We start from the raw sequence: 56,276 nt of genomic DNA, 5'->3' as shown, positions 1-56,276 counted from the left end.
GGCCGGACCTGAGCGGGCCGCTGTCGGCCCGGCTGATCGCCGGCGGCAAGTCCAACCTCACCTACCTGCTGCGCGCCGGCGACCGCGAGGTGGTGCTGCGCCGGCCGCCGCTGGGGCACGTGCTGGCCACCGCGCACGACATGGTCCGCGAGCACCGGGTGATCTCGGCGCTCGCGCCGACCGGCGTACCGGTGCCGGAAGCGCTGCTGCTCTGCGCCGACGACCATGTCATCGGCGCGCCGTTCTACCTGATGGCGAAGGTCGGCGGCGAGGTCTACCGGCGGCGGGAGCAGACCGACACGCTCACCGACGCGCAGCGGCGCGACCTCGCGATGGCGATGATGGACACGCTCGCCACGCTGCACCGGGTCGAGCCGGCCGAGGTGGGGCTCGCCGACTTCGGCCGCCCGGCGGGCTACCTGGCCCGGCAGATACGCCGCTGGGCCGGCCAGCTCGACCGGTCCCGCAGCCGGCCACTGCCCGGCATCGACCAGCTGCGCGACGCGCTGGCCGCCAGCGTGCCCGAGGGCGCCAACGCCGGCCGGATCGTGCACGGCGACTACCGGCTGGACAACCTCCTCGCCACCGTCGACCCGGTGGCCGTGCGGGCCGTGCTCGACTGGGAGATGGCCACCCTCGGCGACCCGCTGGCCGACCTCGGCCTGCTGCTGACGTACTGGGACGTGCTCGGCGACAGCGACCACGGCGAGGGCAACCCGGTGGCCGACGGCATCGGGCCGCGCGCCGGCTTCCCCACCGGCGCCGAACTGATCGAGCGGTACGCCGGGCGCAGCGACGTCGACGTCGGCCCGCTGCACTGGCACGTGGCACTCGGCTGTTTCAAGCTCGCGGTGATCTGCGAGGGCATCCACTACCGGCACACGCTCGGGCAGACGCTGGGCGAGGGTTTCGACCGGATCGGCGACATGGTGGCGCCGCTCGTGGCACACGGGCTGCGCGCGGTGAGGGAGAGCTGATGGAGTTCGCGTACGACGACCGCACTGTCGAACTGCGGCAGCGGCTGGAGGCGTTCCTCACCGAGTGCGTCTACCCGGCCGAGCCGGTGCACCACGAGCAGGTGCTCGCGGCCGGCGACCCGTGGGCCCGCCCGCCGGTGATGGAGGAGCTGAAGGCGCAGGCGCGGGAGCGCGGGCTGTGGAACCTGTTCCTGCCGGACGCCCGCTACGGCGCCGGGCTGACCAACCTGCAGTACGCGCCGCTGGCCGAGCTGACCGGCCGCAGCCCGCACCTGGCCCCGGAGGCGCTCAACTGCGCCGCGCCGGACACCGGCAACATGGAACTGCTGGCCGAGTTCGGCTCGGAGGAGCAGCGCAAGCAGTGGCTCATGCCGCTGCTCGCCGGCGAGATCCGGTCCGCGTTCTGCATGACCGAGCCGGACGTGGCCTCCTCCGACGCGACGAACATCGGCACCCGGATCACCCGCGACGGCGACCACTACGTGATCAACGGCCGCAAGTGGTGGTCGTCCGGAGCGATGGACCCGCGCTGCGAGATCTTCATCGTGATGGGCAAGACCGACCCGGACGCCGAGCGGCACCGCCAGCAGAGCATGATCCTGGTCCCCCGGGACACCCCCGGCGTGACGGTACGGCGCGGGATGCGGGTCTTCGGCTACAGCGACGCCCCGCACGGCGGCCACGCCGAGATCGACTTCACCGACGTGCGGGTGCCGGCGGAGAACCTCGTCGGCGAGGAGGGCACCGGGTTCGCCATCGCCCAGGCCCGGCTCGGCCCCGGCCGCATCCACCACTGCATGCGCCTGGTCGGCATGGCCGAGCGGGCCCTGGAACTGCTCTGCCGCCGGGTGCTCGACCGGGTCGCGTTCGGCCGCCCGCTCGCCGAGCAGGGCGTGGTACGCGAGTGGATCGCCGAGTCGCGGGTCCGGATCGAGCAGGCCCGCCTGCTGGTGCTGAAGACCGCGTGGCTGATGGACACCGTCGGCAACAAGGGCGCGCACACCGAGATCCAGGCCATCAAGATCGCTACGCCGCTGATGGTCGAGTGGGTGATCGACAAGGCGATACAGGCGTACGGCGGGGCCGGGGTCAGCCAGGACACCCCGCTGGCCGAGCTGTGGGCGCAGGCCCGCACGCTGCGCCTGGCCGACGGTCCGGACGAGGTCCACCGCGCGTCGCTGGCCCGGCGCGAGCTGCGCCGCTGGGCCTGACCGGCTCAGCCGAGGGGGTTTGTCAGGCGGAGGCCCGGTGGATCAGTTCGGTGTCCAGCAGCACGTGCGGGGAGGGGACCTCCTCGCCGCGGATGCGGGAGACCAGCAGCCGGGCCATCTGCCGGCCCATCTCCTCCACCGGCTGGAACACGGTGGTCAGCGGCGGCTCGGCCTGGCGCGCGATCGGGGCGTCGTCGAAACCGATCACCGCCACGTCCTCGGGCACCCGGCGGCCGGCCTCGCGCAACGCGCGCAGCGCGCCGAAGGCCATCAGGTCGGAGGCGACGAACACGGCGTCCAGTTCCGGGCAGACGTCGAGCAGCCGGCGCATGGCCGCGGTGCCGCTGCCCTCGCTGAAGTCGCCGTACGCGATCAGACTCGGATCGACCCGGCCGCCGGCCGCGCGCACGGCCTCCTGGTAGCCGGAGAGCCGGGCCAGGCCGGCGCCCATGTCCTGCGGGCCGGCGATGGTCGCGACCCGCCGGCGGCCCTTGCGGAACAGGTGCTCCACCGCCTGCCGCGCGCCACCGACGTTGTCCATGTCGACGAACCACGCCGGCTGCGCGTTCGGGTGCAGCATCCGGGCCGGGCGGCCGCCGAGCACCGTCGGCAGGCCGCGCTCCTCCAGCAGCGTGGGCAGCGGGTCGGAGTCGTGCAGGGAGAGCAGGAGCACGCCGTCCACGTGCTGGTTGGTCAGGTGGTGCTCGACCCGTTCCCGCTCGATCGGCGACTGCACCATGGCCAGCCAGAGCTGCATCGGCGTCTCCACCAGCCCGGAGCTGACACCCCGGACGATGGCCGCGAAGAACGGCTCGGTGAAGACCCGCTCCCCCGACTCGGACACGACCAGGGCGACCGAGTCGGTCCGCTGGGTGACCAGCGCACGGGCGGCGCGGTTCGGCACGTACCCCAGCTCGGCGATGGCCTGCTGGACCGCGGCCCGAGCCTCCGGGCTGACCTGCGGCGACCCGTTGACCACGCGGGAGACCGTGCCGCGCCCGACGCCGGCGCGGGCCGCGACCGCGTCGAGGGTCGGACGCCCGAGCGAGCGGGTGCGCTGCGTTGTCATCGTCTGTGCTCCTCCGACGGTCGGGCGGGCCCGGCACCGATTGGGGCGTCGGCGCCGGGCCGCCCGTTACTGGCTGGCCCAGCTTATTGTGCGGGCAGTCCGTTGCGTCGGATCACGTCGGCGTACCACCTGGCGCTGGACTTCGCGATCCGGGCCTGGCTGTCGTAGTCGACATAGACCATGCCGAACCGCTTCGTGTAGCCCCAGGCCCACTCGAAGTTGTCCATCAGCGACCAGGCGAAGTAGCCCTTGAGCGGCACACCGGCCTCGATCGCGGCGTGCGACGCGCGCAGGTGCGCGGCGAAGTAGGCCAGCCGGTCCGGGTCGTCCACCCGGCCGTCGACCACCTCGTCGACGAAAGCCGACCCGTTCTCGGTGACGTAGATCGGCAGGTCGGTGTACTCCCGGTGGACCCGCTCCAGCGTCTCCACCAGGCCCGGTGCGTCGATCTCCCAGTCCATGTCCGTCACCGGGACACCCCGGGTGACGAACCGGACGTCCTCGCTGCCCGGCCAGCAGGACGGTGCCCGCCAGTAGGGCTCCGGCTCCGCGCCCTCGACCGGCGCGGCGACCACGTGCCGGCTGTAGTAGTTGACGCCGACCATGTCCAGCGGCGTGGAGATGGTCGCCAGGTCGCCGTCGCGCACGTGCCCCATGTCGGTGACACCGCGCAGGTCCGCCACGAGGTCCGCCGGGTACGCGCCGCGCAGCACCGGGTCGAGGAAGAACCGGTTCGCCAGCGCGTCGATCCGCCGGGCCGCGTCGGCGTCCGCCGCCGACTCGCTCGCCGGGGTGACCGGGTAGAGGTTGACGGTGATGCCGAGCTGCGCCTCCGGGCGGGCCGCGCGTACCGCCTGCACGGCCAGGCCGTGACCGAGCATCAGGTGGTGCCCGGCCCGGACCGCGTCCGCGCCGTTCCGGCGGCCCGGCGCGTGCACGCCGGAGCCGTAGCCGAGGAACGCCGAGCACCACGGCTCGTTCAGCGTGGTGAAGTACTTCACCCGGTCACCGAGCGCCTCGGCGACCAGGTGGGCGTACTCGGCGAAGCGGCCGGCGGTGTCCCGGGCCGGCCAGCCGCCCGCGTCCTCCAGCGGCTGCGGCAGATCCCAGTGGTAGAGCGTCAGCCACGGCTCGATGCCGTGGCCGAGCAGCTCGTCGATCAACCGGCGGTAGAAGTCCATGCCCTCCTGGTTGATCCCGCCCGTGCCGCCCGGCTGCACCCGCGGCCAGCTCACCGAGAAGCGGTACGACCGCAGGCCCAGGTCGGCCATCAGCCGCACGTCGTCAGGCATCCGGTGGTAGTGGTCGCACGCCACGTCGCCGGTGTGCCCGGCCACCGTCCGGCCCTCGGTGTGGCTGAAGGTGTCCCAGATCGACGGGGCACGGCCGCCCTCCGTCGCCGCGCCCTCGATCTGGTACGCGGCGGTGGCCGCGCCCCAGAGGAAGTCGGGCGGGAAGGTGAGGGCCGGACCGGCGTCGAGGACGCCGACGGCGGGTGGGCTTGCTGGGTTGCTCACGACTTGACGGCGCCTTCCATGATGCCGCCGATGATCTGGCGGCCGAACAGAACGAACACGACGAACAGGGGCAGGGTCGCGATCAACGTACCGGCGAAGATCTGCGAGTTGTCGGCGAAGTAGGCGGTGTTGAGGCTGCGCAGCGAGATCTGGACGGTCGGGTTGGACGGGTCCGCCAGCACCACGAACGGCCAGAAGAACTGGTTCCACTGCTCCATGAAGGTCAGCAGACCCAGCACCGCGGCGGCCGGACGCAGCGCGGGCGCCACCACGTGCCAGTACACCCGCCAGGTGGAACAGCCGTCCACCCGGGCCGCCTCGATCAACTCGTTCGGTACCGCCTGCTCGGCGTACTGGCGCATCATGAAGATGCCGAAGCCGCCGATCAGGAACGGAACGGTCACCGACGGCATGGTGTTCAGCCAGTCGAGCTTGGCCATCAGGATGTACAGCGGCAGCACGCCGAGCTGGATCGGCACCATCATCGAGGTGAGGATGATCAGCAGCAGCGCGTTCTTGCCCCGGAAGCGCAGCTTGGCGAACGCGAAGCCGGCCAGCGAGCCGAAGAACACCGTCGCGACGGTGATCGTCCCGGAGACCAGGAACGAGTTCATCAGGCCCTTGACGATGTTGGCGTCGCTGTTGGCGAGCACCCGCTCGATGTTCTCGCCGAGCTTGCCGCCGGGCAGGAACGGCGGCGGCCAGGAGTTGGCCGCGTCGTTCGTCCGGCTGGCGATCACGATCATCCAGTAGAACGGGAACAGGGAGAGCAGCACGCCGAAGATCAGGCCGATCATGGTGAGCGGGCTGGCCTTCCAGAGCCGCTCGGCCCGGTGGGTGGTCTTCACCGGCGGGTTCTGCCGGGTGGGCGGGCGGACGGCGGTGGTCGTCATCTCGTCACCTCACTTGTCGGAGCTGATGCGGCGGGCGAGCAGGTAGTTGATCGCCGACATCAACGCGATGAGCACGAAGAGCACGAGCGCGACCGCCCCGGCGTACCCCCACCGGAAGCGCTGGTTCATCACGTCGAGCAGGTACATCGTGATGGTCTGGAACTGGCCCTCCGAACCGCCGGAGAGACCACCCGAGCCGCTGGTGAACAGCAGGGGCTCGGTGAACAGCTGCAGGCCGCCGATGGTGGAGATGATCAGCGTGAAGATGATCGTGGGGCGCAGCTGCGGGACCGTGATGGACCAGAACTGACGCCGCCGGGAGGCGCCGTCCAGCGCCGCGGCCTCGTACATGTCCTTGCTGATCGACTGCATGGCGGCCAGGTAGATCAGCGCGTTGTAGCCGACCCAGCGCCAGTCCACCATGGTGGAGATGGCGAACCAGGAGGCGAAGCGGTTCGCCCGCCAGTCGATCGGGTCCAGGCCGACGCTGTCGAGCAGCCAGTTGACCAGGCCGAAGTCCTTGGCGTAGATCATCGAGAAGATCAGCGCGACCACGGCGGTCGAGGTGATGATCGGCATCGCGATCGCCATCCGGAAGAACGTCTGCGCGCGCAGCTTCCGGTTCAGCGCGTTGGCGAGCATCAGCGCCAGCAGCAACTGCGGCACCGTGGAGAGCAGGAACATGCCGAAGGTGTTGACCACCGCGTTCCAGAACTGCGGGTCCTGGGTGATCAGTTCGACGAAGTTGTCCATCCCGACGAAGGAGATGGTCGAGTTCAGCGGCGACCGGTCGGTCAGCGCGATCCAGACCGTGTACGCGATCGGGTACACGCCGAACACGGCGAAGATCACGAAGAACGGCAGGACGTACAGGTACGGCGAGTACTTCAGGTCCAGGCGCGTCAGTGAGGCGGAACGGCGGCGCGTGTGACGAGCGGCGCGCGGCGGGCCGGGTTCGGGCGGCGCCGCGGCGTGCAGGTCGAGGCTCATGGGGAGTCCTTCTCCTCGGCCGGCGTCACCCGCCACACGGGCGACGCCGGACTCTGCGGGCACCGCGGGTGGCGCCGGCAGCCGGGGCTGCCGACGCCACCCGCGGGCGGCTCAACCGGTCACTTACCGGCGGCCGCACCGTTCTTCAGGGCCGCCTGCCACTGCTCGCCGGCCGACTTGCCCTGCTCCACGGCGCGCAGGCTGTTCTCCACAGCGGTGCGGACCGCGTTGTTCTTCGGGCCGAGGTAGACCGGCTTCAGCTCGGTGGCGCCGGCGGCGAAGATCTTGCCGACCGGGGCCTTGCTGAAGTAGTCGTTGGTCGAGTCGGCCACGGCCGGGTCGGTGAGCGCCTGCGGGTTCGAGGGCAGGTTGCCGACCGCCTTGTACGCGCCGATCTGACCCTTGGCGCTGGTCAGGAACTTGGCCAGCTCCGCGGCCTCCTTCTGGTGCTTGCTCGACTTCGGCACGCCGAGGAAGGAGCCGCCCCAGTTGCCACCGGCGCCCGGCGCCTTGGCGATGTCCCACTTGCCGGCCGCCGCGTCACCGGCCTGGCCCTTGATGACACCGGTCATCCAGGCGGGGCAGGCGATGGTGGCGAAGGTGCCGTTCTTGAAGCCGGCGTTCCACTCGTTGGAGAACGACTGGAGGTTGTTGGACAGCCCCGCGGCGATCATCTTGGTGGTGAGGTCGTACGCGGTCTTCACGTCCGGGTTCTGGTCGATGACCATCTTGTTGCTCTTGTCGTAGTACGTGTAGCCGCTGCCCTGGCCCGCGATCTGCATCAGCACGACGTTGTAGAAGTTGGTCGCCGAGTCGACGAACTTGTGCTTCTTGTCGGCGGCGGCGAACGTCTGGCCGGCCTCGATGAACTTGTCCCAGGTGGGCCAGAGCGCGCCGACCTGCTCGCGGTCGGTGGGCAGCCCGGCGGCCTTGAACAGGTCGCTGCGGTAGCACAGCGCCATCGAGCCGACGTCGGTGCCGAGGCCCAGCACCTTGCCGTCGGGGGTGGTGCCCTGCTCCCACTTCCACGGCAGGAAGTTGCCCTTGAGGTCGTTCGCGCCGTGGTCGGCCAGGTTCACGAACTTGTCGGCCTGGGCGTAGAACTGGACGATGGTGCCCTCTTCCAGGGCCACCACGTCACCGGCGCCCGAACCCGCGGTGATCTGCTGGGTCAGGCGGGTGTTGTAGTCACCGAGGCCGAGGCCCTTGCCCCGCTCCTGGATCTTGACGTTCGGGTGCTCCGACTCGTACTGCTTGTACAGCTCTTCGTAGCCGAAGCCCTGGTCGCCGAAGACGTCGACGACCAGCGTGACCGGGCCGCTGCCGCTGCCGCTGTCGCCGCTGTCCGAGTCGTCGCCGCAGGCGGCGGTGGTGCCGAGCACGACGACGGACGCGAGCGCGATGGCCGCGAACCGCCGACGACGGATTGGGACGCTCATCCGAGACCCCTCTTTCGGTGGTGAGGCGATATCTGCTGTGTGGTGGGGGGTGCGTGTCGCGCGGGCCGGAGCGGGCAGGAGGGAGATCCGCACCACTCTCGGGAGCGCTCCCATGAGGTTGCCGGGAGGTGACAGGGGTGTCAATAGACCGTTGGGAGCGTTCCCATTTCGTTACCGCGTGGACGCCCGGGCCCTCGGCGGAGGCCGCTGTCAGCGGCACTGCCTGCCCCGTCGTCACCGGCGGCCGGCGCCGCGGGCCAGCAACGGCCGGCGCTGCGGCGGCTCGGCGGCGCTGCGTTCAGCGGCTCGGCGGCTCGGCGGCGCTGCGGTCAGCAGCAGCGGCGCAGCAGGACTGTGGCGCGGGCCGGATCGAATGCGGCCGGGTCGAACGCCGAGCCGGCCCACTCGCGCATGGTCAGGTGCTCCGGATGCCCCGGATCGGCGAGCGCGGCCAGCATGACCGCGTAACCGGCCGGACCGCCCACGTCCTCGGGCGGGCACGCGCGCTCGCCGTCCAGGCAGACCGGGTAGCTCTCGTCCGGGTCGGCGGCGCAGGCGTCCTCCACCACCAGGTCGTGCTCCCACCAGTCGCCGAAGTCGTAGGTGTAGCGGAACCGGTCGCCCTTGCCGACCAGCGCGTCCAGCCGGACGTCCAGCTCGTCGCGCAGCGCCGGTTCGCCGTCCGGGTCGGGCTCGCCGTACTGCCGGCCGCCGACGTCGAACGAGTGCAGGTGACAGTCGCGCCAGCCCATCGCGTGCTGGATCACCCGGTGCAGCCGGTCCAGGGTGTAGCCGCCGGGCACCAGAACCCGCCGCCACACCGGCGGCCGGACACCGGCCAGCGACACCGTGAGCTGGAAGATCTGACGCGACACGACGTCCCGTCCTTCCTGGGCATAGGCTGCCTGCATGATCTGCCGAGCCTGCCGGGAACGGCGGCACGACGACTGTCCCGGCCGGAAGTGGTGCGACTGCCAGCACCGTACCCCCGAACCCACCCCTCCGGTCACCGGTCCGGCCGGCGAATGAGCGTCGGAACCCCGATCGAACGGATCTGGCCCGCACCCGCCACCGGCGCGCTCACCGATCCGCAGCTCACCGCGCTCTACGACCGGGCGGACCACCCGCACCTACGGGTCAACTTCGTCGCCAGCGCCGACGGCGCGGTCACTCTGGACGGCTACTCCGCCGGGCTCTCCGGCGAGCCGGACAAGCGGGTCTTCGGGCTGTTGCGGATGCTCTGCGACGCCCTCGTGGTGGCCGCCGGCACGCTACGGCACGAGGGCTACCGGGCGGTGCGGCTGAGCCCGGACCGCCGGGCCTGGCGCCGCGAGCGAGGACTGGCCGAGTACCCGACGCTCGTGGTCGTCTCCGGCTCGCTCGACCTCGACCCGGCGCAGGCCGCCTTCGCCGACGCCCCGGTCCGGCCGATCGTGCTCACCCACGCCGACGCCGTACCGCCGCCCGGCCTGACCGACGTGGCCGACGTCATCCGCTGCGGCACCGACGAGACCGGCCGAGGCGACAGCTCCGGCCGGACTGGCGGTGCCGCCCGGCCGGACGCCAGCGGCCGCGCCGACAGCTCCGGACGGACGGGCGGCTCCGGACGGACGGGCGGCTCCGGACGGACGGGCGGCTCCGGGCAGGGCGACGACGCCGGGCGGGCCAGCGGCTCCGGGCGGGTCGATCTCGTCGCCGGGCTGGCCGAGTTGCGCCGGCGCGGGCTCGACCAGCTGCTCTGCGAGGGCGGCCCGCACCTGTTCGGCGCGCTCACCGCCGCCGGCCTGGTGGACGAGCTGTGCCTGACCGTGGCGCCGCTGCTCGCCGGCGCCGGCACGGGCCGGATCACCGCCGGTGACGCCAGCGTCCCGCGCCACCTGCCGCTGCGGCACGTGCTGGCCGCCGCCGACGGCGTGCTGATGCTGCGCTACGCACGCGACCCCGCCCAGACACCACCCGCAGGCGCCGCCCCCGCCGCCTGATGGCAGACGGCACGCGGGACACGACTCCCGCTCTTCAGGAAGATGCGGGCGGAAGCGGTGCATGCCGGGTGGGCGGACGACGGGTGGAACGCGATGGGTGTCATGGGCCGGCGGAGACACCCCTGTGTTCCACCCGCGCGACTGGATCTGACCGCGCGACGCCCGACGCCCTCTCGGTGGACCCGGCGGCACTGCTGACCGTCAGCGGGCGGGCCGTCCGGAACCGGCGGCGACGGCGGCGGCCGGCCGGCGACGGAGGGGCGAACGTGGAGGAAACGCACGCACTGTGGTCGGGCGGATTCGGGCGGCTACCGTTCGGCGCACGGGTGGCGTGGCGTCCGCCGCGTCGCGTGGCAACCTGTCGCATCCCTCGGGCAGGATGCACGACGTGCACCGCCAACGGTACGACCAGCCGACCGGAGACCGCCGATGACCGACGACCAGCTCGACGGGCCCGGCGAGGGTGTCGGCCGGGTGCTCGGCACCGCCGACGCCACCCCGCTCACCTTCTGGACCGCTGTCGCGCCGGGCAGCTACCTGCAACTGGACGACGTGGTCGTGACCCGCCGCGACCTGCCCGACCGTGAGCCGGTGACGATCGCCGGGGTGGTGACCCAGGTACGTGCCCGGCACGAGGGGGCGCAGTTCGACTCCGACGTCTTCGCCATCGCCGACGGCACGCTGCCGGCGCAGGTGCAGGAGGCGGCCGAGGTGACCACGACGCGGGTCGACCCGGAGTTCTACGTGCCGCCCACGCCGGGCGCGGTGGTGCACCGGGCCGAGGGCGACGCGCGGGCCCGGGCGCTGCACTTCGACCGGATGGAGCGGCGGATCCCGATGGGGATGGGCCGCGACGGCGTGCCGGTCTACCTCAACGCCGACTTCCTCGACGGCACCCGGGGCGCGCACGTGTCGATCTCCGGCATCTCCGGTGTCGCCACCAAGACCAGCTTCGCCACGTTCCTGCTCTACTCGGTGTTCCGCTCCGGCGTGCTGGGCGGCGACGCGGTCAACGCCAAGGCGCTGATCTTCAACGTCAAGGGCGAGGACCTGCTCTTCCTCGACCACCCGAACAGCCGGCTCGACGACCCGACCCGGGCGGCGTACGCGAAGCTGGGCCTGGACGCCGGGGCGTTCCCGGACGTGCGGGTCTATGCCCCGCCGCGGGTCGGCGACTCCTCGGGCACGCCGGATGTGAGCAGCCGGCTCACCGGGGTGGACAGCTTCTACTGGACGCTGTCCGAGTTCTGCGCCGATAGGCTGCTGCCGTACGTGTTCGCCGACGCCGACGACGAGCGCCAGCAGTACACGATGGTGGTCCACTCGGTGGCCGCGCACCTGGCCCGCTACGCCCAGCCCGCCGACGGCGGGGTGAGCATCGACGGGGTGCGGCTCGGTTCGTACGCGGATCTGGTCGACCACGTGGTCGAGCAGCTCAACGACGACGAGACGCGCGGCGAGTGGGCCGGCAGCGCGGTCGGGCTGGGCACCGTGAACGCGTTCGCCCGCCGGCTCATCGGCAGCAAGAAGGACCTGGGCCGGCTGATCCGGGGCGACCTCGCGACCCGTCGCCCGCACTCGATCAACACGGCGGAGAGCGCCCAGGTCACTGTCGTCGACCTGCACAACCTGCCGGACCGCGCGCAGCGGTTCGTGGTCGGCGTGACGCTCAAGAGCGAGTTCGAGCGCAAGGAGAAGGCCGGCACCGCCAAGCCGCTGCTGTTCGTCGTGCTCGACGAGCTGAACAAGTACGCGCCGCGCGAGGGCTCGTCGCCGATCAAGGAGGTGCTGCTCGACATCGCCGAGCGGGGCCGCTCGCTGGGCGTGATCCTGGTCGGCGCGCAGCAGACCGCGAGCGAGGTGGAACGGCGGATCGTCACCAACTCGGCGATCCGGGTGGTCGGCCGGCTCGACCCGGCCGAGGCGTCCCGCCCGGAGTACGGCTTCCTGCCGCCCGCCCAGCGGCAGCGGGCGCTGCTGGCCAAGCCGGGCACCATGTTCGTCAACCAGCCGGACATCCCGGTGCCGCTGTGCCTGGAGTTCCCGTTCCCGGCGTGGGCCACCCGGGTCTCGGAGGCGGGCCGCGCGCCCTCGGAGACGCTACGGTCGATCACCCAGGCCGCCGACCCGTTCGCGGTGGTCGGTTCCGGCTCCTCCGACGACGACATCCCGTTCTAGGCGGCACCCACCATGAAGATCCTGCACACCTCCGACTGGCACGTCGGCAAGGTCCTCAAGGGGCAGTCCCGGGCCGAGGAGCACAAGCAGGTCCTCGCCCAGGTGATCGAGATCGCCCAGCGTGAGCGGCCCGACCTGGTGATCGTGGCCGGTGACCTGTACGACACCGCCGCGCCCACCCCGGAGGCGACCCGGCTGGTCACGCGGGCGCTCACCGCGCTGCGGCGGACCGGCGCGGACGTGGTGGCGATCGGCGGCAACCACGACAACGGCGCGGCGCTGGACGCGCTGCGGCCGTGGGCCGAGGCCGCCGGGATCACGCTGCGCGGCAGCGTACGGGAGAATCCGGACGAGCACGTCGTCGACGGGGTCACCGCCGGCGGGGAGCGCTGGCGGATCGCCGCGCTGCCGTTCCTGTCCCAGCGGTACGCGGTGCGCGCGGTGGAGATGTACACGCTCACCCCGGCCGAGGCCAACCAGACGTACGCCGACCACCTGGGCCGGGTGCTGGACCGCCTCGCCGAGGGCTTCACCGAGCCGGACCGCGTGCACCTGGTGACCGCGCACCTCACAGTGGTCGGGGCGAGCACCGGCGGCGGCGAGCGGGACGCGCACACCGTGCTGGGGTACGCGGTGCCGGCCACCGTCTTCCCCGGCAACGCGCACTACGTGGCGCTGGGCCACCTGCACCGCTCGCAGCGGGTCATCGGCCCGTGCCCGATCCGCTACAGCGGCAGCCCGCTCGCTGTCGACTTCGGCGAGCAGGAGAACGTCGGCTCGGTGACGATCGTGGAGGTCACCGCCACCACCGCCGCCCGCGTCCGGGAGGTGCCGGTGCCGGGCGCGGTGCCGCTGCGCACGGTGCGCGGCACGCTCGCGCAGCTCGCCGAGATCGAGGCGCCGGAGGGCTGGCTGCGCGTCTACGTCCGGGAGCAGCCCCGGGCCGGGCTGCGCGAGGAGGTGCAGGAGCTGCTGCCCCGGGCGCTGGAGATCCGGATCGACCCGGAGCTGGTGCCCGCGCCGGGCAGCGGGACCCGGACGGCTCAGCGGGCCGGCCGGTCGCCGGGCGAGTTGTTCGGCGACTACCTGGACAGCCGGGGGCACGCCGACGAGGGTGTCCGGGAGCTCTTCGACGAGCTGCTCGAGGAGGTGGAGCACTGATGCGGCCGATGCGGCTGGACATGGCCGGGTTCACGGTGTTCCGCGACGAGACGACTGTCGACTTCACCGACGCGGATTTCTTCGCGCTGGTCGGGCCGACCGGTTCGGGCAAGTCGACGGTGCTGGACGCGATCTGTTTCGCGCTCTACGGCACGGTGCCGCGCTGGGGCGGCACCCGGGGGCTGGCCAACGCGCTGGCACCGTCGGCGACCGAGGCGCGGGTGCGGCTGGTCTTCGAGTCCGCCGGTGACCGCTACGTGGCGACACGGGTGGTGCGCCGCGACGGCCGGGGCACTGTGAAGACGGCGAACGCCGGCCTCCAGCTCATGCCGCCGGGATTCGACATCACCAAGCTCGACACCGGGCTCAGCCCGGAGGACCTGGGCGAGGTGGTGGCGGGCACCCCGGCCGAGATGGAGCAGGCGGTGCTGGACGCGGTGGGGCTGCCGTACGAGCAGTTCACCTCGTGCGTGGTGCTGCCGCAGGGGCAGTTCGCCGACTTCCTGCACGCCAAGCCGGCCACCCGCCAGCAGATCCTGGTGAACCTGCTCGGGCTGGGCGTCTACGAGTCGGTGCAGAAGAAGGCCGTCGAGCGGGCCGGGCAGGCCGAGGCGAAGCTGGAGACCGTCGACAAGATGCTCGGCGGGCTCGCCGACGTCGACGACGACAGCCTGACCGCCGCCCGGGAGCGGGTGGACGCGATGCGGGAACTGGCCGCCGCTGTCGCTGCCGCCGTACCCGAATGGGAGCTGGCCCGGGCCACGGCGGGTGAGCGGGCCGCGGCGCTGGCCGCCCTCGACGCCGAGCTGGGTGTGCTGGCCGGGGTGCGGCCGCCGGACGGCACGGCCGAGCTGGCGCGGGCGGTGGCGCAGGCCCGGGTGGCCGCCGACGAGGCGGCGGGCGCGGTCGGGCTGGCCGAGGAGCGCGAGGAGAAGCTGCGCGGGGAGCTGGCCGCCGCCGGTGACGAGAGCGCGCTGCGGCTGCACCTGAAGGCGTACGCGGACCGGGACCGGCTGACCGCGGAGGCGGCGACGGTCCGGGCGGCGGTGGACGCGGCGCGCGCCGAGCACGACGCGGCGGTGGCGGCGCTGGCGGCGGCGCGGGCGGACGCGCAACGGGCCGAGACGGAGCTGGACTCGGCGTTCCGCGCGCACGAGGAGGCGAAGGCCGCCGACCAGGCGGTGGCGCTGCGGGCGCACCTGGTCGGCGGCGCGCCCTGCCCGGTGTGCGAGCAGACAGTCACCACAGTGCCGGCGGTGCCGGAGGGCTCGGCGGTGAGCCGGGCGATCGAGGCGGGCAAGACGGCGCGGGCGGCGAGCGAGGCAGCCAAGCGGGTCGTGCAGGAACGCGACACCGCGGCCCGTGACTCCGACCGGGTGCTGCTGCGCGCCCGCACCCAGCACGACCAGCTCGGCACGCGCCTGGCCGAGCTGGACGAGCAGCTCGCGGACGCGCCCGCGCCGGAGCGGCTGCGCGAGTCGCTGGCCGAGCACGCGCGGCTGCGGACCGCGCTGGAGGAGGCGGCGGGCGCGGTGCGGGCGGGCCGGGAGGCGGCCCGGCGGGCGCGGGGCGCGCTCGACGCGGCGCAGGAGCGGCTGCGCCGGGCCTGGCGCGACTTCGACGCGGTACGCGACGGGCTGGCCCGGTTCGGGCCGCCCGCCGCCGACCGGGACGACGTGGCGGCGGCGTGGGCGGCGCTGGCCGGCTGGGCCGGCGAGCAGGCGCGGGCGCGGCGCGCGGAGCGGGACGGGCTGGCCGACTCGGTGGAGGCGGCGCAGCGGGCCGCGGCCGAGGTGGCCGACGGGATCGCCGCGTTGTTCACCGCGGCCGGGCTGGACGCCCCGCGGGACGCGCCGCGCGACGTGGCGGTGGCGGTGGAGCGGGCCGAGGCGGAGTTGCGCCGCCTGGACGAGCGCCGCGAGCAGGCCGCCGGGCTGCGGGAACAGCGGGCCGGGCACGAGCACGAGGCGCGGGTGGCGCGGGCGCTCGCCTCGCACCTGCGGGCCAACAACTTCGAGCGCTGGCTGCTCACCGAGGCGCTGGACCTGCTCGTGGACGGCGCGTCGGGGATCCTGCGGGAGCTGTCCGGCGGGCAGTACGACCTGGTCCACGACAAGGGCGAGTTCTTCGTGGTCGACCACCACGACGCCGGGCTGCGGCGCGGGGTGCGGACGCTGTCCGGCGGGGAGACGTTCCAGGCGTCGCTGGCGCTCGCGCTGGCGCTGTCCGAGCAGCTCGCCGGCATGTCCACCACCGCCGCGAGCCTGGAGTCGATCGTGCTGGACGAGGGCTTCGGCACGCTCGACGCGGCGACGCTGGACACGGTCGCGGCGACGCTGGAGAACCTGGCCGCCCGGGGCGACCGGATGGTCGGCGTGGTCACCCACGTGCCGGCGCTGGCCGAGCGCATCCCGGTCCGGTTCGAGGTCCGCAAGGACGCGCGGACGGCCCGCGTGGAACGGACCGGCCTGTGACCGGCACGTCCCGGCGGAGCGCCGCGTGACCGGGCCGTCGCCGGCGTTCTACGTCGACGCCTGGGATCCGTCGTACGGCGCGTCGTTCGAGGCGGCGGGCGGGTCCGGGCCGGCCGCGCCGAGCAGCGCCCAGGTCGAGGCCGACGTCGAGCTGCCGGCCACCGACTGGCGGGCGATCGGCCCCCGCGCGGACGTGCGGTCGCCGGACGTGGTGCTGCTCGTCGACGGGGTACGCCGGATCGACGCCAGCGTCTGGACGGCTGAGGAGGACGGCGGCTCGTTCCCCGGCATCGCCGCCTCGTACGCGGCCGGTGTGGTGCGCTGCGACCTGGACCGGGGCGCCGCCGAGCTGGCCGGCGCCCGGGTGGGCCGGGGCCTGTTCACGGCGAGCCCGTCGGCGCAGGACGTGGTCGCCGGGACGGTCCGCTACCCGGTGCACCGGGTCAGCGGCACCGGTGAGCTGAGCAAGCTGCCCGCGGCGGTGCAGGCGCCGCTGACCGCGCTGGAGGTGGCCGTCTCCGACGCGGTACGCACCGACGGCGACCTGCTGGTGGTGGACGGCCCGCTGCGCAGCCGGCGAAACCTGCCGCGCACGCTCGGGTACATCAAGACGCAGCACAGCCAGTATCTCGACGCCCGGCTCACCGCCGTGGTGACCGGGCTGGCGCCGGGTGAGCGCTGCCCGGTGTTCCGGCTGGGCACGGCGTGGGGCGGCTGGTCGTGGTATCTGCGCCTGCCGGTGCGCGCCGGAGCGCCGTGGGCGGGCATCGTGCGGGTGGAGTGCTCGGCCGACCTCACAGTGCCGGAGGCGGTGGCGCTGGCCGACCTGTCGCTGGTGACGCTGCCCCGGTTCGCCTCCACCCCGTACAAGGATCCGCGTGCCCCGCAGAACCTGGTGCCGATCGCCGGGCTGGAACGGCGGCTGCGCGGGATGCTCGGCGACGCGCGTCTGCTGCACCGGGTGCTCACCGGCGCGGCGCGCGGGATGCGGCGCTGATGGGCCGGCGACGCGACGCCGACCGGGTGGTCGCCGACGTCGACACCGGGCGGGCCGAGCTGGTGCCGGACCCCGACCGTCCGGGCTCGTGGACGCTGCTGCTGGACGGCGCGCCGCAGTCGCACGTGGACCTGACCGACCCGGCGCACCTGGAGTTCGAGTACGTCCGGCGGCTGGCCGCCGCACTGGACCTGGTGGCGCCGGCCGGTGCGCCGCTGCGGGTGCTGCATCTGGGCGGCGGCGCGCTGACCCTGCCCCGGTACGTGCGCGCCACCCGGCCGGGCTCGTCGCAGCGGGTGTCCGAGGTGGACGGCGCACTGGTGGAGCTGGTCCGCCGCGAGCTGCCCTGGCCGTCGGATCCGCGCCTGAGGGTCCGGGTGGCCGACGCGCGGGCGACGCTGACGTCGAGCCGGGACGGCGCGTACGACGTGATCGTCGCGGACGTGTTCGCCGGCGCCCGTACCCCCGCGCATCTGACCTCGGTGGAGTACGCCGCCGAGGTGGCCCGGGTGCTCGCGCCCGGCGGCAGCTATCTGGCGAACGTGGCCGACGGCCCGCCGCTGCGGCACGCCCGGGCGCAGGTCGCCACCGTGCGGACCGTGTTGCCCCGGGCCTGCCTGGTCGGCGACGCGGCGGTGCTGCGCGGCCGGCGCTACGGCAACCTGGTGCTGGTGGCGTCCCGGGTGGAGCCGCCGGTGCCGGAGCTGACCCGGCGGGCGGCGGGCGACTGGTTCCCCGGCCGGGTGCTGGCCGGCGCCGAGCTGGACCGGTTCGCCGGGGGCGCGCCGGTGGTCCACGACGCGGACGCCGTCGACTCCACTCCCCCGCCGCCGGGAATTTTCTCGGTCAAACGTTGATCCGATCGGCTGGCCGCTGCGTATCACCGGGCGGCCATGCCCGTGGGGGGCCGGCTGATGTCATTGGACAGCGGAGGTCTGCATGCATGCGGTGGCGGCCGGCTGGCACGGCGAGGTGGCGCGGCCCGAGTGGATGTTCGCCCGGGCACAACCACACTCGCGCGCCTCGCGTTCGGGCCGGGGGGTCGACGCCCGGTCCGCCGATCGCCAGAATGACCCGGTGCCGCCGCGACCCGCCCCCGGACGCCACCAGGCGACCTCGGCCGAGGCCAGCCACTCCGACCAGCTGATCCGCCTGCTGTACGCCGAGCACGCCGGCCCGCTGCTGATGTTCGTGATGCGGCTGACCGGCGGGGACCGGCAGCGCGCCGAGGACATCGTGCAGGAGACGCTGCTGCGGGCGTGGCGCAACGCGCACCGCCTCGGCGTGCAGGGCCAGGGCTCGCTGCGTCCGTGGCTGGTCACTGTGGCCCGGCGGATCGCCATCGACGAGCACCGCAGCGAGCAGGCCCGCCCGCCCGAGACGTACGACCGGGATCTGACCATGTTCGCCGAGTCGGACAGCACCGACCGGGTGCTGCGCACGATGACCGTCGCGGACGCGCTGCGTACGCTGAGCCAGTCGCACCGGGAGATCCTGGTGGCGACGTACTTCCGGGGGCGCACCGTGCCGGAGGCGGCCGAGGAGCTGGGGCTTCCGCTCGGCACCGCCAAGTCGCGGGTCTACTACGCGCTGCGCGCGCTGCGCACGGCTCTGCAGGAGAGGGGGGTGACCGAATGAGCCGGGCCGATCACATGGACGTCGCCGCGTACGCGCTCGGCGTGCTGGATCCGCAGGACACAGAGCGCTTCGAGGAGCATCTGGCCACCTGCTGGGCCTGCGCGGCGGAACTGGAGACGATGGTCCCGGTGGTGGGGCTGCTCTCCGGCATCGACGGCGAGGCGATGGCCGCGCTGGAGCAGACGCACACCGATCCGGCGCTGCTGGACCGGACGCTGATGGCGGTGCGGCGGGACCGCCGTCGTACCCGGGTGCGGCAGTTGCTGGCGACCGCGGCGGCAGTGGTGGTGTTCGGCGGCGCGAGCGCGGCGGCGGCCGGGATGCTGGGCGACGATCCGGCGCCGCCGCAGGCGGTGCCGACGCAGGCCGCGCCGACTGTGGCGTCCAGCGGCGAGCCGGGCAACCCGAACGACCCGGGCGTCGGCGGGCCACAGGACATCGAGGGCGACAAGCACAACGCGACCGATCCGGCGACCGGCGTGCAGACCACCATGTGGCTGGCCCGCAAGGAGTACGGCACGCAGATCGCGGTGCAGCTGAGCCGCCTGCCGGGGCCGCGCACGTGCCGGCTGGTGGTGGTCCGCAAGAACGCCACCAGCGAGGTGATCAGCACCTGGTCGGTGCCGGTCGGCGGCTACGGGACGAACCAGAACCAGCTTCCGCTGGAGCTGAACGCGTCCACCTCGGCCCCGGTGCGCGACATCGACAAGCTCCAGGTGCAGTCGGTCGACGCGAACGGGGTGGCCAGTCCGCTGGTGACTGTGGACGACATCTGATCGAACGCTGAGCGGCGCCGGGTGGCTGAGCCACCCGGCGCCGTCGCGTCGTGCCCGGCCGGCGGACCCCCTCGTGCTGACGCACGCGCGGCGACGCCTGTCGGTTCAATCGGTCCACTGTGAAATGTGCCACCCGTACGGGTTCAACCTTGACAGCGCAGCGCCCGTACTACTCGGCGAACTGCCAAGAACGAGGAGGGCACGTGGCACACCACATGCGGACGACCGTCATCGTCGCGAGCGCGATGGTCGCACTTACGGCCTGCGCCCCAGCAGGCTACAACGGGGCGAACTCGGGCGCGGCCGAGCCGGTCGCCGTGGCCGCGGCCGAACCCACAGCGGCGGCCGAACCGGAGGCGTCGGCGGCTCCCGAGGAGGAGCCGGTCGCGGACAAGGCGCCCCCGTCCAACGTGAAGATCACCGACGAGTTGGTCGGCAAGAAGCTGCCCCGGATGGGCCGCGTCGTCACCGACCAGGACGGCTGGGTGCTGTACCGGTTCGACAAGGACTCCGACGACCCGCCGCAGTCCAACTGCGTGGACAAGTGCGCCGAGGTCTGGCCGCCGTCGCTCACCGACGGCAACCCGAAGCTGCGGGGCGTCTCCGACGACAAGGTCGGCACCATCACCCGCCAGGACGGCACCCGGCAGCTCACCATCGGCGGCTGGCCGGTCTACCGCTACATCGGCGACAAGAAGCCGGGCCAGTGGAAGGGCCAGGGCGTCGGCGGCACCTGGTTCGTGGTCGACCCGAACGGCAAGAAGAACCTGACCTGCCTGCCGACCGGCACGCCCAAGCCGGTCGCGCCGCCCGCGGCGGGCAGCTCGAACAGCTCCGGCGGCGGCTCGGACTACTCGTACTGAGCCGCCAGGACACGGTGACCGGTCGCCGCCGGGGAGGGCGCGGCCGGTCACCGTCGCGGACCCGGGAGGCGGGGCGTACCGGCATCGGCCCGCCTCCCGGCACGCGGGGCGTGCCCGGCGTCACGGCCGGGTCGCGTGGCAGAGTGGCCGGGTGACCTCGCCCGACGCCCGCCGTACGCTGCGCCCGCCGGCCGGCTACCGGCTGGCCGCGTCGGTGCGGGCGCTCACGTTCAGCCCGTACGACCCGTGCGCGCGGATCGCCGCCGGCACGTTCTGGTGGGCCACCCGCACCCCGGACGGCCCGGCCACGCTGGCGCTGCGCCCGGAGGCCGGCGAGCTGACCGCCGAGGGGTACGGCCCGGGCGCCGGCTGGGTCGTCGAGCGGGCCGACCGGATCGCCGGGCTGTGCGACGACCTGACCGGGTTCGCCGCGCTCGCCGCCGTGCACCCGCTGGTGGCCCGCCTCGCCCACACGCACCACGGGCTGCGGATGCCGGCCACCGGGCAGATCTTCCCCCGGCTGCTGCGGGCGGTCTTCGAGCAGAAGGTCACCGGCAAGGAGGCGTACCGGGCGTACGCCGCGACGGTGCGGCACTTCCGGGAGCCCGCGCCCGGCCCGCTGCAACCACTGCTGCTGCCGCCGGAGCCGGGCGCGGTGGCGGCCACGCCGTACTGGGTGTTCCACCCGTTCGGGGTGGAACAGCGGCGCGCCGACACGCTACGCCGCGCGGCTGCCGTCGCGGACCGGCTGGAACGCTGCGCCGACTCGGCGGAGGCGACCCGGCGGCTCACCGCGATCCCCGGGATCGGGCCGTGGACCGCCGCCGAGGTGGTGCGGATCGCGTACGGGGACCCGGACGCGGTGAGCGTCGGCGACTACCACGTGCCGAACACAGTGGCGTGGGCGCTGGCCGGTGAGCCGCGCGGCGACGACGCCCGGATGCTGGCGCTGCTGGAGCCGTTCCGGGGGCACCGGGGCCGGGTGTGCGTGCTGCTGGAGGCGGCGGGCGTCCAGGCACCGAAGTACGGCCCGCGCGCCCCGATCCGCTCCTTCGCCCGCTACTGACCGTCTCAGCTCCGCCGGCACAGCCGCCGCAGCGTCCGCCCCAGCCACCAGGCGTACAACCGCTGGAATCCCAGCACGACGGGCCCGCCGGCCCGCACGTACCAGTGGGCGGGGCGGCTGAACGCGGTCACCTCGAACCAGACGCCGTCAGCGCCCCGGGTCACCAGGAACGCCTCCTCGCCGACCTCCGGGTGCCCGGGCAGCGTGCCGTAGCCGAACCCGGCCCGGTCCGGCTCGTCCACCGTCCAGACCACCTCGGTCGGGCCCCACAGCCGCACCGGGCCGACACCGACGCCCGGCGTGACCCGCACCCCGGGGGCGGCGCGCGGCGCGTCCGCGCGCATCACCACGCCGGCCGCGCGGTGCAGCCGCCAGCCCAGCACGGCGTCCGCCGCCAGCGGGAATCCGCCGTCCGGCAGCCGGACCCGGTGGCGCAGGTGGTGGTAGCCGGCCGGCAGGCCGCCGTCGCGGGTCGCGCCCACCTCCGGGTACGTCAGCTCCGGCACGCCGGTCACCCCCTCGCTCGTGGAGAACACCCCGCCAGGGTACGGCCGCCCCGGCGGGCTGTGGTGAGCTGAGCCGGTGACCGACGTGACCATCGCCCCCGCCGGCCTCGCCGACGCCGGGGAGATCCTCACCGTGCAGCGTGCCGCGTACCTGGTGGAGGCGCAGCGCTACCGCGACGTCTTCCTGCCCCCGCTGACCGAGACGCTGGACGAGGTGCGGGCCGCGCTCACCGGCCCGGACGTGGTGCTCGCCGCCCGGTGCGGCACCCGCCTGGTCGGCTCGGTACGCGCCCGCGTCGACGGCGGCACCGCACACGTCGGCCGCCTCTCGGTCGCGCCCGACCAGCAGGGCCGGGGCGTCGGCGGGCGGCTGCTGGACGCCGTCGAGCACGCCTGCGCCGGCCGGGTGACCCGGTTCGCGCTGTTCACCGGCGCGGACAGCGCGGCGAACCTGTCCCTGTACGCGGGCCGTGGCTACCGGGTGGTGGCGCACCGGCCGGACGAGAACGGCAACCGCCTCGCCGTGCTGGAGAAGACGGTCAGTCCTGCTCGCAGCGGCGTCTGAGGCCGTCCGCCTCCTGGCGCAGGTAGCGGCGCATGGTCGAGCCGCCGAGCAGCCCGACGAGCCAGGCCAGCGGACCGGTCTGTACAAGCACCAGCTCGGCCCGGGTCCGCCCGTCCTCCAGCGGTATCAGCCGGTGCTCACCACGGGTGCGCACGCCGGGACTCGCCGACTCCCACGCGAACGAGTACGGCGGATAGATCTCCACGACCCGCCACACCGCCGGGCGCAGTCGTGGCTGCTCCAGCCGGGCTGTCGAGCCGAGGATCAGCGGACCGGGCTCCAGCCGGCGCGCGGCGGTGACCGAGGGCGTCCACTCCGGCCAGCGCTCGACGTCGCTCTGCACGTCCCAGACCCGCTCGACGTCGGCGGCGATCTCGACGGACTCGGCGAACCGCATGGGCTTTCCCTCCCCCGTGGACGGTCCCCTCAGCCTATGCCCGAGCCCCACCCCGCGCCGCCCTGCTCCGGGCGACCCCGGCCGACGGGGAGCGGGTGGGGGTCAGGCGGCCTCGTGGGGGTCAGGCGGCCTCGTGGAGGTCGGCCAGGGTGACCGGGGCGTACCGCGTCAGCAGGCGTTCCAGCTCGGTGACCGAGCCGACCTCGCCCAGGACATTGACGCCGCCGCCGCGTTCGGGCGGGTAGCGGTGCGCCAGCCGGTAGCGGTAGCGGCCACGGATCAACTCGACGCTGACCCGCCAGCGCCCGCAGCATCCGCAACTCCACCCCGGCACGCCGCGACGGTAGCTCTGACCTGTGGTTTCACCATTCGGGCGGCGGTGACGAACACGGCCGGGACGGGACACGCCGCCCGGCGACCGGCGGTGATCTGCCTCACCACTGTCGGTGGGGTCTGGTTGACTGGTCGCCGTGGACCTGCCGATCAACCCTCCGGTCGAGCCGATGCTGGCGAAGAGCGTGGCCGAGCTGCCCACCGACCACGGCCTCACCTACGAGCCGAAGTGGGACGGCTTCCGCTGCATCGTGTTCCGCGACGGCGACGAGGTCGAGCTGGCCAGCCGGGGCGGCAAGTCGATGACGCGCTACTTCCCCGAGGTGGTCGAGCAGGCCCGCCGGCAGCTCCCGCCCCGGTGCGCGGTCGACGGCGAGCTGATCGTGATCCGGCGGGACGGGCCGGGCGGGCAGCCGCGGCTCGACTTCGAGCTGCTGGCCCAGCGCATCCATCCGGCCGCCTCCCGGGTGAAGCTGCTGGCCGAGACGACCCCGGCCGACTTCGTCGCGTTCGACCTGCTGGCGATCGACGACGAGCTGCTCACCGAGCAGCCCTACCCCCGCCGCCGGGAGCGGCTGGAGCAGGCGCTGTCCGGGGTGCGCCCACCGGTGCACGTGACCCAGGTGACCACCGACCCGGAGACGGCCCGCCGCTGGTTCGACGTGTTCGAGGGCGCCGGGCTGGACGGGCTGATCGTCAAGCCGGCCGACCTGCCGTACGAGCCGGGCAAGCGGCTCATGTTCAAGGTCAAGCACGCGCGCACCATGGACGCGGTGGTGGCCGGTTTCCGCTGGCACAAGTCCGGGCCGGTGGTCGGCTCGCTGCTTCTCGGTCTCTACGACGACGACGGCGTGCTGCACCACATCGGCGTCAGCTCCTCGTTCACCATGGCCCGCCGCAAGGAGCTGCTCGACGAGCTGGAGCCCTGCCGCGACGTCGGCGACGAGCACCCGTGGGTGCACGGCGACCACGAGCGGGGCCAGCGGATCCCGGGCGGGGTCAGCCGGTGGACCGGCGGCAAGAACCTGGAGTGGGAGCCGCTGCGCCCGGCGCTGGTGGTCGAGGTGGCGTACGACGCGATGGAGGGCGACCGGCTGCGGCACACCGCCCGCTTCCTGCGGTGGCGCCCCGACCGCGATCCCCGCTCCTGCGACTACGGCCAGCTCGACCGCCCGATCCGCTACGACGTCGACGAGGTGCTGCGCGGCGATCCGGCGGCGACGGTCGGTGACGCCCGCGGCCGGGCGTAGCCTGACCGTCGACACGATCATGGAAGGCGCCGACGTGACACGCTTCCCCGACCGGACCCGCCGGTTCCGGCCCGTCCTGGCCGCGTTCGTCGCGGCGGTGGTGCTCACCGCCGGATGCACGCTGCCGGCGTTCGCTCCGCGCGCCGAGAGCGAGGGCGAGGCCGCCCCGCCGGGGGCCGCCGCGAACTGGCGGGCCTGCCCGGAGGTGCCCGACGAGCTGGTCGGCCGGGGCGCGACGGACATGCGCTACGAGTGTGCCCGGATCGCCGTGCCGCGCAACTGGGGCACCGGGGCCACCACCGGCGCGACCGCCGGGCCGGGCGCGGGCGAGACGTTCGAGATCGCGCTGATCCGGGCACGCTCGACCAAGCAACGCGACCGGATCGGGTCGCTTGTGGTCAACCCCGGCGGTCCCGGGGCCTCCGGTGTCGACACCGCCGTCTACCTCTCCTTCGGTCCGGCGTTCGGCGGCCTGCCGACGGCGATCACGGACCGGTTCGACATCGTCGGCTTCGACCCGCGTGGTGTGGCCCGGTCCAGCCCGGTCAAGTGCATCTCCGACGCCGACCTCGATGCGAGCTTCGGCTACGACCCCGACCCGCGGAGCCAGTCGTCGTTCGACGGCTTCGTCGACCTCAACCGGCGCATCGGCCAGCGGTGCGGCGCGAAGTACGGCGACCAGCTCCCGCTCTACGGCACCGAGCAGGCCGCGCGGGACATGGACGCGGTCCGCGCGGCGGTCGGCGACGACAAACTGACCTACCTGGGCTACTCCTACGGCACGCTGCTCGGCGCCACCTACGCGCAGCTCTACCCGCAGCGCGTGCGCGCCCTGGTGCTCGACGGCGCGGTCGACCCGCAGCAGAAGCTGATCGCCGGGTCGGAGAGCCAGGCGAAGGGCTTCGAGCGGGCGTTCGACAACTTCACCAAGTGGTGCGCGACGAACGCCGGCGGCTGCCCGATCGCCCCGGACGCCCGGGGCGCGATCACCGCCGAGATCGACAAGGCGAGGACCTCTCCGGTACGCGGTCAGGGCGGCCGGGAGGCCACCGCCGGCTGGATCTTCTACGCGGTGATCTCCTCCCTCTACACCGAGCAGGGCTGGCAGGAGCTGGCCCGGGCGATCGACGACCTGCAGGGCGGCGACCCGGACGGCGTGTTCAAGCTGGCCGACTCGTACGCGGGCCGCGAGCCCGACGGGCACTACTCCAACCTGTTCGACGCCAACCTGGCGGTCAACTGCGCGGACGAGACCGAGAAGCCGACCCTCGATCAGGTCCGCCAGTTGCAGTCGCAGTGGCGGCAGAAATACCCGCTGTTCGGCGCCGCCCTGGCGATGGGCATGCTGGGCTGCGTGGAGTGGCCCGGCGAACGGGACCCGTACCCGACCGGCCGGGCGAACGGCGCCCCGCCGATCCTCGTGGTCGGCACCACAGGCGACCCGGCGACGCCGTACGAGCAGACGCCCGCGCTCGCGTCGATGCTCGGTGTGGGACGGGTGCTCACCTGGGAGGGCGAGGGGCACACCGCCTACCCGCAGACCTCGTGCGTGACGGCTGCCGTCGACGCGTACCTGATCTCGCTCACCGTCCCCCGGGAGGGGCTGCGCTGCCCCGCCCGGTGACGGCGCGGCCGGCGGCGTGAGCGAGCCGGCGGCCACGGGCGTGATCAGCCGGCGGCCGGGGGCGTCCAGCCCTGCGGGATGTGCCCGACGCGCACGCGCTGGGGGTGGTCGCCGACCGGCACGCTGGCGACCTTCTGCCCGGTTGCGAAGTTGATCGCGGTGACCTGGTCCGCGCCGGATTCGGAGATCACGCAGTCCCGGCCGTCCCCGCTGACGGTGGCCCAGTACGGCTTGCTCGCGGGCACCAGCGGGCCCTCGCGCAGCGTGGCCCGGTCGAGCACCGTGGCGTAGTCGTCCATGGTGCCGGCGACGCAGATCCGGGTGCCGTCGGGGCTCATCGACAGGCCGTGGTGCCGGGAGTCGTTTACCCAGGTGGTGCGGTCCTCGCTGGTGGCCGGGTTCTTCGGCAGCGTGGCGACGCGGGTGACCCGGTCGGTGGCCACGTCGTACTCGACCACGCCGTTGAAGAAGGACACCTGGAAGTAGAGCCGGCTGCCGTCCGGGGTGAACACGGCGGGACGGACCGCGTCGGAGAGGTCCTTGCGGCCGGCGGCGTCCAACCGGTCGCGCATGTCGATCACCTTGACCACCTGGTATGTGCTGGTGTCCGCGACGGTGATCCGGCGGTCGCCCTTTGTCCAGTCGAGCCACGGCGCGTCCAGGTCGGTGTTGACCTCCCCGATGGACATGTTCCACAGCCGGGTGCCGCCGTCGGTGTAGATGTTCTCGTGCGGCTTGTCACCGGCGCCGAACGAGCCCAGCTGCGCGCCGGTGCGGATGTCGAGGACGTGCACCGTGTTGGAGGTGGAGGCGGAGACCGCGACGCGGGTGCCGTCGGGTGAGACGGCCATGTGGTCGGCGCGGTAGCCGGAGACCGGGAACCGCCAGCGCAGCGCGCCGGTGGCCAGGTCGATCGAGACGACGTCGGCGAAGCTGGGCCGGGACACCACGAGCGCGGTGCCGTCCGGCGTTGTGTACATGTCGTCGATGAGCTGGTCGTGGCCCTCTCCGGGGCCCTGCCGGATGCCGAGGAAGAACGCCAGCTTGACCGGGTTGAGGTAGATCTCGCGCAGTCGGGCGGCGCGGTCCGGGATCACGTTGATCCGGCCGAGCCTGGCGTAGTCGCCGCGGGACCTGATGACGTCGGCGGTGCCGTCCCAGTTGTTGCCGACGAACATCACCTCCTGGAGCGTGACCGCGGCGGCGGCCGGCGCGGGCACCGTCACCAGGGGCGCCGGTGCGATCAGGGCGAGCGCGGCCAGCACGGCCAGGCCGGCGCGGCGGCGGGTACGGGACGGGTGCTGTGGCACGGGGGTCATGGACGCCTCCTGGCAGCCGGTACGGCATCGACGTTTCTCAGTGGCGCGAGCGGTGTTACCTTGCGGTAACAACCAGGAGAGCAACCGGCCGCCCGCCGGGGCTAGGGATCCGACGCCAACGCCCGCGCGGCCCGGTTGTGCCGCGTCGACAACGGAGGGCGGCGGGGTGCCGATGACCCGGACCGGACAGGCCCCGACGTTCGGGGCCTTGCTGCGCGACCTGTCCGCCGATCCGGCCGCCGTCGACGAGGTGGCGCGGGCGGCCCGCGCCGACTCCCCCGAGGTGGCCCGGCTTCCCGCCGAGGAGGTACGCCGCCAGGTCGTGCTGCTGCTGACCAGCGGCCTGGGCGCGCTGGAACGCCGCGAGGACCCGGCCGGACGCGACTTCGCCGAGGCCCGCCGGCTGGGCGCGGAACGGGCCGCGCAGGGCGTCTCGGTGGCCGGCCTGCTGAGCGGCGTGCAGGCCGGGCGGGACCGGGCGGTGGAGCTGGTGGTCCGGCACGGGCGGGCCGCCGGCATCCCGGACGAGGTGCTGCTGGAAGGGCTGCTCACCATCGGCCGGTACGCCGCGGCCGTGGAGCGGGCCGTGGTCGACGGGCACCGCGGCGCGGAGCGGGAACTGGTACGCACCGGCGCGGCGGCCCGGACACACCTGCTGCGCCGGCTGCTGCGCGACGGACCGGCGGGACTGTCCCGGGCCGAGCTGACCCGGTTCGGGCTGCGGCCGGACGGGCGCTACCACTGCCTGGTCGCCGCGCCACCCGACCCGGTCCGGGCGTACGCGCTGCACCGGCAGCTCACCACGCGGGGCGGCCTGCTCGGCACGGTCGAGGACCGGCTGGCCGGGTTGCTGCCGCGACCGCCCGACGCCGTACCGGCCGACGTGCTGACACTTGTGGCGCCCGCGCAACCGCTGGCGCGGGCCCCGGCCATGTACGCGCTCTGCCTGGCGGCGCTGGCCACGGCGACCGACCGCCGGCTGCGCGGGCTGCGTCAGGTCACCGACCTGGCCGGGGAGACCGCGCTCGCCGCCCAGCCGCTGCTCGCCGAGCTGCTGCGGGCGAGCCTGCTCGGCGCGCTCGACCCGGCCGACGACTTCCACCGGGAGCTGGCAGTCACCGCGCTCGCCTGGCTGCACCACGGCCAGCGGCTCGACCAGACCGCCGCCGAGCTGCACGTCCACCCGAACACGGTGCGCTACCGGCTGCGACGGCTGCGGGAGCTGACCGGCGGGCCACCGGTCGAGGAGGGCGCGCGGTGCACGGTGCCGGAGACCGTGCACTGGTGGTGGGCGTTGCGGAGCTGGCTGGACGGCGACTGACGCCGCCGCACCACCTCGGCGTCGGACCAGCCGGACGCCCGGGCGACACCGGCGCGAGGCACTGTGCCAGGCTGGCCGGGTGACCGAGGTGATCTTCCGGGAGGCGGTTCGCGCCGACCTGCCCGCCGTGCTCGCGCTGCTCGCCGACGACGTGCTGGGCCGCACCCGTGACCTGCCCGAGGTGGACGAGGCGTACGAGCGGGCCTTCGCCGACCTCGACGCCGACCCGCGCAACCACCTGATCGTCGCCGACGACGGCGGGGAGCTGGTCGGCTGTTTCCAGCTCACGTACATCCCGGGGCTGGGCCGGCACGGTGCCGAACGGTGCCTGATCGAGTCGGTGCGGGTCCGCTCCGACCGGCGCGGCCGTGGCCTGGGCGGGACGATGATGCGCTGGGCCATCGACCGGGCCCGGGAGCGCGGGTGCGCGCTGGTGCAGCTCACCACCGACAAGCAGCGCGCCGACGCGCACCGGTTCTATCGCGACCTGGGCTTCGTGGCCAGCCACGAGGGCATGAAGCTGGCGCTCTGATCCGGCACCGGGCCGACACCCGAAGGCGAGCGGCCCGGCACCCCGGATCAGTCCTCAGACACCAGCCGGCCGTCGCGCAGCGTGAGCGTACGGTCGGCCAGCTCGATCAGCGCCGGGTCGTGCGTGGCCACGAGCGCGGTCATGCCCCGGGCGTGCACCACCGCCCGGAGCAAGTCCATGATCGACCGGCCGGTCTCGGAGTCGAGCTGACCGGTCGGCTCGTCGGCGATCAGCAGGTCCGGCTCGTTCGCCAGCGCCCGCGCCACCGCCACCCGCTGCTGCTGCCCGCCGGACAGCTCGTACGGGCGCTGCGCGGCGTGCCCGCCCAGCCCGACCAGTTCCAGCAGCACCGCCACCCGCTGCTCCCGCTCGGCCGCCGGCACCTTCGCCAGCCGCAGCGGCACCCCGACGTTCTCCGCCGCGGACAGGATCGGCACCAGGCCGAACGTCTGGAACACGAACCCGATCGTGCCCCGGCGCAACGCCAGCAGTTCCCGTTCGCCCGCCGCGGTGACGTCGTGCCCGGCCACCCGGATCTGCCCGGCGTCCGGCCGGTCCAGGCCGCCGACGAGGTTCAGCAGCGTGGTCTTGCCGGCGCCGGAGCGGCCCCGGACGGCGACCAGCTCGCCGCGTCCCGCCGTGAACGAGACGTCCCGCACGGCGTGCACGGCGTGCTCCCCCTTGCCGAAGGTGCGGCTCACCCCCTCGACCCGGACCACGTCCTCGACGGCCGACGCCGGCACGGCCGGCAGCACCACTGTCTGGTCGGTCATCACTCACTCTCCTCGGCGTGCGCCCGGTCGCCGGGGCGCACCTCGACGTGGTCGGGTTCCAGGTTGAGCCGAACCCGGTCGCGCAGGGACAGCGCCTCCACGAACTGCGCGGGCAGCTGCATCCGGCCGGTGCGGTCGAGCACCGCGTACTCCTCGCTGACCATCTCGGTGCCGCCGTCGGCGGTGACGCGCGCGGTCCGGCGTACCTCGGAGGCGGTCCGGCCGTCGCGGATCGCGACGGTACGGCGGACCTGGCCGGCCACGGCGTGGTCGTGGGTGACCACCACGATGGTGACGCCGAGTTCGGCGTTTATGGTGCGCAGCGCGGCGAAGACCTCCGCGCCGGTCGCCTCGTCCAGCTCGCCGGTCGGCTCGTCGGCGAACAGGATCTCCGGGTCGTTCGCCACCGCCACGGCGACCGCGCAGCGCTGCTGCTCGCCGCCGCTCATCTGGCCCGGCCGCCGGTCCGCGCAGTAGCCGACACCCACCATGTCCAGCAGTTCACGGGCCCGTTCCCGCCGCTTGCGCCGCCCGCCGGCCCGCCCGGCCAGCTTCATCGGCAGCTCCACGTTCTCCAGCGCGGTCAGGTACGGCAGCAGGTTCCGGCCGGTCTGCTGCCAGATGAACCCGACCACGTCCCGCCGGTACGCCAGCCGCCGCTTGTTCGACAGCGACAGCAGGTCGTAGTCGGCGACCCGGGCGATACCCGCGGTCGGGGTGTCCAGCCCGGACAGGATGTTCAGCAGCGTCGACTTGCCGGAGCCGGAGGCGCCGACGATCGCGACCAGTTCGCCCCTGTCGATGACCAGGTCGAGGCCCTGGAGCGCGACGACCTCGACGCCCTCGGTCTTGAAGATGCGCACCAACCCGTCGCAGACGATGTGCCCGCGCAGCCGGTCCCGCCCGCCTGCCCGTTCGGCGGCACGCTCGGCGGCACGCTGTTGCAGGGACGCCAGATCCGGTACGGACGCCTCGGCGGTCGCGGTCATCTCAGCTCTCCTCTCCGAGCCGCAGCACCTCACCGAGGCGCAACCGGCGGTTGTTCACGGCTTCCACGGCGATCGCGAAACCGAGGGCCAGCATGGCCAGGACCGACACCCCGGCCACCAGGCCGGGCTCGAAACTCGGGCGTACCTCCACGCCCCCGGTGAAGGCGGGCAGCCCGAGCACCGGCGTGAGCAGCAGCGGCAGCAACGCGCCGACCACCGCTCCGGTGAGCACCGACACCAGCACCAGCGGGGTCAGCTCCACCATGAGCAGTCCGCGCCACTGCCGGCGGGACAGGCCCATGGTGCGCAGCCGGGACAGCACCTGCCCGCGCGAGCGCGCCCCGGCGAGCACCGCGAGCGCCAGCCCGAGCAGCCCCAGCACGGCGCCGCCCCCGGCCCCGAGTGCGAAGCCGAACACCAGCAGGCCGTTCACGCCGGTGCCGCCCAGGTCGGCGCGGACCGTCGACCTGGTCGTCACCTCCGGCGCGCGGGCCTGGTCCCCGGCGTCGACGCCGCCGATGCGCAGGTAGCGTCGCTGTCCCTCACGCGCGACCCGGTCCACCTCGGCCGGGTCCACGCCGGAGCCGGCGAGCACGAAACCGGTCGGCGCGAGCTGGTGCGGGGCGTCGGCCGGCAACGCCGGCCACGGCAGCACCACGAACCGGCGTACGCCCTCGCCCACGAGCGCGAACCCGTCGACAGTGGCGGCGGTGCGCACCGGCAGCCGGTTGCCCTGCACGTCCAGCCAGGCGGGCCGCTCGCCGCGGGCGTCGGCGAGCCCGGCGTCGGCCAGGTCCCCGGCCACCGCCGGGGACACCAGCGCCGGCAGCGGCGTGCTCCCGTCGGCGCGGGCCAGCACCGGGTCGGGCACGTCCACCGGTACGCCGGCCTGCCGCGCCACCTCGGCGAACCGCTCCCCGTCCACGAGCACCACGCGCAGCTCGGTGACCGGGGCGGGACGCCCGGCCTGGTCGGCGTAGGGGCGTTCGGCCGGGATGGTCAGCACCGGCGCGACAGCGCGTACCCCGGGCAGCGCGGCCAGCTCCCCGGCCGTGTCCGGCGTGAAGCGCTCCCCGCGTACCAGCAGGTCACCGGGCACGGCCTGGGCGGCGGCGGTGTCCCGGCCGGTCTCGATGCCGGTCGCCACCACGCCGCAGAACGCGGCGGTGGCGACGGCCAGCACCACCACGACCAGCGGCCCGGTGGTCGCGGCCCGGCCCGCGCGGGCGGTGCCGAGGAACGCGACGCTGCCGCGCGCCCGGGCGGCGACGCGGCTGGCCAGCCGTAACGGCCAGGGGTACGCGCGCAGCGCCAGCAGCGCCGCCGCGATCGCCAGCAGCACCGGTACGGACACCAGCAGCGGATCCACCGACCCGGCGGTGAGCCCACGGCGGCGCAGCAGGAACGCGCCGAGCACGGCGAGCCCGAGCACCGCCACCTCGACTGTGAGCCGGACGGCGGGCGACCGGCCGCCCAGGTCGGCGCGGCCACCGGCCCGGCGGCCCACGGCGAGCGCGGCGAGCGGCGGCAGCAGCGTGGCCAGGAGCCCGGCGATCACCACCCAGTACCACGACGTCCCGGCGCCGGGCAGCAGCCCGCCGAGCAGCCAGCCGATCCCGGCGGCGGCCGGCAGCACCAGCAGCGATTCGGCCAGGCCGCGGCGCAGCACCGCGCCGGTCGAGCCGCCGCGCGCCCGGATCAGGTGGAACTCGGCGCGGCGGCGGCGCGCGGCCAGCCGGGCGGCGAGCAGCGTCAGCCCGGCCAGCGTGGCGAGCAGCCCGGCGGCGATGACAGCGAGCAGGGTACGCGCGGCGGCCAGCGAGTCGGCGAAGCGCCGCAGCGGGATGTCCACGCCCTGGCTGAGCGTCACGGTGACCTCGGTGGGCAGGGCGCGGTTCAGCCCGTCGACCCCGGCGATCAGCTCGTCGAGGCGGCCCGGTTCGAGCCGCTCCGGGGCGATCCGGTAGCGCCAGCCGAAGCTCACCGGCCAGCCGGTCGCGACGGCCTCGTCGACGCCGCCGTCGGCGGTGTAGGCGACGCCCACGAACGGTTTGCCGTCGCCTTCCGGCGGCGTGAGCTTCAGCATCGACGGCAGCGTGTCCCAGACGCCGTCGGCCGGGTCGTTCGGCCGCCACACGCCGACCAGGTCGACCGGGCGGGACTTGAGCACGTTGCCGTCCGGGTCGAGGATGAGGAGCAGGAACCGGTCGCCGGCTCCGACGCCCAGCGTGGTGGCGATCGTCTCGGCGAGCGTCACCTCGATCGCGCCGGCCGGGGTGACGCCGCGTTCCGGCCACCGCCCGTCGACGAGCGTGGCCGCCTCCCGGATGCCGGTGCCGGCACGCAGATGCACGTCGATCAGTCCCTTGTCGGCGCCGAGCGTCGGGCCGCGCAGCCGTCCGGGCACGGTCTGCGCCGCGAACCAGCGCTCACCGATCGTGTCGCGTACCTCGGCGGGCATCTTCTCCTCGATCGCCGCGAGCTGGCTTCCCCGGCTGGCGACGACGGGCTGGGCCGAGGCCGGCACGGCGTCCGGCGCGGTGCTGTACGTGAGGTCCCGGCGGGCCACCGGCTGACCGGCCACGTACTCGGTGAGCCCCTGCCCGGTCAGCCGGTCGGCGACCCGGGGCACCCCGGTGATCAGCAGCGCGGTCACCAGGGTCAGGACGGCGAGCAGCAGGAACTGCCCCCCGTACGCGCGAACCCGGCGCGCGGCACCAGGAAGGCTCATCGTTCTCCTCCGATCCGGAGCTGCGCGGCGGCGACCCGCTGGCGGATGCCGGTGGTGATGAGGGCGGCGAAGGCGAGCGCGGCGAGCAGCAGCCCGGCGGCCGTCGTCCCGATCGGCACCCAGGGCACTGTGAAGGCCGCCTCGGGCACCGGCCGGCCGGCGGCCGGGGTGAGGATCACCAGCGGCACCATGGTGGCCGCGACGAGGGCGCCGACGAGCAGCCCGACGCCGACGCCGATCGCGGCCAGGAACGTCTGTTCGGCGAGGTACGCGCGCGCCAGCAGCCGCGTGTTCGCGCCGAGCGTGTTGAACACGGCGAACTCGGTGAGCCGCCGCCGGGTGGTGGCCCAGACGTCGACAGCCAGGCCGACCAGGGCGAGCAGCACCGAGCCGAGCGCGGCGGCCAGCAGGCCGGTGCGCGCACCCTGCCAGTACGGATCCTCGGCGGCCTCCGCGGCCACCGCCCGCCGGTCCAGCAGCACCGTGCCGCCGGTCGCGGCGAGCGCGTCAGCGGCGGCGGCGTGCCCGCCGGGCGTGGTGCCCAGCCACCACTCGGCCACCGGCCGGACGCCGCCGCTGCGCTCCAGGAGCTGGGTGGTGGCGGCCGGCAGGTCCAGCAGCACGCCCTCGCCGCCGGTGCCCGGGATCGCGGCGACCTGGCCGACCACAGTGACCTCCAGCGTCACCTCGGCGACCGACAGCTTGACGGTGTCGCCGGTCTTGACGCTCATCGCGGCGGCCACGCCCGGCGTGACGAGCACCGGCACCGGACGGTCCGGCGCCTGCGGCACCAGCGCGAACCGGGACGAGGGCACCCGGGCGAACTGCAACAGCCCGGCCGGCACGTCGAAGCCCTGCGTCCCGTCGATCCGGGTCGGGCTCGCCTTGGCGGTGCCACGCGGCCCGGCGCCCGGGTCGATCACCCGCCACGACCCCTCCACCGGCACCGGCAGGACCGCCCCGGCGGCGTCGGTGAGCCGCAGCTCGTCCAGGAGCAGCCGGTACGAGCTGCCGGTGACGTCGCCGCCGTCGGCCTCGAAGCCGGCCAGGCGCAGCGGGGCGCCGCCGCTGTCGGGCAGCGGCACGGAGAAACGTACCGGCTTCCCGTCGCCGCCGGCCTCGGCCAGCCGCACCCGCCAGGTGGCCCCGGCGTCGGTGACGAACAGCGCGGTCACCACCACCCGGGGCCTGTCGAACATGCTCTCGACCGGGGTGCGCACGGTGCCGGCGAATGTCTTCGCCCCGGCCGGCAGGACGCCGCCGACCGGCGCGGTCCGGCCGGCGGCGAGCCGGTCCAGCAGCGCGGCTGTGGACGCGTCGCCGCCGGTGTCGTCGAGGCGGATCATCCCCTTCGCGGCGGCGGTGTCGAGCGCCACCACAGTCGCCGGCCGGGCCTCACGGCCCACCCGTACGTCGTCGCGCCAGGCCGGCAGCGCCCGGTCCAGGCCTGGTACGGCGGCCAGCTGCGCGGCCCGGTCGGCGGGCGCGGTGCCGTCCCGCTCGGTCAGCCGCAGGTCCGCGCCGACCGTGTGCTGCGCCTGGTCGCGCTGCGAGCGTTCCCAGGAGGCGACGAGCGACCAGGCGAGCGTGCTGCCGCCGACGGCGAGCGCGAGCAGCAGCACCGGGCCGGCGTGCGGGCGGCGGCCCGCCTGCCACATGCCGAACATGGTGGCGTTCCACGTCCGCCGGTCCACGAAGCGTTCCGCGATCCGGGTGGTCGGCGGCAGCAGCCGCAGCGCGATCACCGCGCCGGCCAGCACGCCGATGGTGGGCGCGGCGGCCAGCAGCGGGTCGATGCCGAGGCTGCCGTTCGCGCCGGCGAGCGGCGACGAGTACTGCCGCAACTGGGTCCAGGCGAGCACGGCGAGGGCCACCAGCGCGATGTCCACGCTCGCCCGCTGCGCCGCCGCTCCCCGGGAGGGGCGGGACCGGGACGCCATGTCCGCGACGTACGTGCCGGCCCGACGCATCGCCGGCAGCACCATGGCGAGCAGGCAGCCGGTCGCCGCGCCGACCGCCACCAGCCACACCCGGGCCAGGTCGCCGTCGGCCAGCCCCAGGTCCGCGCCCAGGTAGTGGATCGCCTGCCCGGTCAGCGCCGGGGCCAGCAGCAGCGCCGGCGCCACCACGAGCGTCGCCTCGCGTACGGCCAGCCCGGCGATCTGCCCCCGGGCGGCGCCCCGGGCCCGCAGCAGCGCGGTCTGTGCCCGCCGGTCCTCGTTCAACAGGGCGGCCACCAGCACCAGCGCGTACCCGCCGAGCACGACGATCAGCAGCAGCGGGGTGAGCAGCGCCGACCGGCCCACCAGATCGGCCCGGCTCAGCCGGTCGACGAGCCGGTCCAGGTGGCTGACCTGCTGCGCCGACGAGCCCAGCCCGGTGGCGTCCGGCAGCTTCCCGGTGATCTCGTCCAGCGCTTTGGTCACCGCGGGCAGCCGGGCCGGCTCGACCGCCACCAGATCCGGATCGACCAGCCAGGCCGCCGAGGTGGAACCCGGGAAGGTGCCGGCGAAGTCGGCCGGGTCCAGCGCGAACGGCCCGTACGAGGTGACCGCCGCGTCGCCCTGGCTCTCCCCCACCCCCGGGGCGAGACGCCAGTACGCCTCGGTCGCGTCCCGGGGCCGCCACGTGCCCACGACCACCACGGTGCCGGCGCGCTCCGCGCCCCTGTCGTAGAGCGGCACCCGCTCCCCGATCTCGATGCTCAGTTGCGCGGCCACCTTCTCCGGCAACGTCACCTGCAACGGGTCGCTGCCCGGCACCGGCCACGCCCCGGCGGCAAGCTCGGCGTGCGCGGGCAGGTCGTCGAGCGTGGCCAGGTTGGCGAACATCGGGTCGTCGTCGGTGCGGGCGGCGCCCACGTCACCGGTCAGCTCCCGGCCGGTCCCGGAGCGGGTCGCGGCCACGGTGACCGGGGCGCCGCCGAGCCCGTTCGCGAACTGTTCCCGTACCGCCCGGTCCCGCTCGGCGAACGCGGCGGCGTCGGCCCCGCCGGAGCCGCTGACCAGCAGGCTGCGCTCCTGCGCCGGAGCGGTGTCCAGCACCGCCCGGGCGCCCGCCTCGACCGCCCGGCGGTTGTAGTCGGAGAGCCCGGTGACGAGCGCGACCGCGACGAGTGCCGCGACAGCGGCGGCGAGCAGCAGCCCTCGGGCCTCTACCGCCCGCCTCCACACCAGCTTCATCCGACGTCCTCTCCTGGCCCCGGCGGGCCGATGCCGAGAGAGAGCAGTGACACCCACCAAAAGGTTCGCGCCCGTTACATGATCGTTATCGGTCCCTCGCCGTCCTCTCGCCGCGCCGCCCGCCACCTCCCCGTCGATCTTGGAGTTGTGGCACCTCGAATGCGTTCTATGTGCCTTTTGGGAACGACCACGACTCCAAGATCGACGGGGCAGGGCGAGGGCTGTCCACAGGGGCGGAATTTCGGGGGCGTGGGGCGGGAGGGTGGGCGGGTGTGGCGGTATGGGGAGTTGCGGGCGGGTGGGATGAGCCGGGGAGCGGTCCGGCATCAGGTGTCGGCGGGACGGCTGGGCCGGCTGTCCCGGGGTGTCTACGGCTGCACGGAGGACGAGGCGAGCCGGTTGCGCGCCCTGTTCCGGCGGCTGCCGCCGGGAACCGTCGCGGGATTCCACACCGGCGCGCGACTGCACCGGTTCGGGGCGGTCACCGACGATCGGGTGCACGTGATCGTGCCGCCCGGTGCGAGTGCACGGCGGATCCGGGGCGTGGCGACGCACCAGACGGTGCTGCCGGTGCGGGACGCGACAGAGATCGCCGGGATCCCCTGCGCGCCCGCCGCCCGCTGCGCGGTGGACCTCGCCCGGGTGATCCGGCGGTCGGACGCGCTGCCGGTGCTGGATCTCTGTCTCCGAGCCGGCGCCTGCCGCCGGGAGGACCTGCTCGCCGAAGTGGCATGGCATGCCGGCCTGCGGGGAGTACGACAGGCGGGGCAACTCGCCGCGCTCGCCGACCCGCGCCCGGAGTGCCGGCAGGAGAGCCAGTTACGCCTGTTGCTGATCGACGGCGGGTTACCGCCACCGGAGCCGCAACTGTGGGTTCCCGACCCCGCCGGGCTGCCGATCTACCGCCTCGACCTGGGCTATCGGAGTCGGCGCATCGGCCTGGAGTACGACGGCCGATCCCACCTCGACCCCGGCCGGATGCACCACGACCGTTCCCGGCTCAACTGGCTGGCCGAGCACGGCTGGCGCGTGCGCGTCTACACCGCCACCGACCTCTACCGCCGCCCTCGGCACATCGTCGCTTCGGTCCGGGCCCTGCTCACCGCCCTCGACTGAGCCGGCGGCACCCGAGCGCGGCGCACGCGGCACCTCGCCGCGCCCACCCGCGGTCGGGTGGAACGTCATGGGTGTCTCAGGGCCCCGGAGACACCCATGGTGTTCCACTCGCCGAAAGGAGGCGCGTCAGGGGCGCGGGCGGTCGCGGTCCTTCGACGGCTGCACCCGCTTCGGCTCGCCGGGCATCTTCGGGTATTCCGGTGGATAAGGCATGTCGCCCAGCCCGTCGGCGGCGTCCCGCTCGGCCCACTCCAGCAGCGGTGTGATGTCCCACGGGGAGTCGTCGATGCCGGCGTGCGGGTCGCCGCGCTCGGCGAACCGGGCCGGCACCGTGCCCAGGTGGAAGTCGTCCGGGTCGACCTCGGGCAGCTCGTCCCACTCGACGGGGGTGGAGACGGTGGCGCGGGCGTTGGCGCGCAGCGAGTACGCGCAGGCGATGGTGCGGTCCCGCGCCATCTGGTTGAAGTCGACGAAGACGCGCTCGCCGCGCTCCTCCTTCCACCAGGCGGTGGTGACCAGCTCGGGGCGGCGGCGTTCCAGCTCCCGGGCCAGCGCGATGGTCGCCCGGCGCACCTCGACGAACGTCCAGCGCGGCTGGATGCGCAGGTAGACGTGCACGCCCCGGCCGCCGGAGGTCTTCGGCCAGCCGGGCACGCCCAGCTCGTCGAGCAGCCCGCGCAGCTCACCGGCGGCGGTGACCGCGTCGGCGAAGTCGGTGCCGGGTTGCGGGTCGAGGTCGACGCGCAGCTCGTCGGGGCGGTCGGTGTCGGCGGCGCGCACCGGCCACGGGTGGAACACCACGGTGCCCATCTGCGCCGCCCAGGCCACGTGCGCCAGGTCGGCCGGGCACAGCTCGTCGGCCGGGCGGCCGCTCGGGAAGGCGATCCGCGCGGTGCGGACCCACGGGGGCACGCCCCGCTGCGGCACCCGCTTCTGGAAGAACATCTCCCCCTCGATGCCGTCGGGGAAGCGCTGGAGCGTCGTCGGCCGGTCGCGCAGGGCGCGCATGATCCCCTCGCCGACGGCCAGGTAGTAGCGGAAGACGTCGGCCTTGGTGAAGCCGCGCTCCGGGAAGATCACCCGGTCGGGGCTGCTCAGCCGCACCGCGTGCCCGGCCACCTCGATCTCCTCGACCGCGCTCCTGCCCGCCATCACGCGACCATATGCGATGCCACCGACAGCCGACGTACCGTGGAACGGTGAGTCTTTCCGACAACGAACTGCCCCGTTCCGAGGACGAGTGGCGCGTGCGGCTGAGCCCCGAGGAGTTCCGGGTGCTCCGCGAGGCCGGCACCGAGGCGCCCTGGACCGGTGAGTACGTCGACACCAAGACCCCCGGCGTCTACCGCTGCCGGGCCTGCGGGCTGGAACTGTTCCGCAGCGACGACAAGTTCGACTCGCACTGCGGCTGGCCGAGCTTCGACGACGCCATCCCGGGCGCGGTCAAGGAGATCCCGGACAACACGCTCGGCATGCGGCGTACCGAGATCCGCTGCGCGCGCTGCGACAGCCACCTCGGGCACGTCTTCGAGGGTGAGGGCTTCACCCCGAAGGACACCCGGCACTGCGTCAACTCGATCTCGGTGCGGCTGGAGCCCAGCGCCGGCTGACGGCCTCACAGCCGCAGCAGGCCGCCGGCCTCGTCCACCTGGTCGGCGGCCTCGTCGTCCAGCCACACCCCGCCGGTGGCGAGGTAGCGGAAGCGGTACTCCCCCGGCTTCAGCCGGACCGTCACGGTACGGGTGCCGTCGCGGCGCGGCACCAGCTCGTGCCGGCCGGGCTCCCACCCGTTGAAGCAGCCGACCACGCTCACCGTGCCGGCCGGGGTGTCCCGGGGCAGCGAGAACGTCACCCGGGTCTGGTTGCCGAAGAGCCTGTTGCGCTTGATCACGAATCCTCCGGGGATGTTCGGCGGTCACCGGGGTCAACGCGCGACACGCCGGGAGCGACTCGCCGTGGGGCCGGATCAGGTTCGCCGGTTCCGGTTGCTCGATGGTGTCTTCTGCGCGACTCTCGGATCACAGGTCCGTTTTCGGGGGGTTTCGCATGGCTGCCTGCGAGGTTTGCGGCAACGACTACTGGATGGCGTTCGAGGTGCGCACCGTCGACGGGTCGCGGCACACGTTCGACTGCTTCGAGTGCGCGGTGCACAAGATGGCGCCGATCTGCGAGCACTGCCAGACCAAGATCGTCGGCCACGGCGTCGAGGTCTCCGGCCGCTTCTTCTGCTGCGCCCACTGCGCCCGCGCCGTCGAGGGCGAGCAGGGTGCCGAGGTACGCGACGCGGTCGGCGCCCGCCCCGCCTGACGCGTACCCTCGCGGGACGCCATCGGCGTCGATCCCCGTCTAGCATCCCTCCGGTGTCCCGACGGAAGATCATCGCGGCGGCTCTGACCGCCGCCCTCGCCGGCTGCTCTCCCGCCACCGAGCCCGCCCCCGCCGCCGATCCGGCCCTCGTCGCGCCCTCACCCACCGACGGCGGCGCCGCCGCGGCGCTGCGCGATCGGTACGCGGCGACCGGCCGCCTGGCCGGCCTGGCCGAAAAGCCCGAGAACGCCAGCGAGCAACTCGACTCCGACGGCGTCGCCTGTGGTCGCCCGCTGCCCCTGCTCGACCGGCGGCTCGTGGTGTCGACCCGGGTCTTCGGCACGCCGGAGGAGACACCGGCCGGCGAGTTCGTCGAGATCGCCCAGGAGACGGTGGTCTACCCGGACGAGGCGACCGCCGCGGACGCGGTCCGGCAGACCTTCGGCGTGCTGGAGGCGTGCGAGCGCGACGAGGAGGCCGGCCAGGTCACCGCCGGCCACACGGCCGGGAAGCTGCCCGCCGGGTTGGGCGTGCCGGGCCGGATGGTGTCGGCCACCATGACCCTGTCCGACGGCACCCGTTTCCCGCACCGTTTCGGCTGCCTCCAGCAGGACCGGGTGACCCAGTGCGTCTGGGTCTGGACCCGCTCGGCGGCCGACACCGGCACCTGGTTCGAACGCGCCGTGACCGCCACCGCAACCGGGCTGCGCGCGTCGAAGGGCTGAGCCGCGTCGGCCCGGGCGCGCGTGAGCCGGCACGCCGAACCACGTCGGGCCGGGCCTCCGAACCGCCGCGCGCCTGGGGTGCGCACGACCGGCCGCAGACGCGCCGCCTAACCTGGGCCGATGCCCGTCGAGTCCCACCTGGCCGGCTTCGCCGACCTGGACGCCAGCACCTTCCACGACCTGCTCCGGCTGCGCATCGACGTGTTCGTGGTCGAGCAGTCCTGCCCGTACCCGGAACTGGACGGCCGGGACGTCGAACCCGGCACCCGGCACCTGTGGCTGAGCCGCGACGGCGTCGTGGCCGCGTACCTGCGGATCCTGGCCGACCCCGGCGGCGTGGCGCGGATCGGGCGGGTGGTGGTGGCGCCGGCGGCCCGCGGCGCGGGCCTGGCCGGCGCGCTGATGACGCAGGCCCTGGCGGTGGTGGGTGACCGGCAGTGCGTGCTGGACGCGCAGACGCACCTGGTCGGCTTCTACGCCGGGTTCGGTTTCGCCGTCGACGGCCCCGGTTACGTCGAGGACGGCATCCCGCACACACCGATGCGCCGCGACCCGACTCATTGACGTTTGTCGCTTTTTGTGGCAGTGTGCGGGCGGAGCCGCCACGCGGGAGAGGGCAACTCCCGACAGTCCGGGCGTCGTGCACCGACACCTATCCCGGAGGCTTTCCATGTCCACTCCGTACCGCCGCCCGTTACCGCTCGCGGCGGCGATCCTCGCCGTCTGCGCGGTGGTGGCGGCGCTGCTCACCACCGCGTTCTCCGGCCCGGCCTCGGCGCACGGGTCGGTGGTCGACCCGGCCTCGCGCGCCTACAGCTGCTGGCAGCGCTGGGGCGGTGACTTCCAGAACCCGGCCATGGCCACCCAGGACCCGATGTGCTGGCAGGCGTGGCAGGCCGACCCGAACGCCATGTGGAACTGGAACGGCCTGTTCCGCGAGGGCGTGGCCGGCAACCACCAGGGCGCCATCCCGGACGGGCAGCTGTGCAGCGGCGGCCGCACCCAGAGCGGCCGGTACAACGCGCTCGACACCGTCGGCGCCTGGAAGACGGTGCCGGTGACAAACAACTTCCGGGTCAAGTTCTTCGACCAGGCCAGCCACGGCGCCGACTACATCCGGGTGTACGTGACAAAGCAGGGTTTCAACGCGCTCACCTCGCCACTGCGCTGGAGCGACCTGGAACTGGTCGGCCAGATCGGCAACACCCCGGCCAGCCAGTGGACGCGTGAGGTCGACGGCGTGTCCATCCAGATCCCGGCGAACGCGCCGGGCCGCACCGGCCGGCACATCGTCTACACCATCTGGCAGGCCAGCCACCTGGACCAGTCCTACTACCTGTGCAGCGACGTGGACTTCGGCGGGTCCGGCCCGACCACCCCGCCGACCACCACCCCGCCCACCAGCACGCCGCCCACGAGCACCCCGCCGACCAGCCCGCCGCCGACCACGCCGAACCCGGCCGGTGGCTGCACCGCGACGTACGCGATCACCGGGTCGTGGGGCGGCGGCTTCCAGGCCGACGTGAAGGTCACAAACAGCGGCGGATCACCCATTCGCGGCTGGTCGGTGAGCTGGAACTACCAGAACGGCCAGCAGGTCAACTCGGCGTGGAACGCCAACGTGACCACGAGCGGGACGCTGGTGACGGCACGGAACGTGGCCTACAACGGCTCGCTCGCGCCGGGTGCCAGCACCTCGTTCGGCTTCACCGGGTCGGCCGGTGCGACGAACCCGGTGCCCGGCATCCTGTCCTGCACGACGACCGCCTGACGACTGCCATCCCGGTCGGGGCTCTGCTCGACACCCGCTGGGGTGTTAAGCGGGGCCCCTTCCGCTACCGCAGGCGTTAAGAAGGGGCCCTTCCTTTCACACCAGGCAGTTGACGATGTCGGCCACCGGGCGGCGGCGGCCGGTGTAGAACGGGATCTCCTCCCGCACGTGCCGCCGCGCGCCGGAGGCGCGCAGGTCGCGCATCAGGTCCACGATCCGGTGCAGCTCGTCGGCCTCGAACGCCAGCATCCACTCGTAGTCGCCCAGCGCGAACGAGGCGACGGTGTTGGCCCGTACGTCCGGGTAGCCCCGGGCCATCTTGCCGTGCTCGGCCAGCAGCTCGCGGCGCTCGGCGTCGGGCAGCAGGTACCACTCGTACGAGCGCACAAACGGGTAGACGCACAGGTAGGCGCGCGGCTCCTCGTCGTTCAGGAACGCCGGGATGTGGCTCTTGTTGAACTCGGCCGGCCGGTGCAGCGCCATCTGCGACCAGACCGGGGTCAGCGCCCGGCCCAGCGTGGTGCGGCGGAACCGCAGGTACGCGTCCTGGAGCGCGTCGCTGGACGACGAGTGCCACCAGATCATCAGGTCGGCGTCGGCGCGCAGCCCGGCCACGTCGTACGTGCCCCGGATCGTGACGTCCTTGCCGGCCAGCTCGGTGAAGAGCGACTCGACCTCGTCGACGACGTTCTCCCGCAGCGACGGCAGCGGGCTGGTGGCCCGGTACACCGACCACATGGTGTAGCGGATGGTCTCGTTGAGCTCCCGCAGGCGCGCCGCGTTGGTCTGCTCGGTCATGCTGCCGATCCTTCCAGTGCCGTGATGATCTCTTCGGCCGCCGTCTCGCCGGAGCGGACGCACACCGGGATGCCGACGCCGTCGTAACCGGCTCCGGCCACTGCCAGCGTCGGGTACGCGGCGCGCAGCGCCGCCCGGACCGCCGCCACCCGGGCGGTGTGCCCGGGCGTGTACTGCGGCAGCGCGCCACCCCACCGCTGCACGTGCCGGGCCACCGGCGCCGGCAGCGGCGCGCCGAGCACCGCCGACAGCTCCCGGTGCACCGCGTCGGCCAGGTCGTCGTCGGTGAGCTGGAGCGACGTCTCGTCGCCGTACCGGCCCACCGAGGCGCGCACCAGCGCCAGCCCGTCCGGCCGCCGCAGGTGCCCCCACTTGGTGGTGAAGAACGTGGACGCCTTGATCGTCAGCCCTTCGCCGGCCGGCACCAGGAAACCGGACAGCTCCGGCAGGGCCGGGCCGGGAAGGGCCAGCGTGATCAGGGCGACGCTGGCGTAGTCGAGCCCGCCGACCGTCTCGGCCGCCTCGGGCGCGGCGGCGGCGAGCAGCCGGGCGGCCGGGCGGGCCGGCACCGCGAGCAGCACCGCGTCGACCTCGACGTGCTCGGCGTCGCGGGTCGGCCCGACGGTGAGCCGCCAACCGGACGGGGTGCGGCGCAACTCGCGTACCGCCGCGCCCCGGCGGATCGTCGCCCCGCTCGCCGTGGCCGCCGCCTCGACCAGCGTGCTGAGCCCACCGGCCAGGGTGCCGAAGACCGGCGCGCCGGGCGCGCGCGGCGCTGCCGCCTGCGCGGCGCGTACCGCACCGACCAGCGTGTGCTCGGTGCGTGCCGCGCGGGCCAGCGCCGGCATCGTGGTGACCAGCGACAGGTCGTCGGCCCGGCCCGCGTACACGCCGCCGAGCATCGGGTCGACCAGCCGCTCCACCACCGCGTCGCCGAGGCGCTTGCGGACGAGCTCACCGACCGACGTGTCATCGCCGTCGGCCAGCAGCGGCCGGCCCGCGTCGCGGTCGGCGTCCGCGGCCGGCGGCGCGACCGCCGCCACCTTGTCCAGATCCCCGGGTACGCCGACGAGCGTGCCGCCCGGCACCTGGCGCAACGTGCCGTCGACGAGCAGTGCCGCCTGCCCGACTGTGGGGTGCACGATCGAGGCGTCCAGGCCGAGACGGCGGGCCAGCGTCACCGCCGCCGACTCCCCACCGGCCGGGTCGCGCATCAGGAACGACTCCGCGCCGAACTCGACCGGCCCGCCGGCCAGCTCACCGGTGAACAGCTTGCCGCCGAGGCGGCCGGACTGCTCGTACACGGTGACCTCGGTGCCCTCGGGAGCGCGGTCGCGCAACCGGACGGCGGCGGCCAGCCCGGTGATCCCGCCACCGACTATCGCCACCCGCCACGGTCGCACCACTGTCTCCTCCTAGCGCTCCGGTCGCGCGGTCAGCTCGTGCACCAGCGCGACCACCCGGGTCAGCACCTCGGGGTCGGTCTCCGGCAGGACGCCGTGACCGAGGTTGAACACGTGGCCGGGTGCGGCCCGGCCCTGCTCGACGATGCGCCGCACCTCGGCCTCCACCACCGGCCATCCGGCGAGCAGCACCGCCGGGTCGAGGTTGCCCTGCACCGCCTTGTCCGGCCCGATCCGGCCGGTGGCGACGTCCAGCGGGGTACGCCAGTCCACGCCCACCACGTCGGCGCCGGCCTCACCCATCGCGCCGAGCAGCTCGCCGGTGCCCACCCCGAAGTGGATCCGCGGCACCCCCGCGTCAGCGAGCCCGCCCAGCACGTACGTCGAGTGCGGCAGCACGAAGCGGCGGTAGTCGGCCTCGGAGAGCGCGCCGGCCCACGAGTCGAACAGCTGCACCGCTGACACCCCGGCGTCGACCTGCACCTGGAGGAACGCCAGCGTCACCTCGGCCAGCCGCGCGCACAGCGCGTGCCACAGGTCCGGGTCGCCGTACATCAGCGCCTTGGTCTTGGCGTGGGTGCGCGACGGCCCGCCCTCGACCAGGTAGCTGGCCAGCGTGAACGGGGCCCCGGCGAAGCCGATCAGCGGGGTGTCGCCCAGCTCGACGACGAGCCGGCGGACCGCCTCGTCCACGTACGACACGTCGTCGCGCCCGATGGGGTTGATGCGCTCGACGTCGGCCGCCGTACGGATCGGCTCGGCCACCACCGGGCCGGTACCGGGCACGATGTCCAGGTCGACGCCGGCCGCCGCGACCGGCACCACGATGTCGCTGAACAGGATCGCCGCGTCCACGCCGTGCCGGCGCACCGGCTGAAGCGTGATCTCGGTGACCAGGTCCGGTCGGCGGCAGGACTCCAGCATCGGCACGTTCGCCCGGATCTCGCGGTACTCCGGCAGCGACCGGCCGGCCTGGCGCATGAACCAGACCGGGGTGTGCGGGCCCGGCTCGCGCCGGCAGGCGCGGACGAAGGGCGAGTCGGCCGGCCCGCCGCGGCGGGGTTCTCCGTCTCGGGCGGCAGTGCCCGTGGTGTCGGTGGTCATCGCGGCAATCGTGCCACGCCCCCGGCGCGCGTCCGCGCTCACCGTCCGCATTTGTGACGTAGAAGGAAGACGCCTCCGGTGGAGCGGTGCCTTAACCGCCGATCACCCGGCGCGCCGTCGCGCGCGGCACGGTGGGTGCGACATAGGCTGCCCGCATGGCCCCCCCGATCGCGCTCCCGGAAACGTTCGCTCGCGCGGTCGCGGGGCTGCGGTCGGTGACACCCCGCCCGGAGATCGTCCTGGAGGAGGTCGGCGCACCGCAGCGGCTGGCCCCGTACGCGTTCGCGCTCTCCGCCGCGGTGCTGCGCGACGACGACGAGGTGGCCACCGGCCGGCTGATCCTGCTGCACGACCCGGCCGGGCACGAGGCGTGGCAGGGCACGCTGCGGCTGGTCACGTACGTCACCGCCGAACTGGAGGTCGAACTGGCCAGCGACCCGCTGCTGCCCGGCGTCGGCTGGACCTGGCTGACCGACGCGCTCGACGCGCAGGGCGCCGGGCACCGGGCGATCGGCGGCACCGTCACCCAGACGCTCTCCACCCGCTTCGGCGAGCTGGCCGGGCCGCCCGCCGCCGGTGACATCGAGATCCGGGCCTCCTGGACGCCGTTGCGCGCCGACCTGGGCCCGCACCTGCTCGGCTGGTGCACGCTGCTCGCGTCCACGGCCGGCCTGCCGCCGCCCGGGGTCACCGCGCTGCCGGCACGCCGCTCCTACGGCGCCGCCTGACCGCACCCGCTCGGATGCGCGAAGGCCGCCCCGGACGAACCGGGGCGGCCTCGAAGCGGACGCCGGTCAGAGGTAGTTCTCGGCCTCGTCGCAGATCTTGTCCAGACCCTTGCTGGCCGTCTCGAAGGCGGCCCGGTCGCCGCGCGACGCCGCCGCGATGGCGGTGGTCAGCTTGTCCAGGCAGTTCGCGATGACCTTCTTCTGCCGGGCCTGCTCGTCCCGGTCGTTCTTGGTGCCGGTCAGGTCCTGCTGGGTGTCCGACAGCCGCTCCTGGACCGTCTTCAGCTCACCCTTGAGCTTCTCGATCTCCTGCTGGTTCGTCGAGATGGTGCTGTCGCGCTGGCTGACCGTCTGCCGCGACTCGTCCAGGTCGCCGTTCGTCGAGACGTACAGGAACGTCATGACGCCGCCGAAGACGAACAGCAACGCGGCGACGAGGCCGAGCACCAGCGGCGCCCACCTCCGGCCGCCGCCCGCGGCCGGCGCGGGGCCCGCCGGGCCGTAGGGGCCGGGCGGCCCGGACATCGGCGGCGGCGCGAAGCCGGGGCCGGAGACCGGCGGGGCCGACGCGGGCGGGACCGACATCGGCTGCGCGTAGCCCGGCCCGGAGACCGGCGGCGCCGACATCGGCTGGGCCGGTGGCGGGGCGTATCCCGGCTGGGCCGGTGGCGGGGCGTATCCCGGCTGGGCCGGTGCTGCGGGCGGGTATCCGCCGTACCCGTGACCGTCCGGCACGCCGGGCTGCTGCACTGTCGGCGCGGGCTGGTTCGGGTCGTACTGCTGGGGCGCGGGCGGGCTGCCGTACGGGCTGCCGTAGACCGTGCCCCCCGGCGCCGGGGGCGGGTTCTCGCCCCCGGCCGGTGGGTAGGACATGTCGTTCCTCCAGATGTTCTGGTCCCCCGCGGGGTGGCCCGGTGGGCCGGGGTCGATGCGGTACGGACGGCCCACACCGGTGTGGGCCTGCGGTCAGCAGAGCCGGAACCGGTCGCAGGCCGTCTTGATCGGCACCGCCAGCCCGATGCCCTCGGCGTTGCGGGCCTTGGCCGTTGCGATGCCCACGACCTCCTTCGAGCCGTTGATCACCGGGCCGCCGGAGTTACCCGGGTTGATCGGCGCGTCGAACTGGATCACCGGCCCGCCGCCGCGCTCGTCGTCGCGGAACGCGCTGACCACGCCGGTGGTGACGCTGTCCTGCAACCCGAGTGGCGCGCCGACCACGATGATCTGCTGGCCGGACCGGACCGGGGCGCGGGCCGCGACCAGCCCGGTGAACTTGGCGGTGGCCTGCAACTGCGCCAGGTCCTTCTCCTTGTCGGTGGCGATGATCGTCGCCTCGAACCGCTGGTCCTTGCGCTCCAGGAACACCTTGCGCTCACCGGCGTTGAAGACCGCCTCGACCACGTGGAAGTTGGTGAGCAGCGTGGTACCGCCACCGGACGGCGCCTTGCCGACGGCGAACGCCGTACCGGTGAACTGCCCGGCCCGCACCCGGAACACGCTCGGCAGCACCGCGCTGGCCACCGCCTCCGGGTTGAACGCCGCGTCGGCCTGCTTCTCCAGGCTGCCGGCGCGCTGCTCCAGGCCGTCGAGCCGGCCGGCGTCGGAGTCCTGCCCCTCGGCCATCCGCTTGTCGGCGGCGGCGAGCCGGTCGTCGAGCCGGTAGATCTGGTACGCCTGCACGCCGGTGACCACGATCAGCACGGCGACCAGGGCCAGCGCCACCACCGCCACCCGGCTGCGCCGGGACGGCCGGCCGGCGGCGGGTGCGCCGACGGGGGCCGGCTGACCGGGGTACGCGGAGCCGGGCTGCCCCGGCTGGGACGGGGCGGACACCTGCTGGCCCGGGTAGGCGGGCGCGGACACCGGCCCGCCCGGGTAGCTGGGCGCGGACACCGGCTGGCCGGGATACGCCGGGCCGCTGCCGGGCGGGCCCGGGTAGGCCGGTGCGGCGGACCGCGAGGTCTGCGCCGGCACGGCGCCGAAGGACGACGGCTGGCCCGGCGTGGCGCCGTGGGAGGGCTGAGCCGGTGTCGTGCCGTAGGACGGCTGGCCCGGCGTGGAGCCGTAGGACGGCTGGCCCGGCGTGGAGCCGTAGGAGGGCTGAGCCGGCGTGCTGCCGTAGGACGGCTGGGCCGGCTGGGCCGTGGCGGGCGGGGTCGCGACGCCGGACGAGGACGCGTAGGCGCTGGTCCGCGGCGTGCCGGCCGGGTCCGGGTCACCCGGGTAGCCGGCGGGCGACGGGACGGCGGCCCGGGCCGACTGCGCCGGGTAGCCGGAGGCCCCGCCCCACTCGGGCGCTCCGCCGAACGATCCGGGCACCGGCGCCGGAGCGGCGGGCGGGGCGAAGCGCGGCGGCAGCGGTCCCGGCCGGTCGGCTGCCGTGTCGCCGCCGCCCTGCCCCGGCACGTCGTCGCCGGTTCCGTACCCGCCTGTCATGCTCGCCCGTCCTCCCCGTCGGCTTCGCCGACGCCCCCCGACCGCTGTGGTCCGGCCCGTACGCCGTTCGCGGCTCGATGGACCGTACCGGCGGGATCGGGCTTTGTCTTCCCTCTTGTCCGACCCTCTCACGGCTCCGCAACCCGTGCTTTCCGGTCACCTGCCGGCCATCGCGCCGACACGCGCCCGACCGGCTGCGCACACCGGATCGTCCGGCCTACTAGGGTTGTCAGGTGACCGACGAACCACCCCTGCGCCGTCGGGCCGCCGAAAGCCGTACCGGGGAGGCATCCGCCCAGCCGACGCCGGCCCTGCCGGAGCCGGCGGACGCGGGGACCGAGACCGATCCGGACGCGGCCGTCCCCCTGACCGCGCCGCGCGACGGCACGCCCGCCCCGGTGGCCACACCCGCCGAGTTGGACGAGGTCGTGGCCCGCTTCGCGGCCGGCACCGGCCCGGTGGCCCTGGACGCCGAACGCGCCTCCGGCTACCGCTACAGCCAGCGCGCCTACCTGGTGCAGTTGCGCCGGGCCGGCGCCGGCACCGCGCTCATCGACCCGCTGCCGCTGCCCGACCTGTCCGCCCTGGACGCGGCGATCGCCGACACCGAGTGGGTGCTGCACGCCGCCAGCCAGGACCTCGCCTGCCTGGCCGAGGTGGGGCTGCGCCCGCGGCGGTTGTTCGACACCGAACTGGCCGCCCGGCTGGCCGGGTTCGAGCGGGTCGGCCTGGCCGCGCTGACCGAACAGCTACTCGGGTACAGCCTGGAGAAGCACCACTCCGCCGCCGACTGGTCCAGCCGGCCGCTGCCGGAGTCCTGGCTGACGTACGCGGCGCTCGACGTCGAACTGCTCGTGGACCTGCGCGACGCGCTGGACGACGAGTTGCGGCGGCAGGGCAAGTCCGGCTGGGCGGCAGAGGAGTTCGACGCGCTGGTGCGGGGCGGCGCCCGCCCGCCGAAGGTGCGCGCCGAGCCGTGGCGGCGCACGTCCGGCATCCACCGGGTACGCGGCGCCCGCGCCCAGGCCCGGGTGCGCTCCCTCTGGTACGCGCGGGACCAGATCGCCTCCCGCCGGGACGCCGCGCCGGGCCGGGTGCTGCCCGACTCGGCCATCGTGGCCGCCGCCGAACTCGACCCGAAGGACGAGAAGACGCTGCTCACGCTCCCCGGTTTCGGTGGGCGTTCGGTGCGCCGGCTGGCGCGTACCTGGCTGGCGGCGCTCGACGACGCACGCCAGTTGCCGGACGACGCGCTGCCGGTGAGCCCGGCCGTGGAGGGGCCGCCCCCGCCGCACCGGTGGGCCGAACGCGACCCGGTGGCCGCCGGTCGGCTCGCCCGCGCCCGGGAGGTGGTGGTCGGCACCGCCGGGGCGCACCGGCTGCCGGCGGAGAACCTGATCGCGCCGGACTCGATCCGCCGGCTGGCCTGGCAGCCACCGGCTGAGGTCAGCGACGGGACGGTTGCGGACGCGCTACGCGGGTACGGAGCCCGCGAGTGGCAGATCGGGCTGCTCCTGCCCGCCCTGACGGAGGCGTTGCGCACCCCGCAGCAGTGACATCGGCGGCGGCGGTGTGAGGTGGGCCACGCGGGGGGTGGTGCCACGTCTGGTTACTGACGAGTAGCATCCGGGGAAATGCCCGTGCCGAGGGAGGCTCCAAGTGCCCCGTGAAGTTCGGGATGTCGTCTTCGTCGACGGCGTCCGTACCCCGTTCGGCAAGGCGGGTGGGATGTACGCCAACACCCGCGCCGACGATCTGGTGATCCGCTGCATCCGCGAGCTGATGCGCCGCAACCCGCAACTGCCGCCGGAGAAGGTGGAGGAGGTGGCCATCGCCGCCACCACCCAGATCGGTGACCAGGGCCTGACCATCGGCCGTACCGCCGCCCTGCTGGCCGGCCTGCCCAAGACCGTGCCCGGCTTCGCCATCGACCGGATGTGCGCCGGCGCGATGACCGCCGTCACCACAGTGGCCAGCGGCATCGCCATGGGCGCGTACGACGTGGCCATCGCCGGCGGCGTCGAGCACATGGGCCGCCACCCGATGGGCGAGGGCGTCGACCCCAACCCGCGCATCGTCGCGGAGAAGCTGGTCGACCCGTCCGCCCTGGTGATGGGCTCCACCGCGGAGAACCTGCACGACCGCGTCCCGCACATCACCAAGGAGCGCACCGACGCGTTCGCGCTGGCGTCGCAGCAGAAGACCGCCAAGGCGTACGCCAACGGCAAGCTCCAGGGCGACCTGGTGCCGGTGGCGACCCGCGACCCGGAGACGGGCTGGGGCCTGGCCGCCGTGGACGAGGCGCCCCGCGACACCTCGATGGAGAAGCTGGCCGGGCTGAAGACCCCGTTCCGGCCGCACGGCAAGGTCACCGCCGGTAACGCGGCCGGCCTGAACGACGGCGCCACCGCCGCGCTGCTGGTCGCCGAGGAGACCGCCCGCGAGCTGGGCCTGCCGGTCGGCATGCGCCTGGTGTCGTTCGGCTTCGTCGGCGTCGAGCCCGAGGTGATGGGCGTCGGCCCGATCCCGTCGACCGAGAAGGCGCTGCGCATCGCCGGCCTGAGCATCGACGACATCGGCCTGTTCGAGCTGAACGAGGCGTTCGCGGTGCAGGTGCTCGCCTTCCTCGACCACTTCGGCATCGCCGACGACGACCCGCGGGTCAACGCGTGGGGCGGCGCGATCGCCATCGGTCACCCGCTCGCGTCCTCCGGCGTCCGGCTGATGACCCAGCTCGCCCGCCAGTTCGCCGAGCACCCCGAGGTCCGCTACGGCCTCACCGCCATGTGCATCGGCATCGGCATGGGCGGCACCGTGATCTGGGAGAACCCGCACTGGGAGGGTGGAGATCAGTGAGCGCGAGGAGTGAGCTTGCGAGCCCCGCAGTCGCGAACGAAGGAGTCGCAGTGAGCCTCGCCGCACCGAACGAGGTCGTCACCAAGGCGCTGCTGCGCCAGGTGGCCGTACCCGGGCTGGACCGGCCCGCCGCCCTCATCACGCTGGACAACGGCTTCGACCACACCAAGCCGAACACCTTCGGCCCGGCCGGCCTGACCAGCCTGGACGAGGCGATCACCGCCGCGCTGGCGGCGGAGCCGGCGTTCATCGCGGTCACCGGCAAGCCGTACATCTTCTGCGTGGGCGCGGACATCACCAGCCTGCCCGCGCTGGAGAACCGCGACCAGGCGCTGGAGATCGGCCGGCTGGGCCACCGGGTCTTCGCCCGGCTCAAGGACAGCACCGTCCCCACCTTCGCGTTCGTCAACGGCGCGGCGATGGGCGGCGGCCTGGAGCTGGCGCTGCACTGCCACTACCGGACGCTGTCGGCGGGCGCGGCGGCCCTGGCGCTGCCCGAGGTCTCGCTCGGCCTGATCCCCGGCTGGGGCGGTACGCAGCTGCTGCCGAACCTGATCGGCATCCCGGCCGCGACGCAGGTCATCATCCAGAACCCGCTGATGCAGAACAAGATGCTCAAGCCGAAGCAGGCGGCCGAGATGGGCGTCGCGGACGTGCTGCTGGAGCCGGCCGACTTCCTGGAGCGGTCGCTGGAGTGGGCCGCCGGCGTCGTCCGGGGCGAGGTCACCGTCACCCGGCCCGAGGTCGACAAGGACATGTGGGCGGGCGTGCTCTACTTCGCCCGGCAGACCCTCGACCAGCGGCTGCACGGCGCGGTCCCGTCCGCGTACAAGGCGCTCGACCTGCTGGAGACGGCGAAGGACGCCGATTTCGCCACCGGCACCGCGGCGGAGGACGAGGCCCTCGCGGACCTGGTCTTCTCCGAGGAGCTGCGTAGCGGCCTGTACGCCTTCGACCTGGTGCAGCGGCGGGCCAAGCGCCCGGCCGGGGCGCCGGACAAGGGCCTGGCCCGGCCGGTCACCAAGGTGGGCATCGTCGGTGCCGGCCTGATGGCCAGCCAGCTCGCGCTGCTGTTCGCCCGGCGGCTCCAGGTGCCGGTCGTGATGACCGACCTGGATCAGTCCCGCGTGGACAAGGGTGTGGGCTACGTGCACACCCAGATCGAGAAGGCCGTCAGCAAGGGCCGGATGGACAAGGGCACCGCGGCCAAGCTGTACGGCCTGGTCAGCGGCTCGGTCGACAAGTCCGTCTTCGCCGACGCCGACTTCGTCATCGAGGCCGTGTTCGAGGACCTGGGCGTCAAGAAGCAGGTCTGGGCGGAGCTGGAGAAGATCGTCAAGCCGGAGGCGGTGCTCGCCACCAACACCAGCTCGCTGTCCATCACCGAGATGGCCGCCGAGCTGGAGCACCCGGAGCGGGTGGTCGGCTTCCACTTCTTCAACCCGGTCGCGGTGCTGCCGCTGCTGGAGATCGTCCGCGGCGAGCGGACCGACGACGCCACGCTGGCCACCGCGTTCGCTGTCGGCAAGCAGCTCAAGAAGTCGTCGGTGCTGGTCTCCGACGCCCCGGCATTCGTGGTGAACCGGCTGCTGACCCGCTTCCTCGGCACCGTGTTCGCGGCCGTCGACCAGGGCACCCCGCTGGACGTGGCGAACAGCGCGCTGGACCCGCTGGGCCTGCCGATGCGCCCGCTGGCGCTGCTGCAGCTCGTCGGGCCGGCCGTGGCGTACCACGTCGGCGGCACCCTGCACGAGGCGTTCCCGGACCGCTTCGGCGTCAGCGAGAACCTCAAGCGGATCGCCGACTCGGGCCAGCCGATCGTGGTCGACGACCAGATCAACGACGAGGTGGCGAAGCTGCTCGTGGTCGGCGACCAGCCGCTCACCGCCGAGCAGGTCCGGCAGAACGCGCTGGACGCGCTGGCGCAGGAGATCCGGCTCATGCTCGACGAGGGCGTCGTCGCCGAGGCACAGGACATCGACCTGTGCATGATCCTCGGCGCCGGCTGGCCGTTCCACCTGGGCGGCGTCACGCCGTACCTGGACCGGACCGGCACCTCCGAGCGGGTCACCGGCAAGCGCTTCCTGCCGCGCGGCGTGGCCAGCCTGCGCTGACACAAACACATCGATCGCGGTGGTCGGGCTGTCCGTTCCGGACGGCCCGGCCACCGCGATCGGCGTCTGCGGCCCAGGTCACGGGTAGGTCGCGGTTTGGCGACGCCGCCCTTGGGCGGACAGCGGGCTGTCGGTGGGGCTGGCTACGATCACGCGTCCAGTTTTCTCACAGGAGCTGCCTACATGTCCCAGCCGCCGTCCAGTCCCTACTCCGGCAACTACCCCTCCCCCCAGCAACAACCCGGTGGCTACCAGCCGCCGCAGCAGCCGCAGTACGGCGGCGACTACCCGCAGAACCCGCAGCAGCCGCAGTACGGCAGCCAGCTCGGTGCGCCGGTCCCGCCGAAGAAGAAGTCCGGCGTCGGCAAGATCCTGCTGATCGTCCTCGCGGTGGTCCTGGTGCTCTGCGTCGGCGGCGGTGTCGCCGCCTACTTCGCCACGAAGGACACGGTCGACGAGGTGGTCACCGCCACCAAGACGCGGGTGGTCGAGCCGCAGACGCTCGGCGGCCGGCCGAAGGTCACCGACCCGCAGCTGCAGAGCGCCGCGACGCAGATGAAGGCCTCGCTCAGCAAGGACGTGCCGGACGCGACGAGCACGGCCGGCGCCTTCTACGGCGACCCGGCGAAGAAGGACCTGGTCATGATCGTCGCCGTGTCCGGCGTCATGGCCGACCCGAAGAAGGAGCTGAACGACGCCGTCACGGCGGTCACGCCGGACCTGGGCACCACTGACTTCAAGACGGTCGACGCGGGTCCGCTCGGCGGCGACGCCAAGTGCTCCGACGGCAAGGCCTCGGGTGAGCAGGTGGCCGTCTGCATCTGGGCCGACCGGGGCAGCCTCGGCATGGTCGTCGTCTACTTCAAGTCCGCCGCGGAGCTCCAGAAGGAGTTCGTCACCATGCGGGGCGAGATCGAGAAGCAGGACTGACACCCGTCACGCACCGGGCCCCCGCCGTCACGGCGGGGGCCCGGTGTCGTTTCCGGATCAGGCGGACGCGGCCCGTTCGACCCAGCTCCGGCAGACGCAGAACTCGTTGCCCTCGGGGTCTGCCAGCACCACCCAGCCGCTTCCGTCCGGCCGGCGCCGGTCGGCCACAAGCGTGGCGCCGAGGTCGCGCAGCCGCGCCACCTCCTCGTCCCGGGTGCCCTCGGCCGGGTGCAGGTCGATGTGGAACGCGCCCTTGCCGTGCCGCTCGCCCACCCGGACGAACAGCAGGTCGGGCCCCTGTCCGGCGGGGGCGGCGAGGACCGCCTCCGGGTCGTCCGGGTGGTCGTCGTCGGCGAGCTGCCGGTCGAGCACGCGGGCCCACCAGCCGGCCAGGGTGTACGGATCGTCGGACTCGACGGTCACGCAGTGGATCTGTGCACTCATGGTGCTTCCTCCTGTGGGGAACGCGCCCCGGCGGAGTGGGACGTCAGCGGGGAACGCGGGGCGCGGGACGGTTCACGACGGACATCGACCACACCCCCTTTCCACCTCTCGGGCTGACCGGTTGATCATTCCACCGCCCGCGCCGAGCACACAACCCCGCTCGCGCAAGGAAGGGCCCCTTGTTAACAGCGAGGTGTTAACAAGGGGCCCTTCCTCTACCGCAGGCGTTAATGAGGGGCCCTTCCTTACGGGCCGACGAACACCGCCTTCGCGCGCCAGTCGACGCCGTCGACCGCCGGGCCGCTGCGCACCGTGAACGTCCCCGACGGAGCGCCGTTGGTCCAGTCGACGGCGGACAGGTCGCCGGTGCTCCGGTTCACCTTGTAGAGCGTGCCGCCGGCCACGAAGACCGCGCCCGTGTCGGCGAACCCGCTCGCCCCGGCCACCGTGAACCGGTCGGCGCCGACCACGCCGCTGTCCGGCGTGAACCAGCGCCAGAACAGGCCGTTCTGCCCGGTCAGCGTGTAGTAGAGCCGCCCGCCGGAGTAGAACATGCCGGTCACGTTCGGGATCTCGGCGTAGAAGCCGGTGGTCGCGCCGACGTACGTCTGCCCGGTCGGCCCGGAGTTGGTGATCACGGTGTCCCAGTACGGGTCGTGGTACGGGTCCACCAGCTCGGGCGTGCCGAACGTGGTGCCGTCGAACGTACGCCGCCACAGCGCGCCGTCGTTGCCGTAGAACAGCGTCCCGCCGACCCAGAACGCGCTACGCGTGGCCGACCACACGGTCTC

Annotated in this window: 51 protein-coding genes (2 of these 51 only partly in view); 28 read left to right on the top strand and 23 right to left on the bottom strand. The window is 73.9% G+C overall.

Translation table 11 applies throughout. The features are described 5' to 3' along the window. Both AB0B20_RS02980 and AB0B20_RS02975 read left to right on the top strand, forming a co-directional pair. Window positions 1–977: the 3' portion of a phosphotransferase family protein gene (locus AB0B20_RS02980; RefSeq protein WP_357467535.1), read on the top strand. Its footprint begins 97 nt before the window's first position; the window shows 977 of its 1,074 coding nt (coding positions 98–1,074); the start codon falls outside the window, past its left edge; it ends in the stop codon at window positions 975–977. After that, the gene (locus AB0B20_RS02975) at window positions 977–2,188 is read left to right on the top strand and encodes an acyl-CoA dehydrogenase family protein (protein WP_357467531.1); all 1,212 of its coding nucleotides are present in this window, start codon (window positions 977–979) and stop codon (window positions 2,186–2,188) included. The genes AB0B20_RS02980 and AB0B20_RS02975 overlap by 1 nt, the downstream gene beginning before the upstream one ends. 22 nt (window positions 2,189–2,210) lie before the next feature. Here AB0B20_RS02975 and AB0B20_RS02970 read toward each other — a convergent pair whose 3' ends face one another. From AB0B20_RS02970 to AB0B20_RS02945, 6 genes are all read right to left on the bottom strand, one after another. After that, complete coding sequence (locus AB0B20_RS02970; protein WP_357389979.1) at window positions 2,211–3,257, bottom strand: LacI family DNA-binding transcriptional regulator; 1,047 nt, start codon at window positions 3,255–3,257, stop codon at window positions 2,211–2,213. 83 nt (window positions 3,258–3,340) lie between these two features. Then, a complete protein-coding gene (locus AB0B20_RS02965; RefSeq protein ID WP_357389981.1) occupies window positions 3,341–4,774 on the bottom strand; it encodes a GH1 family beta-glucosidase in 1,434 nt (477 codons plus the stop codon). Beyond that, window positions 4,771–5,571 carry a carbohydrate ABC transporter permease gene (locus tag AB0B20_RS02960; protein WP_030274682.1) on the bottom strand — a complete coding sequence of 267 codons (801 nt, stop codon included), beginning with the start codon at window positions 5,569–5,571 and terminating at the stop codon, window positions 4,771–4,773. Before AB0B20_RS02960 ends, AB0B20_RS02965 begins: the two co-directional genes overlap by 4 nt. A gap of 105 nt (window positions 5,572–5,676) precedes the next feature. After that, complete coding sequence (locus AB0B20_RS02955) at window positions 5,677–6,657, bottom strand: sugar ABC transporter permease (protein ID WP_357389983.1); 981 nt, start codon at window positions 6,655–6,657, stop codon at window positions 5,677–5,679. Between the two features lie 119 nt (window positions 6,658–6,776). After that, window positions 6,777–8,096 carry an extracellular solute-binding protein gene (locus tag AB0B20_RS02950; RefSeq protein ID WP_357389985.1) on the bottom strand — a complete coding sequence of 440 codons (1,320 nt, stop codon included), beginning with the start codon at window positions 8,094–8,096 and terminating at the stop codon, window positions 6,777–6,779. Window positions 8,097–8,425: 329 nt separating this feature from the next. Next, window positions 8,426–8,971: a plasmid pRiA4b ORF-3 family protein gene (locus AB0B20_RS02945; RefSeq protein WP_357467528.1), complete on the bottom strand. Its 546-nt coding sequence runs from the start codon at window positions 8,969–8,971 to the stop codon at window positions 8,426–8,428. Window positions 8,972–9,121: 150 nt separating this feature from the next. On the opposite strand from AB0B20_RS02945, the gene AB0B20_RS02940 reads away from it, so the two are divergent. From AB0B20_RS02940 to AB0B20_RS02895, 10 genes are all read left to right on the top strand, one after another. Continuing rightward, complete coding sequence (locus AB0B20_RS02940; protein ID WP_357467525.1) at window positions 9,122–10,078, top strand: pyrimidine reductase family protein; 957 nt, start codon at window positions 9,122–9,124, stop codon at window positions 10,076–10,078. Window positions 10,079–10,507: 429 nt separating this feature from the next. Further along, entirely contained in the window at window positions 10,508–12,256 is a 1,749-nt protein-coding gene (locus AB0B20_RS02935; RefSeq protein WP_043325613.1) for an ATP-binding protein, read from the top strand. Window positions 12,257–12,268: 12 nt separating this feature from the next. After that, entirely contained in the window at window positions 12,269–13,417 is a 1,149-nt protein-coding gene (locus tag AB0B20_RS02930) for an exonuclease SbcCD subunit D (protein ID WP_357389991.1), read from the top strand. Continuing rightward, window positions 13,417–15,891 carry an SMC family ATPase gene (locus AB0B20_RS02925; protein WP_357467521.1) on the top strand — a complete coding sequence of 825 codons (2,475 nt, stop codon included), beginning with the start codon at window positions 13,417–13,419 and terminating at the stop codon, window positions 15,889–15,891. Before AB0B20_RS02930 ends, AB0B20_RS02925 begins: the two co-directional genes overlap by 1 nt. Before the next feature lie 25 nt (window positions 15,892–15,916). Then, window positions 15,917–16,888 (top strand): hypothetical protein, encoded by a 972-nt coding sequence (locus AB0B20_RS02920; protein ID WP_357382756.1) that lies wholly within the window; start codon window positions 15,917–15,919, stop codon window positions 16,886–16,888. Next, complete coding sequence (locus tag AB0B20_RS02915; RefSeq protein ID WP_357382754.1) at window positions 16,888–17,745, top strand: fused MFS/spermidine synthase; 858 nt, start codon at window positions 16,888–16,890, stop codon at window positions 17,743–17,745. The genes AB0B20_RS02920 and AB0B20_RS02915 overlap by 1 nt, the downstream gene beginning before the upstream one ends. An 82-nt stretch (window positions 17,746–17,827) precedes the next feature. Then, the gene (locus AB0B20_RS02910; protein WP_047893132.1) at window positions 17,828–18,526 is read left to right on the top strand and encodes a sigma-70 family RNA polymerase sigma factor; all 699 of its coding nucleotides are present in this window, start codon (window positions 17,828–17,830) and stop codon (window positions 18,524–18,526) included. After that, complete coding sequence (locus tag AB0B20_RS02905; protein ID WP_357382752.1) at window positions 18,523–19,302, top strand: zf-HC2 domain-containing protein; 780 nt, start codon at window positions 18,523–18,525, stop codon at window positions 19,300–19,302. The genes AB0B20_RS02910 and AB0B20_RS02905 overlap by 4 nt, the downstream gene beginning before the upstream one ends. Before the next feature lie 203 nt (window positions 19,303–19,505). Beyond that, window positions 19,506–20,165, top strand: coding sequence for a hypothetical protein (locus tag AB0B20_RS02900; RefSeq protein WP_357382750.1), 660 nt, complete (start codon window positions 19,506–19,508; stop codon window positions 20,163–20,165). A 151-nt stretch (window positions 20,166–20,316) separates the two neighbouring features. Next, the gene (locus AB0B20_RS02895; RefSeq protein ID WP_357382748.1) at window positions 20,317–21,231 is read left to right on the top strand and encodes a DNA-3-methyladenine glycosylase 2 family protein; all 915 of its coding nucleotides are present in this window, start codon (window positions 20,317–20,319) and stop codon (window positions 21,229–21,231) included. A 5-nt stretch (window positions 21,232–21,236) separates the two neighbouring features. Here AB0B20_RS02895 and AB0B20_RS02890 read toward each other — a convergent pair whose 3' ends face one another. Continuing rightward, window positions 21,237–21,767 carry a DUF1990 domain-containing protein gene (locus AB0B20_RS02890; RefSeq protein WP_357382746.1) on the bottom strand — a complete coding sequence of 177 codons (531 nt, stop codon included), beginning with the start codon at window positions 21,765–21,767 and terminating at the stop codon, window positions 21,237–21,239. Window positions 21,768–21,813: 46 nt separating this feature from the next. Here AB0B20_RS02890 and AB0B20_RS02885 point away from each other — a divergent pair, with 46 nt between their 5' ends. Beyond that, on the top strand, window positions 21,814–22,302 hold the full coding sequence (locus tag AB0B20_RS02885) for a GNAT family N-acetyltransferase (protein ID WP_357382743.1): 489 nt from the start codon (window positions 21,814–21,816) through the stop codon (window positions 22,300–22,302). On the opposite strand, the gene AB0B20_RS02880 is transcribed toward AB0B20_RS02885, so the two are convergent. Next, the gene (locus tag AB0B20_RS02880; RefSeq protein ID WP_357382741.1) at window positions 22,277–22,699 is read right to left on the bottom strand and encodes an SRPBCC family protein; all 423 of its coding nucleotides are present in this window, start codon (window positions 22,697–22,699) and stop codon (window positions 22,277–22,279) included. The genes AB0B20_RS02885 and AB0B20_RS02880 overlap by 26 nt on opposite strands. A gap of 121 nt (window positions 22,700–22,820) precedes the next feature. Further along, complete coding sequence (locus tag AB0B20_RS02875) at window positions 22,821–23,033, bottom strand: hypothetical protein (RefSeq protein ID WP_357467517.1); 213 nt, start codon at window positions 23,031–23,033, stop codon at window positions 22,821–22,823. A gap of 136 nt (window positions 23,034–23,169) precedes the next feature. Between AB0B20_RS02875 and AB0B20_RS02870 the strand changes: the two genes are divergently transcribed. Then, window positions 23,170–24,282 (top strand): ATP-dependent DNA ligase, encoded by a 1,113-nt coding sequence (locus AB0B20_RS02870; RefSeq protein ID WP_357382737.1) that lies wholly within the window; start codon window positions 23,170–23,172, stop codon window positions 24,280–24,282. Window positions 24,283–24,316: 34 nt separating this feature from the next. Then, window positions 24,317–25,906, top strand: a complete 1,590-nt coding sequence (locus tag AB0B20_RS02865) for an alpha/beta hydrolase (RefSeq protein ID WP_357382735.1) — start codon at window positions 24,317–24,319, stop codon at window positions 25,904–25,906. Between the two features lie 44 nt (window positions 25,907–25,950). Here the strand turns inward: AB0B20_RS02865 and AB0B20_RS02860 are convergent, their stop codons facing one another. After that, entirely contained in the window at window positions 25,951–27,225 is a 1,275-nt protein-coding gene (locus tag AB0B20_RS02860; RefSeq protein WP_357382733.1) for a YncE family protein, read from the bottom strand. Between the two features lie 172 nt (window positions 27,226–27,397). On the opposite strand from AB0B20_RS02860, the gene AB0B20_RS02855 reads away from it, so the two are divergent. Together AB0B20_RS02855 and AB0B20_RS02850 are read left to right on the top strand one after the other, a co-directional pair. Beyond that, entirely contained in the window at window positions 27,398–28,546 is a 1,149-nt protein-coding gene (locus AB0B20_RS02855; protein ID WP_357467513.1) for a helix-turn-helix domain-containing protein, read from the top strand. Window positions 28,547–28,625: 79 nt separating this feature from the next. After that, window positions 28,626–29,078 (top strand): GNAT family N-acetyltransferase, encoded by a 453-nt coding sequence (locus AB0B20_RS02850; protein ID WP_357467511.1) that lies wholly within the window; start codon window positions 28,626–28,628, stop codon window positions 29,076–29,078. A gap of 47 nt (window positions 29,079–29,125) precedes the next feature. Here AB0B20_RS02850 and AB0B20_RS02845 read toward each other — a convergent pair whose 3' ends face one another. Genes AB0B20_RS02845 through AB0B20_RS02830 form a run of 4 tightly spaced genes read right to left on the bottom strand, consistent with a single transcriptional unit; the run spans window position 29,126 to window position 36,753 of the window. Then, window positions 29,126–29,851 carry an ABC transporter ATP-binding protein gene (locus AB0B20_RS02845; protein WP_357467508.1) on the bottom strand — a complete coding sequence of 242 codons (726 nt, stop codon included), beginning with the start codon at window positions 29,849–29,851 and terminating at the stop codon, window positions 29,126–29,128. Next, window positions 29,851–30,840: an ABC transporter ATP-binding protein gene (locus AB0B20_RS02840; protein WP_357467503.1), complete on the bottom strand. Its 990-nt coding sequence runs from the start codon at window positions 30,838–30,840 to the stop codon at window positions 29,851–29,853. Before AB0B20_RS02840 ends, AB0B20_RS02845 begins: the two co-directional genes overlap by 1 nt. Before the next feature lies 1 nt (window position 30,841). Then, complete coding sequence (locus AB0B20_RS02835; protein WP_357467500.1) at window positions 30,842–33,571, bottom strand: FtsX-like permease family protein; 2,730 nt, start codon at window positions 33,569–33,571, stop codon at window positions 30,842–30,844. After that, window positions 33,568–36,753, bottom strand: coding sequence for an FtsX-like permease family protein (locus AB0B20_RS02830; RefSeq protein ID WP_357467497.1), 3,186 nt, complete (start codon window positions 36,751–36,753; stop codon window positions 33,568–33,570). Before AB0B20_RS02830 ends, AB0B20_RS02835 begins: the two co-directional genes overlap by 4 nt. 270 nt (window positions 36,754–37,023) lie before the next feature. On the opposite strand from AB0B20_RS02830, the gene AB0B20_RS02825 reads away from it, so the two are divergent. Then, entirely contained in the window at window positions 37,024–37,869 is an 846-nt protein-coding gene (locus tag AB0B20_RS02825; protein WP_357382719.1) for a hypothetical protein, read from the top strand. A gap of 126 nt (window positions 37,870–37,995) precedes the next feature. On the opposite strand, the gene ligD is transcribed toward AB0B20_RS02825, so the two are convergent. Then, entirely contained in the window at window positions 37,996–39,021 is a 1,026-nt protein-coding gene (gene ligD, locus AB0B20_RS02820) for a non-homologous end-joining DNA ligase (RefSeq protein ID WP_357467494.1), read from the bottom strand. 47 nt (window positions 39,022–39,068) lie between these two features. Between ligD and msrB the strand changes: the two genes are divergently transcribed. Next, window positions 39,069–39,479 carry a peptide-methionine (R)-S-oxide reductase MsrB gene (msrB, locus tag AB0B20_RS02815; protein ID WP_357467490.1) on the top strand — a complete coding sequence of 137 codons (411 nt, stop codon included), beginning with the start codon at window positions 39,069–39,071 and terminating at the stop codon, window positions 39,477–39,479. 5 nt (window positions 39,480–39,484) lie between these two features. Here msrB and AB0B20_RS02810 read toward each other — a convergent pair whose 3' ends face one another. Further along, the gene (locus AB0B20_RS02810; RefSeq protein WP_278090439.1) at window positions 39,485–39,760 is read right to left on the bottom strand and encodes an isoamylase early set domain-containing protein; all 276 of its coding nucleotides are present in this window, start codon (window positions 39,758–39,760) and stop codon (window positions 39,485–39,487) included. A 155-nt stretch (window positions 39,761–39,915) separates the two neighbouring features. On the opposite strand from AB0B20_RS02810, the gene AB0B20_RS02805 reads away from it, so the two are divergent. The 4 genes from AB0B20_RS02805 to AB0B20_RS02790 all read left to right on the top strand — a co-directional run bounded on the left by AB0B20_RS02805 (window position 39,916) and on the right by AB0B20_RS02790 (window position 42,672). After that, on the top strand, window positions 39,916–40,176 hold the full coding sequence (locus tag AB0B20_RS02805; RefSeq protein ID WP_121686440.1) for a Prokaryotic metallothionein: 261 nt from the start codon (window positions 39,916–39,918) through the stop codon (window positions 40,174–40,176). Window positions 40,177–40,229: 53 nt separating this feature from the next. After that, window positions 40,230–40,901, top strand: coding sequence for a hypothetical protein (locus AB0B20_RS02800; RefSeq protein ID WP_357467487.1), 672 nt, complete (start codon window positions 40,230–40,232; stop codon window positions 40,899–40,901). Window positions 40,902–41,021: 120 nt separating this feature from the next. Next, complete coding sequence (locus tag AB0B20_RS02795; RefSeq protein WP_357467484.1) at window positions 41,022–41,465, top strand: GNAT family N-acetyltransferase; 444 nt, start codon at window positions 41,022–41,024, stop codon at window positions 41,463–41,465. Between the two features lie 106 nt (window positions 41,466–41,571). Then, window positions 41,572–42,672: a lytic polysaccharide monooxygenase gene (locus AB0B20_RS02790; protein ID WP_357382708.1), complete on the top strand. Its 1,101-nt coding sequence runs from the start codon at window positions 41,572–41,574 to the stop codon at window positions 42,670–42,672. 96 nt (window positions 42,673–42,768) lie between these two features. On the opposite strand, the gene hemQ is transcribed toward AB0B20_RS02790, so the two are convergent. The 3 genes from hemQ to hemE are packed head-to-tail and all read right to left on the bottom strand — an operon-like array spanning window position 42,769 to window position 45,977. After that, on the bottom strand, window positions 42,769–43,470 hold the full coding sequence (gene hemQ / locus AB0B20_RS02785) for a hydrogen peroxide-dependent heme synthase (RefSeq protein ID WP_135238969.1): 702 nt from the start codon (window positions 43,468–43,470) through the stop codon (window positions 42,769–42,771). After that, a complete protein-coding gene (hemG, locus tag AB0B20_RS02780; protein WP_357467480.1) occupies window positions 43,467–44,876 on the bottom strand; it encodes a protoporphyrinogen oxidase in 1,410 nt (469 codons plus the stop codon). Before hemG ends, hemQ begins: the two co-directional genes overlap by 4 nt. 9 nt (window positions 44,877–44,885) lie before the next feature. Further along, window positions 44,886–45,977 (bottom strand): uroporphyrinogen decarboxylase, encoded by a 1,092-nt coding sequence (gene hemE, locus AB0B20_RS02775; protein WP_357467477.1) that lies wholly within the window; start codon window positions 45,975–45,977, stop codon window positions 44,886–44,888. A 155-nt stretch (window positions 45,978–46,132) separates the two neighbouring features. Between hemE and AB0B20_RS02770 the strand changes: the two genes are divergently transcribed. After that, a complete protein-coding gene (locus AB0B20_RS02770) occupies window positions 46,133–46,705 on the top strand; it encodes a DUF3000 domain-containing protein (protein ID WP_357382700.1) in 573 nt (190 codons plus the stop codon). A gap of 66 nt (window positions 46,706–46,771) precedes the next feature. Here the strand turns inward: AB0B20_RS02770 and AB0B20_RS02765 are convergent, their stop codons facing one another. Together AB0B20_RS02765 and AB0B20_RS02760 are read right to left on the bottom strand one after the other, a co-directional pair. After that, entirely contained in the window at window positions 46,772–47,578 is an 807-nt protein-coding gene (locus AB0B20_RS02765; protein ID WP_357382698.1) for a hypothetical protein, read from the bottom strand. 93 nt (window positions 47,579–47,671) lie between these two features. After that, window positions 47,672–49,141: a trypsin-like peptidase domain-containing protein gene (locus AB0B20_RS02760; protein ID WP_357467474.1), complete on the bottom strand. Its 1,470-nt coding sequence runs from the start codon at window positions 49,139–49,141 to the stop codon at window positions 47,672–47,674. Window positions 49,142–49,374: 233 nt separating this feature from the next. Here AB0B20_RS02760 and AB0B20_RS02755 point away from each other — a divergent pair, with 233 nt between their 5' ends. The 4 genes from AB0B20_RS02755 to AB0B20_RS02740 all read left to right on the top strand — a co-directional run bounded on the left by AB0B20_RS02755 (window position 49,375) and on the right by AB0B20_RS02740 (window position 55,041). Then, window positions 49,375–50,697 carry a ribonuclease D gene (locus tag AB0B20_RS02755; RefSeq protein ID WP_357382696.1) on the top strand — a complete coding sequence of 441 codons (1,323 nt, stop codon included), beginning with the start codon at window positions 49,375–49,377 and terminating at the stop codon, window positions 50,695–50,697. A gap of 103 nt (window positions 50,698–50,800) precedes the next feature. After that, the gene (locus AB0B20_RS02750) at window positions 50,801–51,997 is read left to right on the top strand and encodes a thiolase family protein (protein WP_357382694.1); all 1,197 of its coding nucleotides are present in this window, start codon (window positions 50,801–50,803) and stop codon (window positions 51,995–51,997) included. 50 nt (window positions 51,998–52,047) lie between these two features. Next, window positions 52,048–54,111 carry a 3-hydroxyacyl-CoA dehydrogenase NAD-binding domain-containing protein gene (locus AB0B20_RS02745; RefSeq protein WP_357382692.1) on the top strand — a complete coding sequence of 688 codons (2,064 nt, stop codon included), beginning with the start codon at window positions 52,048–52,050 and terminating at the stop codon, window positions 54,109–54,111. A 183-nt stretch (window positions 54,112–54,294) separates the two neighbouring features. Beyond that, complete coding sequence (locus AB0B20_RS02740; RefSeq protein WP_357382690.1) at window positions 54,295–55,041, top strand: hypothetical protein; 747 nt, start codon at window positions 54,295–54,297, stop codon at window positions 55,039–55,041. Between the two features lie 57 nt (window positions 55,042–55,098). Here AB0B20_RS02740 and AB0B20_RS02735 read toward each other — a convergent pair whose 3' ends face one another. Further along, a complete protein-coding gene (locus AB0B20_RS02735) occupies window positions 55,099–55,485 on the bottom strand; it encodes a VOC family protein (RefSeq protein WP_357467471.1) in 387 nt (128 codons plus the stop codon). 245 nt (window positions 55,486–55,730) lie between these two features. Beyond that, window positions 55,731–56,276, bottom strand: partial view of a malectin domain-containing carbohydrate-binding protein gene (locus AB0B20_RS02730; protein ID WP_357467469.1) — the 3' end only. It continues 2,001 nt past the right edge of the window; 546 of the gene's 2,547 nt are visible here — the last part of the coding sequence; its start codon lies off the right edge, out of view — the gene reads right to left on this strand; it ends in the stop codon at window positions 55,731–55,733.

The organism is Micromonospora sp. NPDC049151 (genome assembly GCF_040648395.1).
Lineage (GTDB): Bacteria > Actinomycetota > Actinomycetes > Mycobacteriales > Micromonosporaceae > Micromonospora.
This window is presented reverse-complemented; position numbering and strand designations above follow the sequence as displayed.

Bases quoted from the DNA above. Each gene is read 5' to 3' on its own strand.
- AB0B20_RS02975 (WP_357467531.1), top strand. From the start codon at position 977: ATGGAGTTCGCGTACGACGACCGCACTGTCGAACTGCGGCAGCGGCTG.
- AB0B20_RS02970 (WP_357389979.1), bottom strand. From the start codon at position 3,257: ATGACAACGCAGCGCACCCGCTCGCTCGGGCGTCCGACCCTCGACGCG.
- AB0B20_RS02960 (WP_030274682.1), bottom strand. From the start codon at position 5,571: ATGATCGGCCTGATCTTCGGCGTGCTGCTCTCCCTGTTCCCGTTCTAC.
- AB0B20_RS02955 (WP_357389983.1), bottom strand. From the start codon at position 6,657: ATGAGCCTCGACCTGCACGCCGCGGCGCCGCCCGAACCCGGCCCGCCG.
- AB0B20_RS02950 (WP_357389985.1), bottom strand. From the start codon at position 8,096: ATGAGCGTCCCAATCCGTCGTCGGCGGTTCGCGGCCATCGCGCTCGCG.
- AB0B20_RS02940 (WP_357467525.1), top strand. From the start codon at position 9,122: ATGAGCGTCGGAACCCCGATCGAACGGATCTGGCCCGCACCCGCCACC.
- AB0B20_RS02935 (WP_043325613.1), top strand. From the start codon at position 10,508: ATGACCGACGACCAGCTCGACGGGCCCGGCGAGGGTGTCGGCCGGGTG.
- AB0B20_RS02930 (WP_357389991.1), top strand. From the start codon at position 12,269: ATGAAGATCCTGCACACCTCCGACTGGCACGTCGGCAAGGTCCTCAAG.
- AB0B20_RS02925 (WP_357467521.1), top strand. From the start codon at position 13,417: ATGCGGCCGATGCGGCTGGACATGGCCGGGTTCACGGTGTTCCGCGAC.
- AB0B20_RS02915 (WP_357382754.1), top strand. From the start codon at position 16,888: ATGGGCCGGCGACGCGACGCCGACCGGGTGGTCGCCGACGTCGACACC.
- AB0B20_RS02910 (WP_047893132.1), top strand. From the start codon at position 17,828: ATGCATGCGGTGGCGGCCGGCTGGCACGGCGAGGTGGCGCGGCCCGAG.
- AB0B20_RS02905 (WP_357382752.1), top strand. From the start codon at position 18,523: ATGAGCCGGGCCGATCACATGGACGTCGCCGCGTACGCGCTCGGCGTG.
- AB0B20_RS02880 (WP_357382741.1), bottom strand. From the start codon at position 22,699: ATGCGGTTCGCCGAGTCCGTCGAGATCGCCGCCGACGTCGAGCGGGTC.
- AB0B20_RS02860 (WP_357382733.1), bottom strand. From the start codon at position 27,225: ATGACCCCCGTGCCACAGCACCCGTCCCGTACCCGCCGCCGCGCCGGC.
- AB0B20_RS02855 (WP_357467513.1), top strand. From the start codon at position 27,398: ATGACCCGGACCGGACAGGCCCCGACGTTCGGGGCCTTGCTGCGCGAC.
- AB0B20_RS02845 (WP_357467508.1), bottom strand. From the start codon at position 29,851: ATGACCGACCAGACAGTGGTGCTGCCGGCCGTGCCGGCGTCGGCCGTC.
- AB0B20_RS02840 (WP_357467503.1), bottom strand. From the start codon at position 30,840: ATGACCGCGACCGCCGAGGCGTCCGTACCGGATCTGGCGTCCCTGCAA.
- AB0B20_RS02835 (WP_357467500.1), bottom strand. From the start codon at position 33,571: ATGAGCCTTCCTGGTGCCGCGCGCCGGGTTCGCGCGTACGGGGGGCAG.
- AB0B20_RS02830 (WP_357467497.1), bottom strand. From the start codon at position 36,753: ATGAAGCTGGTGTGGAGGCGGGCGGTAGAGGCCCGAGGGCTGCTGCTC.
- ligD (WP_357467494.1), bottom strand. From the start codon at position 39,021: ATGGCGGGCAGGAGCGCGGTCGAGGAGATCGAGGTGGCCGGGCACGCG.
- AB0B20_RS02805 (WP_121686440.1), top strand. From the start codon at position 39,916: ATGGCTGCCTGCGAGGTTTGCGGCAACGACTACTGGATGGCGTTCGAG.
- AB0B20_RS02795 (WP_357467484.1), top strand. From the start codon at position 41,022: ATGCCCGTCGAGTCCCACCTGGCCGGCTTCGCCGACCTGGACGCCAGC.
- AB0B20_RS02790 (WP_357382708.1), top strand. From the start codon at position 41,572: ATGTCCACTCCGTACCGCCGCCCGTTACCGCTCGCGGCGGCGATCCTC.
- hemQ (WP_135238969.1), bottom strand. From the start codon at position 43,470: ATGACCGAGCAGACCAACGCGGCGCGCCTGCGGGAGCTCAACGAGACC.
- hemE (WP_357467477.1), bottom strand. From the start codon at position 45,977: ATGACCACCGACACCACGGGCACTGCCGCCCGAGACGGAGAACCCCGC.
- AB0B20_RS02770 (WP_357382700.1), top strand. From the start codon at position 46,133: ATGGCCCCCCCGATCGCGCTCCCGGAAACGTTCGCTCGCGCGGTCGCG.
- AB0B20_RS02765 (WP_357382698.1), bottom strand. From the start codon at position 47,578: ATGTCCTACCCACCGGCCGGGGGCGAGAACCCGCCCCCGGCGCCGGGG.
- AB0B20_RS02760 (WP_357467474.1), bottom strand. From the start codon at position 49,141: ATGACAGGCGGGTACGGAACCGGCGACGACGTGCCGGGGCAGGGCGGC.
- AB0B20_RS02740 (WP_357382690.1), top strand. From the start codon at position 54,295: ATGTCCCAGCCGCCGTCCAGTCCCTACTCCGGCAACTACCCCTCCCCC.
- AB0B20_RS02735 (WP_357467471.1), bottom strand. From the start codon at position 55,485: ATGAGTGCACAGATCCACTGCGTGACCGTCGAGTCCGACGATCCGTAC.